We start from the raw sequence: 56742 nt of genomic DNA, 5'->3' as shown, positions 1-56742 counted from the left end.
TGGTGGCGGTCGCGGAGCCCGGACGGCCCGATCTCGTCGAGCTGGTGTGGATGCGGTCCGCGGGCAACGCGTTCATCGCCGAGGAGACGCTGCGCGCCGCCGTCGACGGCGACCCGACCGGCCTGCCCACCACGCTGCGCGAGCTCGTGCTCTCCCGGGTCGGGCGGCTGTCCGCGCCCGCGTTGCGGACGGTGCGCGCGGTGGCCCTCGCCGACGGTCCGCTGCCGCACCGCCTCCTCGACGCCGTGCTGGACGGCGGGCCGTGGCTGCTCGACGCCCTGCGCGAGAGCGTGGACAGCGGGGTGGTGGTCGTCGACGAGGGTGCCGACGGCTACCGGCTGCGGCACGGGCTGATGACCGACGTCGTGGTGGGCGAGCTCCTCCCCGGGGAGCGGATGGACCTGCACCGCCGCTACGCAGCCGCCCTGGAACCCCGCGAGCTGCCCGGAGCCGACGCCCGCCTGGCGCACCACTGGTACGGGGCGGGGGACCGGGACCGGGCGGCCGCCGCCGGGGTGGCGGCCGCGGAGGCCGCAGACCGGGTGCGCGGCTACGCGGAGGCGCACCGGCACTGGCTGCGCGCCGCCCGGCTCGCCGGCGAGGTGGCCGCGCCGCCCGTCCCGCGCGCCGCCTGCCTGGAGCGGGCGGCCGAGGCCGCGCACCTGGCCGGGGACGCCGACCAGGCGGTGGCATTGCTGGCGGAACGGCTGGATCTCCTCGAACCCCCGGACGACCCGGGCACCCACGACCTCGAAGCCGCCCTGCTGCACGCCCGCACCGGCCAGTACCTCGTGGCCGCGGGGCGCGGCGCGGAGGCCGCCGAGGCGTTCGGCCGCGCGACCGAGGCCCTGCCGGCGGAGGGGGCCGGGCGGGAGCGGGCCGACGTGCTCGGTGGCCACGCCTCGGCGTTGTGGACTGCGGGCGACTACGCGGCGGCCCACGAGACCGCCGGCCGCGCGCTGGCGCTGGCCCGGCGGATCGGCCTCGCCGTGCAGGAGGCGCGGGCGCTCGCGACGCTCGGCTTCGGGCTCGCCTACCTGCAGGACCCGGTGGCCGGCGAGGCCGCGCTGCAGGAGTCGCTCGCGGTGGCGGAGCGGGCCGGTGATCCGCTGGAGATCGCGCGGGCCCACCGCAACCTCGCCGAGCTGCTGTCGGGCCCGTTGAACGATCTGGACCGGGGCATCGCGATAGCCCGGGCCGGCGCCGTCCGCACACGTGAGCTGGGGCTCGCCCGCAGCGCGGGAGCGGGGATGCTGGCCGTGGCGGCCAACGGCCTGTTCCGCATCGGGCGCTGGGACGAGGCGGACGAGACGATCGCCGAGGCCTGGGAGCTCGCCCCGGCCGGCGCGGAGGCGCTCGAGCTGAGGCTCGCCCGGGCCCGGCTGCACACCGGACGCGGCCGGTTCGGCCCCGCCGAGGACGACCTCGAGGCGGTGGACGCGCTCTCCGCCGGCACGCTCGGCCCGCGCTACCGGCTCCCGCTGCTCACGCTGTGGGCCGGGCTCGCGATGTGGAACGAGCGCCCCGACCAGGCGCTGAGCCACGTCGCCGCCGGGCTCGACATCGTCGAGCAGGGCTCGGACGACGTCTGGCTCGTCGCCCCGCTGCTCTGGCACGGGGCGCGCGCCCGCGCGGAGTGCACCCGGCTGGCGGTGCGGCGGCCCGACGACGGCACGGAGGCGCGCCTGCGCCGGCACGCGGCCGAGGTGGTCCGCGTCGCGGCGTCGTCCGTCCCGGCGGTGCGCGACGTCGTGCTGGGGTTCATGGAGATGTGCACCGCGGAGGACGGGCGCGCCGCGGGCCGTTCCGACCCGGAGGCGTGGGAGCGCGTCGCCGAGATCTGGCGGGAGCGCGAGCAGCCCTACCCGTCGGCCTACGCGCACCTGCGCCGGGCCGAGGCGCTGCTCGCCACGCGGGCGAGCTCGGCCGCGGCGGCCGAGTCGCTGCGCCGCGCCGGAGCGATCGCCCGCGAGCTCGGGGCCGTCCCGTTCCTCACCGAGATCGCCGACCTCGCCGAGCGGGCGAGGGTGCGCATCGACGAGCCGGAGCCCGCGCCCGAACCGGCCCCGCCGCCCGACCCCGACGACGAGCTCGCCGCGCTCACGGCCCGTGAGCTCGAGGTGCTCACCGAGCTGGCCGCGGGCCACACCAACCGCGAGATCGCGCAACGGCTGTTCATCAGCGAGAAGACCGTCGGCGTCCACGTCAGCCGGATCTACGCCAAGCTCGACGTGCACAGCCGCGTGCAGGCGAGCGCGGTGTTGATGCGCGCGCGGCCACCTCTGACGCGCCGGCAGCGGACGTAGGCCCGTCCCTCAGACTTCGACCAGGCCGGTGTCGAACGACCGCCGGACGCGGTCGATGAGGCGGGCGCGGCTGGGCCCCAGGCTCCCGATCGGGATACCCGTGTCGCGCGCGACCTCCGCGTAGGGACGAGGCTCCTCGGCGAAGAGCTCCATCATGATCGTGCGACCGCGCGGCGGGAGCTCCCCGACGATCGTCCAGAGCCGGGACACGGTGTCGGCGTCCACCACCCGGTCCTCCACCGTGCGGTGCGGGTCCGGCACCGCGTCCAGCTCGTCGGTGACCACGGCGCGGCTCTCGCGCAGGATCCGCAGGCACTCCCGGGACGCCGTGGTGGCCAGCCAACCGCCCAGGCGCTGCGGGTCGCGCACCGCGTGCCGGTGCTCCACGAGCCGCAGCCAGGTGCGCTGCTCGGCGTCGTGCGCGTCGGCGTCCTGCAGCCGGTAGGACCGGACCACGGCGCTCACGAGGCCGCGGTAGCGCTGCACGATCTCCGTCCAGGCCTGCTCGTCGCCGCCCGCCGCCGACCGCAGCAGCTCGTCGTTGCCGGTGGCGGGCGTGCTGGACGGCGGGGTCATCACGAACTCCTCGCAGGGGGCTGGGTGACGTGCCGCACCAGCTTCGGGGGACCGCGGGGTCGTGTCGTCAGGTCAACGCCTTACACCGGGAGAAGTCGATGCCCTATATCCCGCGCTCGCGTATCTACGCGGGCGCGGGATGGCTCTCACCCCTCGCCGGCACGCACGCCGGGGGACAGGAGGCCGTCCGCGAAAGGGCCTCGACGAGGAGGAACGGTGTTGGTGGCGATCGAGTCGGGGGCGGTCGAGACGGGGGATCCGGATCACCCGGGCGGCGTCGTCGATGCCGTGGCGCGGCTGCAGGAAGGCGCCGACGCCGGAGTGCGCGGCCACGGGGCCGGCCCCGTGGGCCGGCTCCTGACCGCCGTCGCGGCGCCCGAGGAGGCGGCACCGCGGCTGGAGACCGAGTTCCGGGCCGCACTCGTCGCCGAGCTGGCCCGGCGCTACCTGCGGGCCGTCCGTGCGCACGCCAGGGGGAGCGGGGCACCCCGGGTGTGGCAGGTGCTGCTGAGCCGTTGGGAGGGGGGCCGCCGGGAGGGGGGCACGGGCGATCCGGCGCGCACCGCGCTCGCGGGCGCCCACGCGCTCGTCTGCTACGACCTCCCCCCGGCCGTCGTCAGCGCCTGCACGCTGCTCGGTCGCGGCCCGGGCCCGGTCGAGCAGGCGGTGGTGCAGGTCGTCACCGCGCAGCTCGCGCGGCTCGCCAACGAGGCCGGCGCCGCCACCGACCCGGGCTCCCACGACGACGCCAGTGGCCTCGCGCTGCTGCTGTCGCGCAGCGAGTGCTGGCGCCAGGCCGAGCACCTGTGGACCCTGCGGGGCCGCCCCTCGGAGGCGGAGAAGGAACGTGCGGCGCTCGACTGGCGCGCCGCTCTGGTGGCCCGGGCGCTGTTGGGGAGCGGCTGACCCGGGCGGGAGGGGGTCGTGAGTGGATACGAGTGCTCCGGCACTCGTATCCACTCACGGGGCGGCCTCGCTGCGCTCGGCCGACCGCTTCGCGGACCACGCTGTGTCTACGGTTCGCTCGCAGGCCCGCTCACGGGGGGCTGCGGGGGGCGTCCCAGGCGGCCCATAGCGCCGCGTAGCTGCCGCCCGCCGCCACCAGGTCGTCGTGCGGGCCGGACTCGACGACCCGGCCCTTGTCCAGCACCACCACCCGGTCGGCGGTGGCGGCCTGGGTGAGGCGGTGGGCGATGACCACGGCCGTGCGCCCGGCGAGAGCGGCCACGGTGGCGCGTTCCAGGGTGCGGGCCCCCGCGCTCCCGGCCTCCGCGGTGGCCTCGTCGAGCACGGCGACGGCGGGGTCGGCGAGCACCAGCCGCGCCAGCGCGAGCTGCTGGGCGCGGGTCGCGGACAGCTCGTCGCCGCCGTCCCCCACCACGTCGGTGAGCCGCATCGGCGCCCCCACCGTGCGCAGCGCCGCGGCGAGCTCGGCGTCGGTGGCGTCCATGCGGGCCATGCGCAGGTTGTCGGCCACCGTGCCGGCGAAAACGTGCACCTCCTGCGTCACGAGCGCGACGTGCCGGCGCGCGTCCGCCATCTCTGCGAGCGGCACGTCGCCGATCTCGACGGTGCCCGCCGTGGGCGAGTGCACCCCGGCGAGGACGGCGCCGAGCGTGGTCTTGCCGGCACCGCTCGCGCCCACCACCGCCACCCGCTCCCCGGGCGCCATGTCGAGGTCCACGCCGTGCAGCACCTCGGGCCCACCGTCGTAGGCGTGCCGGATCCCGGACAGCCGCACGCCCGAGTGGCGCGGGGTGCGCGGTTGCCGGGGGGCCGGCGGCGCCGGCATGTCGGCCACCCCGACCAGCCGGGCCAGCGCCGCGCCTGCCGACTGCGCCTCGTCGAGCAGGTAGAGCATGATCCCGATCGGGTCGAACAGCCGCAGGAAGTACAGCGCCGCGGCGGTGGCCGCGCCGACCGTGACGGCGTCGGCCCGCACCAGCCAGAACCCGGTCAGGAGGATGGCGAGCACACCGAGCATCTCGGCCCCGTTCATCGCGAGGCCGAAGCGCCGCTCGGCGTGGGAGGCGCGCATCGCCGCGTCGACCGCCGCCCGGGAGTGCCCGTCGATGCGGGTGAGCTGGCCCGCGCGGCGCCGGAAGGCGCGCACGGTGGCCGCCCCGCCGACGCCGGCCAGCAGCGACTGCGTGCGCTCGCCCTCGGCGCGCCGTTCCGCCGCATAGAGCGGGCCCGAGACGCGCACGTACCAGCGTGAGACCAGCACCCAGATCGGCAGCGGGGTGAGCCCGGCCAGCGCGAGGCGCCAGTCGAGCACGGTGAGCCCGACGAGCGTGAGACCGACGTCGAGCAGCGAGATCACCACGGTGGGGATCGCCCGGCGGACCCCCTCGGAGATCACCGCGATGTCCCCGCCCACCCGCTGCAGCGGGTCACCGGTGCCGGCGCGCTCGACGTCGGCCAGCGGCACGTCGAGGGCCCGGCGTACCACGCGCTCGCGCAGCGTGGCGAGCACCTGCTCGCCGAGGCGGGCCACCAGCACCGAACCGAGCGCCGCGAGGAGGGCCCGGGCCACCAGGGCGGCGAGGATGCCGAGCGCGAGCCCGTCGACCAGCGCCACCGCGCCGCGCGCGATCACGGCGTCGACGATCCGGCCGAGCAGCGGCGGCACCACCAGCATCGACACGGAGGCGGTGACGAGCGTGACCACGGTGCCGGCCAGCAGCGCGCGGTGCGGGCGGACGAGCTCGCCGAGGGCGGCCCGGGTGCGGGCGAGGGTCGCGATCGGGAGCACGTTCACGCGAGCACCGCCTGCCGGTAGCGCTCGTCGGCCACGAGCTCGGCGTGCGACCCGGACGCGACGACGGCGCCGCCGTCGACGAGCAGCACGCGGTCGCACCGCGCCAGCAGCGCGGGGCTGGAAGCCACCACCACGGTGGTGCGCCCGGCCCGCAGCGTGGACACGCCCATCGCGATGCGGTGCTCCGTGGCGGCGTCGACGGCCGTCGTGGGGTCGTGCAGCACGAGCACAGCCGGGTGTTCGGCGAGGGCCCTGGCCAGCCGGATGCGCTGGCGCTGCCCGCCCGAGAGCGTGCGGCCGCGCTCGCCCACCTCGCTGTCGAGCCCGTGCGGCAGCGTCTCCACCACCTCGTCGGCCGCCGCGGCGGCCAGCGGCGCGGGGTCGCGCCCGGTGTTGTCGGTCACGGTGCCCTCGAACAGGGTGGCCTCGTGGCGGGCGACGAGCACGGCCCGGCGGGCCTCGTCGAGCCCGACCTCCCGCAGGTCGGTGCCGTCCAGGTGCACGGGCACGTCGGCGTCGCGGGCGAGGGCGTCGAGCAGGCCCGCCGCGTCGGACGCCTGCAGGGTGACCACGCCGACGTGCTCGCCCGCGGCGACGTCGACGGCGAGGCCGTCCGGGAGCCGCACGCGCAGCGCGCCCGCCGGCCGGGCGGGGAGCGTGGCGCCGCCGTCCGTGACGGCGGGCGGCGCGGACAGCACGGTGGCCAGGCGGCGGGCCGAGCCGCGGGCGCCCGCGAGCAACGCGCCCAGCTCGGTGAGCCGTTCGAGGGGCCCGATCAGGAACTGCGCCAGCCCGATCCCGGCCACCAGCTCACCGATGCTGATCGCGCCGTCGAGCGCGAGCCGGCCACCGACCCAGGCGACGACCACGAGGAACAGCCCGGTGATCACATTCGTGGCCCCGAGGTAGCCGCCGTGGAGGTTCGCCGCGGCGAGCCGGGCGCGCAGCGCGGAGCGGCTCGCGACGCGGTAGGACTCGCCCGCCGCCGCCTCGGCGCCGATCCCTTTGACCACCCGCAGACCCGTGATCACGTCGGTGGCCACTGCGGTGGCCGCGGCGAGCGACTCCTGCTCGGCCTCGGCCCGTCCGACGAGCGGACGGGCCAGCAGGCGGGAGGCGAGCAGCACCAGCGGCACCCCGCCGAGCACCACCAGCCCGAGCACGACGGACGAGCCGAGCAGCACGACGGCGCCGCCCGCCAGCGCGGCCAGCGCGGCCGTTCCGCCGCCGATGACGAAGCAGACCTGGCCCGCGCGGTCGGCGTCGGCCCCCGCCGTGCTCACGAGCTCACCGGAGCGACCCGGTGCGCCGCCCGCCGGGTGCAGCACCCGCGCAGCCACATCCATGCGCAGGCGGTGGGCCGCCATCCGCACCGTCCGAGCGCCCAGGTAGTAGCCGAAGAACGCGCTGGTGGCCAGCACCGCGAAGACCGCGACGACCACCGCGAGCCAGCGCAGCAACGCACCGGAGTCACGGCCCACGACGGCGAGGTCGATCGCCCAGCCGACCACGACCGGCACCGCGGCCTCGCTGAGCTGGTGCACCGCCACCAGACCGGCCGCGAGCACGAGCTCCCGCGGGTGGGCGCCGGCCCCGCGACGCAGCACGCCGCCCGCCGTGACACCCTCCATGTAAGGCCCCCCTTACCGTAGTCCGCGATGACCGTATCCGGTGGGTCCGGCGGCGTCCGCGGAGATTGCGAGAATCACGCCGTGGACGCCCCAGCTCCCGGTCTCGTGATCGTCGACAAACCCGCCGGACTGACCTCGCACGACGTCGTCGCCCGGCTCCGCCGGATCCTGCGCACCCGCAAGGTCGGCCACGCCGGCACGCTCGACCCGATGGCCACCGGCGTGCTCGTGTGCGGGGTCGGCCGCGGCACCAAGCTGCTCGGCCACCTGGCCCTCGACACGAAGGCCTACGCCGCCACGATCCGGCTGGGCGTCACGACCCACACCGACGACGCCGAGGGCGACGTGCTCGCCACCGCCGACGCGAGCGGCGTCACCGACGCCGGGATCGCGGCCGGCATGGCGGCGCTGACCGGCGCGATCGAACAGGTGCCCAGCTCGGTCAGCGCGATCAAGGTGAACGGGCAGCGCGCCTACGCCCGGGTGCGGGCCGGGGAGGAGGTCGTGCTCCCGGCTCGGCCGGTCACGGTCTCGGAGTTCGCGCTGCTCGCCCGCCGCGGCGCCGACCTCGACGTCGCCGTCGCGTGCTCCTCGGGCACCTACGTGCGCGCGCTCGCCCGCGACCTGGGCGCCGCGCTCGGCGTGGGCGGGCACCTCACCGCGCTGCGGCGCACCCGCGTCGGCCCGTTCACCCTCGAGCACGCCGGCACCCTCGAAGCCCTCGACGCCGACCCCGGCGCAGTCGTCGCCCTGGACGCGGCCGTCGCACTGGCATTCCCCCGCCGCGACCTGGACGCCGCCCAGGCCGCCGACATCTCCCACGGCCGCCCCCTCCCCGCGACGGGAGAGCCGGGGACGTACGGCGTCTTCGCCCCCGACGGCCGGGCCCTGGCACTGGTGACGGACAAGGGCCAGCAGGCAAGGCCGCTGGTGGTCCTGGCCCCCGCAGCCACGTAGTCCCGGATTGCAGCCCGAACGCACTCCCCGGGGAAGGCACAGCCACTTCCATGCCACGTGGTTGCATGAAAGTGGCTTTGCTGCAACGGGGCGGGCCGCCGCCGATACCCTGCACCGCGTGCCCGACGTCCCGGGGAAGGCCGTCCTGCAGAAGGCGCGGGACATCCTCGACTGCTTCGACTCCCACACCCCGGAGCTGGGGGTCAACGAGCTGGCCCGCCGCAGCGGCCTGCCCCGCACCACCGCGCGGCGGCTCGCGCAGGAGCTGGTGGCGTGCGAGCTGCTGGACCGCTCCGGCGGCCGGTACCGGCTGGGGGCGTGGCTCGCCGAGCTCGGGGCCAGGGTGCCCGCGCACCGATCCTTGCGCGTCGCGGCGGCCCCGTACCTCGAGGAGCTGACCCACCTCACCCACGAGACGGCGGCTCTCGCCCTGCCGCTGCACGGCGAGATCCTCTTCAGCGAGGTGTACGTCGGCAGCCGCGGGCGTGGCCAGGTGGTCACCCTGGTCGACGGGCGGGTCCCGTTGCACTGCGGCGCGTCCGGGAAGGTGGCGCTCGCGTTCGGCCCGCCCGAGCTGCTCGCGCAGACGGTCGACGGCGGCCTCGCCCCGCGCACCCGGCGCACGATCACCGACCCGGACCGGCTCACGGCCGAGCTCGCGCGGGTGCGGGAGCAGGGGTACGCCGTCGACCGGCAGGAGCTCGTGGAGGGCTACGGCGCCGTCGCCGCCCCGGTGCGGGCCGGGAGCGAGGTGATCGCCGCCCTGACCGTGATCGCGCCGATCAGCCGGCTCGACGTCGTCCCGTTCGCGGTGGCGGTGCGGCGGACGGCGGGGGAGCTGTCGCGCCGGGTGGGGCCCGGCTCCTGAGTCCGTCGTGGTCAAGGCCTGATCGCCACCCACGCCCCATGATCGCCGGAACTGGTGTGGGGGCGACAGATCTGTCGCCCCCACACCATTCCTGGCGATCACCCTGCGCCCGAGCCGTACCTCATCGCGCCCCACCGACCGTCAGGTACTGCCGGCACCGTTCACGCGCACCACCAGGTGGTCCACTGAGCGGACCCCTGCCGTTCCCTCCGACCACGGCGAGAGTCAGGATGCCCGGCCAGGAGGCCGCCATGACGTCAACGTCGACATCGACCCGGAGCACCCCGATCCGGCGCGCCGTGATCGCGTCCCTCGTCGGGAACGCGCTGGAGTGGTACGACTTCTTCCTCTACGGCACCGCCGCCGCGCTGGTGTTCAACCACCTGTTCTTCCCGACGGTCGACCCCCTCGCGGGCACGATCGCGGCGTTCGGCACGTACGCCCTCGGGTTCGCGGCGCGCCCGATCGGCGGGCTGATCTTCGGGCACTTCGGCGACCGGATCGGGCGGCGGGCGATGCTCGTCGCGACGCTCTCGTTGATGGGCGCGGCGACGTTCCTCGTCGGGGTGCTGCCGACGTACGAGCAGATCGGGATCGCCGCCCCGGCGCTGCTGACGGCGCTGCGCGTCGTGCAGGGCATCGCGGTGGGCGGCGAGTGGGGCGGCGGGGTCCTGCTGATCAGCGAGAACGCCGACCCGCGGCGCCGCGGGATGCTCTCGGCGCTGTCCCAGACCGGGGTCGGGGTCGGGTTCGTGCTCAGCGCGCTGGTGTTCGCGGTGATGGCGGGAGTGACCACCGACGAGCAGTTCCTGGCCTGGGGCTGGCGGGTGCCGTTCCTGGTGGGCGTGCTGCTGATGGCCGCCGGGCTGGTGATCCGGATGAAGGTCCTCGAGACCGCGGCCTTCCGCGAGACGCGCGAGCGCCACCGGGTGCCCGCGCTCGAGGCCCTGCGCCGGCACCCGCGCGCGGTGCTCGTGACGTTCGGGGCGCGGATCGCCGAGAACGGCGGGTCGTACATCTTCCTGACGTTCGTGCTGGCGTACGCGAGCAGGATCGGGATCTCCAGCGCGGTCGCCCTGACGGCGGTGGTGGTCGGGATGGCCCTCGAAGCGCTCGCGATGCCGGCGTGGGGAGCGCTGTCGGACCGGGTGGGGCGTAGACCGGTGTACATCTTCGGGGCCGTCGCGATGGTGTTGTGGGCGTGGCCGTTCTTCCTGCTGATCGACACCCGCGAGACGCCGCTCGTGCTGCTGGCCGTCGTCGTCGCCAACGCCGTGTGCCACGGGGCGATGATCGGCACGCAGCCGGCGTTCTTCAGCGAGCTCTTCGGCAGCGGGGTGCGCTACAGCGGCGTGGCGCTCGGGCACGAGATGGCGTCGGTGCTCGCCGGCGGGCTGTCGCCGCTCATCGCCACCGCGCTGCTCGCGTGGGCGGGCGGCTGGATGCCGGTGGCGGTCTACCTCGCGGTCATGGGCGCGATCACGGTGGTCGCGGTGCTGGCCTCGCGCGAGACGGTGGCGCGCGACCTCACGGCGATCGGGTCGCGGTGACCGCACCCGCGATCGTCGCCGCCTACGAGGAGCCCTACGCCCGCCGGACGGCCCGTACGACCGAGCAGCTGCTCGCCGCCGCCGTCCGGGGCGCGCTCGACGCGGCCGGGCTCGGCCCCGGTGAGGTGGACGGCCTCGGGGTCAGCAGCTTCTCGCTCGCGCCCGACCACGCGATCGACCTGGCCTGGCGGCTCGGGCTACGGCTGGACTGGATCATGCAGGACCCGCACGGCGGCGCGAGCGGGATCAACCTCCTGCAGCACGCGGTGCGGGCGATCGAGGCCGGCGACGCCCGCGTGATCGTGCTGGTGGCGGGCGACCACCTCGACCGCGCGGCGTTCGCCCGCCTCACCGACACCTACAACCGCGCCACGGCCGAGGCCCTCACCCCGTTGCCGCTGCGGGGGCCGAACGCGCTCTTCGCGATGCTCACCCAGCGGCACGCGGCGGCCCACGGCCTCGCCGACGCCGACTACGCGCAGATCCCCCTCTCCCAGCGGCGCTGGGCCGCGCGCAACCCGGGCGCGGTGTACCGCTCACCGCTGTCGCTGGAGGAGTACCTCGACGCCCCCGTCGTCGCGGCACCCCTGCGGCGCTTCGACTGCGTGCCGGTGGTCGCGGGCGCCGATGCGCTCGTGCTCACGGGCTCCGAACGCGGCGTCCGCGTGCGGGCCCTCGCCGCCCGGCACAACCCGGACGGGCAGGACGGCGACGGGCTCGGGACCGGGTTGGCGCAGGTCGCGGACCGGTTGTGGGCCGGCGCCGGGGTGGGTCCCGAGGAGATCGACCTGGCTTGTGTCTACGACGACTACCCGGTGATGGCGCTCGCGCAGCTGGCCGATCTGGGCGTCGCGCCCGACCCGCACGCCTTCCTGCACGGGCGGCTGGCCCGGGACGGGTGGCCGCTCAACCCGTCGGGCGGGCAGCTGTCGGCCGGTCAGGCCGGCGCCGCGGGTGGCATGCACGGGCTGGTGGAGGCCGTCCTGCAGCTGCTGGGACGGGCGGGGGAGCGGCAGGTCGAGCGCGCCCGGCTCGCGCTCGTCACGGGCTACGGGATGGTGCTCTACCGGTACGGGGCATGCGCGAACGCGGCGGTGCTGGAGGGAGTGGCGTGATCGAGCTGGCCGGGTGCGCCGACTGCGCGCACGCCCACTTCCCACCCCGTGCGGTCTGCCCGCGGTGCCACGGCGCGGACCTGCGCCCGGTGCCCTGCCAGGAGGCCGTGGTCGAGCAGGTGACGGTGGACGCCGCCGGTACCCGCCTGGCGAGCCTGCGCACCGCGACGGGCGCGGTCCTCGTCGGACGGTTGGATGCCGACGTGGCCCCCGGTTCGGTCGTGCCGGTGAGCGCGTGGCGGGAGCCGGGGACGGCGTTCGTGCCCGGCGGCGCGCCGCTGCTGCCGACCCACCGCAGCCCGCAGCGCGACCTGCCCTCGCCGGACCGGACCGTGCCGCGGCTGCTGCAGCTGCAGGCGGAACGCTACGGCGACAAGCCGCTGGTCGTCCGCGGCGCGACGACCTGGTCCTACCGCGACGCGGTCGACCGGGCCGCCCGCATGGCGGGGGCGCTGCAGGAACGTGGCATCGAGCCGGGGGACCGCATAGCGCTCCTCGCCGGCAACCGGCTCGAGCTGCTGGAGACGGTGCTCGGCTGCGCGTGGCTCGGTGCGATCGCGGTTCCGTTGAACACCGCGCTGCGCGGGGCGGGCCTGCGGCACGCGCTCACGGACTCCGGAGCCCGGGTGGTGGTGGTCGAGCCGGAGCTGGTCGGCGTCCTGGACGAGGTCGGCGTGCCGGTGGAGCGGTGGGTCGTGGGGGAGACGTTCCCCGCGCCCGGCCCGGCGCTCCCGCCCCGTCCCGCCGCCCCGGGCGACACGGTCGCGATCCTCTACACGTCCGGCACCACCGGGCTGCCCAAAGGCGTGTGCTGCCCGCAGGCGCAGTTCCACTGGTGGGGCGTGACGGTGGGCGAGTGCCTGGAGATCACCGACGACGACGTCCTGTACACGTGCCTGCCGCTGTTCCACACCAACGCGCTCAACGCGTTCTTCCAGGCGGTCTGCGCGGGGGCGACGTACGTGCTGGGCGGGCGCTTCTCCGCCTCCCGGTTCTGGGACGAGGCGCGCGCCGCCGGGGCAACCGTCACGTACCTGCTCGGCGCGATGGTGCAGATCCTGCTCTCCCGCCCGGCCGGCCCCGATGACACGGCGCACCGCGTGCGGATCGCGCTCTCGCCCGCGACGCCCGCGGCCGCGCACGCCGCGTTCCGCGAGCGGTTCGGCGTGCAGCTGGTCGACGGCTACGGCTCCACCGAGACGAACATGGTGCTCGGCGCGCACCCGGCGGCGCAGCGGCCCGGGTACATGGGTGTGGTGCTGCCCGACCACGAGGTGCGGGTCGTCGACGCCGCCGGTCTCGACGTGCCCGACGGGGAGCCGGGCGAGCTGGTGTGCCGCTCCCGGCAGCCGTACGCGTACGCCACCGGCTACTTCGAGAACCCGGCCGCCACCGCAGCCGCCTACCGCGACCTGTGGTTCCACACCGGCGACCGCGTGGTGCGCGAGCCGGACGGATGGCTGCGCTTCCTCGACCGGCTCACCGACTCGATCCGCCGCCGCGGCGAGAACATCTCGTCCCTCGACGTCGAGCAGGTGCTCGCGGCGCACCCCGCCGTCGCCGCGGTCGCGGTGTACGCGGTGCCGTCGGAGCTGTCCGAGGACGAGGTGATGGCCGCCGTCGTGCCCCGCGACGGCGGGCCGGTCGACCCGGCGGAGCTCACCTCGTGGTGTGCGCCCCGGCTGGCCGCGTTCGCGATCCCGCGCTACGTCGACGTGCTGGCGGAGCTGCCGCTGACGGAGAACGGGAAGGTCCGCAAGGCGGTGCTGCGCGAACGCGGCGTCACGGAGCGGACGTGGGACCGCACGCCGCCCGCCGCCGAAGCGCAGCAAGGTGGCTTTGCTCCGGTGGAACCGCAGTAAAGCCACCTTGCTGCGATCGGGCCGCCGCCGTTCCGTAGGCTCGGGCGCGTGCAGCGCTGGCGGGGGCTGGAGGCCGTGCCGACCGGCTGGGGGCGCAGCGTCGTCACCGTCGGCGTGTTCGACGGGGTGCACCGCGGGCACCAGCGGCTGATCGGCCGCGCCGTGGATCGGGGGCGGCAGCGCGGGCTTCCCGCGGTGCTCGTGACATTCGACCCCCACCCGGCCGAGGTCGTGCGCCCCGGCAGCCATCCCGCGCGGCTCACCACGTTGCCGCGGCGGGCGGAGCTGGTGGCCGGGATGGGCATCGACGCGTTCTGCGTGCTCCCGTTCACCCCGGAGCTGGCCCGCACCGAGCCCGCCGAGTTCGCCCACGAGGTGCTGGTGGAGCGGTTGCACGCCGCCGACGTCATCGTCGGGCGCAACTTCACCTTCGGCCACCGCGCCGCGGGTGACGTTCCACTGCTCACCCGGCTCGGGCAGCGGTTCGGCTTCGGCGTCGAGGGCCTGGAGCTGATCACGGACGACGGCATCACGTTCTCGTCCACCTACATCCGCGCCTGCATCGACGCGGGCGACGTCGAGGCGGCCGCGGCCGCGCTCGGCCGGCCGCACCGGGTGGAGGGCGTGGTGGTGCACGGCGACCGGCGCGGCCGTGACCTGGGCTTCCCCACGGCGAACCTGGCCACCGCCCCGTTCACCGCCCTGCCGGCCGACGGCGTGTACGCGGGCTTCTTCGAGATCAAGGATCGGGCGCTCCCGGCCGCGATCTCGGTGGGCACCAACCCGACGTTCTCCGGGAAGGTGCGCACCGTCGAGGCGTACGTGCTCGACGTCGACGAGGACTTCTACGGCTTCGAGGTGGCGCTCGACTTCGTGCACCGGCTGCGCGGGCAGGAGCGGTTCGCGGACGTCACCTCGCTCGTGGAGCAGATGCACCGGGACGTCGCGCGCACCCGCGAGTTGCTCGCCTGAGTTTTCCCGTTCGGGCCCGGAACGGGTGGCGGACCTGCCAGCATCCTGGGCATGGCGGACCTGACGAGCCCCTGGCTCATCGAGAACCAGGAGCGGCAGCGGGAGCTCTACGGCGCCCCGCTCGGCGAGCGCGTCCGCCGCCTGACCGGGGCGCTCGGCATCTCCCAGGCCCGGCTGGCGCGCACCCTCGGCATGAGCCCGGCGATGCTCAGCCAGCTCGTGAGCGCGCGCCGCGTGAAGATCGGCGATCCGGCGGTGCTCGCGCGCATGCTGCTGCTCGACCAGCGCTGCCACGGGCTGCGCGCACCCGCCGACCGCGGGACCGTCGACGTGCTGCTCGCCGAGATCGCAGACGCCCGCTGGCAATGGAACGGGCAGCGGGGGAGCGGGCTGCGGGGGAGCGGGCAACACCGCAACGGACCGCACGTTGCCGGTCACCGCGTGCAGCGGCCCACGCCCGACGGCACCGCGGCCGCGGTGCTGCGCGGGGTGTCCGACCCCGCGCGCCTGGCCGCCGCGGCGGCCGCGCTCGGCCCGACGTTCCCGGAGCTCGCCGAGGTCCTGCGGCAGGCGGCGAGCCGCCCGGGGGCCTAGCGCCCCCGGCCGGGGCTCCCGGTCGGGGGCGCAGCATCGTCCCTGGTAACGTGGTGTACCGGGTCCGGCTGCAGTCCGTGGCGGCCGCGCACCGTCTCCCGCCCCCCGTTCAGGGATGCGGGCCTCACGGCACATCATGAAGGAAGAGGCACCACGTGGCACTCGACGCCGCACAGAAGAAGACGATCCTGGACAGCTACGGCGTCCACGAGGGCGACACCGGGTCGCCCGAGGCTCAGGTCGCGCTGCTCACCAAGCGGATCAGCGACCTCACCGAGCACCTCAAGCAGCACAAGCACGACCACCACTCCCGCCGCGGCCTGCTGCTGCTGGTCGGCCGTCGCCGCAGGCTGCTGAAGTACCTCGCATCCGTCAACGTTGCGCGCTACCGGTCGCTGATCGAGCGTCTCGGCCTCCGCCGCTGACACCCGCCGGGCCCGGACCCGCTCCTCGGTCCGGGCCGGCAGCACATTCACCAACTCCATGACGCCACGCCCGCCGCGGACGATCCGCCGGTCCTCGGTAGTGGCTCCCGGGAATCGGATCCCGGGGGCTTCGATCGAAGACCGGCCAGGCCGAGGATCAGCCGGTGCGGCGTGGGTCCCGAGAAGAAGGACCTCATGACAGACCCTCTTGACGACGTGCACGAGACCAGTGCCGTCATCGACAACGGGAGCTTCGGCACCCGCACCGTCCGGTTCGAGACCGGGCGCCTCGCGCGCCAGGCCGCCGGATCCGTCGTCGCCTACCTCGACGACGAGACCATGCTGCTGTCCGCCACCACGGCGTCCAAGCAGCCCAAGGAGCACTTCGACTTCTTCCCCCTCACGGTGGACGTCGAGGAGCGGATGTACGCGATCGGCAAGATCCCCGGCTCGTTCTTCCGCCGGGAGGGCCGCCCGGGCACCGACGCGATCCTCACCTGCCGCCTGATCGACCGGCCGCTGCGCCCGTCGTTCGTCGACGGCCTGCGCAACGAGATCCAGATCGTCGTCACGGTCCTGAGCCTCGACCCGCAGGACCCCTACGACGCGCTGGCCATCAACGCGGCGTCGATGTCCACGCAGCTGTCGGGGCTGCCGTTCTCCGGCCCGATCGGCGGCGTCCGCGTCGCGCTGATCGACGGCCAGTGGATCGCGTTCCCGCAGTACGAGGACCTGCAGCGGGCCGTGTTCGACATGGTCGTCGCTGGCCGGATCGTCGGGGACGACGTCGCGATCATGATGGTGGAGGCCGAGGCCACCACCGGGACGATCGAGCTCGTCGCCGGCGGCGCGCAGGCGCCCACCGAGCAGGTCGTGGCGGCCGGGCTGGAGGCGGCCAAGCCGTTCATCCGCAGCCTGTGCGTGGCGCAGCAGCAGCTGGCCGACGTCGCCGCCAAGCCGACGCGGGACTACCCGACGTTCCCGGCCTACCAGCCCGATGTCTTCGAGGCGGTGGAGGCGGAGGGCAGCAAGGACCTCGCCGCCGCCCTCACCATCGGGCCGAAGCAGGAGCGCGAGGCGAAGCTCGACGAGGTCAAGCTCGCCGTGCTCTCCTCGCTCGGCGAGAAGTTCGAGGGCCGCGAGAAGGAGCTCGGCGCCGCGTTCCGGTCGCTGAACAAGAAGCTCGTGCGCCAGCGCATCCTGCGCGACCAGGTCCGCATCGACGGGCGCGGCATCACCGACATCCGGCCGCTGTCGGCCGAGGTCGAGGTCGTCCCGCGGGCCCACGGCTCGGCGCTGTTCGAGCGCGGTGAGACCCAGATCATGGGTGTCACCACGCTGAACATGCTGCGCATGGAGCAGCAGATCGACTCGCTCGGCCCGGAGACGCACAAGCGCTACCTGCACCACTACAACTTCCCGCCGTACTCGACCGGTGAGACCGGCCGGGTGGGCTCGCCGAAGCGCCGCGAGATCGGTCACGGCGCGCTGGCCGAGCGGGCCCTGCTGCCCGTGCTGCCCACGCGCGAGGAGTTCCCCTACGCCATCCGGCAGGTGTCGGAGGCGCTGGGCTCCAACGGCTCCACGTCGATGGGCTCGGTCTGCGCGTCCACGATGTCGCTGCTCAACGCCGGTGTCCCGCTGAAGGCGCCGGTCGCGGGCATCGCGATGGGCCTCGTGAGCGACGAGGTCGAGGGGCAGACGCGCTACGTCGCGCTCACCGACATCCTCGGTGCCGAGGACGCGTTCGGCGACATGGACTTCAAGGTCGCCGGCACGTCCGAGTACGTCACCGCCCTGCAGCTGGACACCAAGCTCGACGGCATCCCGTCCGAGGTGCTGGCCGCCGCGCTCTCGCAGGCCAAGGACGCCCGCCTGACGATCCTCGAGGTCATCGGCGAGGCGATCGACCGGCCCGACGAGATGAGCCAGTTCGCGCCGCGCGTCACGGCGATCAAGGTGCCGGTCGACAAGATCGGCGAGGTCATCGGCCCGAAGGGCAAGATGATCAACTCGATCACCGAGAAGACCGGCGCCGACATCTCGATCGAGGACGACGGCACGATCTACGTCGGTGCCGCCGACGGCCCCTCCGCGGAGGAGGCCATCGGCATGATCAACGCGATCGCCAACCCGCAGCTGCCGAAGATCGGCGAGCGGTTCCTCGGCACGGTCGTCAAGACCGCAGCCTTCGGGGCGTTCGTCTCCCTGGTGCCCGGCAAGGACGGCCTCGTCCACATCTCCAAGCTCGGCCAGGGCAAGCGGGTCGGCAAGGTGGAGGACGTCGTCAACGTCGGCGACAAGATCCGCGTCGAGGTCACCGACATCGACAACCGCGGCAAGATCAGCCTGATCCCGGTCAGCGAGGAGTCGGTCAACGGCACCGCGCCGGCCCCGGCTGCCGAGAACAACGACGAGGCCGAGGCGGTCTCACCCAGTTGACAGGCGTTCTGACGCCGGGGGCGGGAGCTGCTGCTCCCGCCCCCGGCGGCGTCTCCCGCACCGAACTGCCCGGCGGGCTGCGCGTCGTCACCGAGACGGTGCCGGGCGTGCGCTCGGTGTCGCTCGGGATCTGGATCGGCATCGGCTCCCGCGACGAGTCGCCGCTGCAGGCCGGGGCCGCGCACTACCTCGAGCACCTGCTGTTCAAGGGCACCCGGCGGCGCACCGCCGTGGAGATCGCCGAGGAGTTCGACGCCGTCGGCGGTGACCTCAACGCGTTCACCGCGAAGGAGCACACCTGCTACTACGCGCACGTCCTCGACACCGACCTGCCGCTCGCCGTGGACGCGCTCGCCGACGTCGTCACCGACGCCACGCTGGCGCCGCCGGACGTCGAGATCGAGCGCGGGGTGGTGCTCGAGGAGATCGCGATGCGCGACGACGACCCCGAGGACCTGCTGGGCGAGCTGTTCGACGAGGCGCTGTTCGCCGACCACCCGCTCGGTCGGCCGGTGATCGGCTCGGAGGAGTCGATCCGCGGGATGAGCCGGGAGACGCTCCACGACTTCTGGCGCGGCCGGTACACCACCCCGCGGATGGTGGTGGCCGCGGCAGGCAACCTCGTGCACGCCGAGGTGGTCGAGCTCGTCTCCGGCGCGCTGGCCGCCGCGGCCGCGCGGGCCGGGGCCGCCGCACCGGTGCCCCCGCGCCGGCCGGAGCCGGTGCGCCTGGCGACCGGCCCCCGCCTGGTGCTGCGCCCGGACGACACCGAGCAGGTGCACCTGATGCTCGGCGCGCCCGGCCTCTCGCGCCACGACCCCCACCGCACCGCGCTCACCGTGCTCAACACCGCGTTGGGCGGCGGGCCGAGCTCACGGCTCTTCCAGCAGGTTCGGGAGCAGCGCGGCCTGGCGTACTCGGTCTACTCGGCGCTGTCGGGCTACGCCGACACGGGAAGCTTCTCGGTCTACGTCGGGTGTGCCCCGGAGCGCGTCGACGAGGTCGCCACGGTGGTGCGGGCCGTCCTCGCCGAGGTGGCCGCCGACGGCCTCACCCGGGCCGAACTGGTCCGCGCGCAAGGCAACCTGCGTGGCGCACTGGTGCTCGGGCTGGAGGACACCCCGTCCCGGATGACCCGGATCGGGCGCTCCGAGCTCGACCACGGCCGCCAGCGCACGATCGCCGAGAGCCTCGACCGCATCGCCGCGGTCACCGCCGACGAGGTGAAGGCGCTCGCCGCCGAGCTCCTGACGGCGCCGCTCACGGCCGCGGTGGTCGGCCCCTACGACGACGAGCGTGACCTCCCGGGCTCATTGCGGGCCCTGGCCGAGGGAAGCTGAGGCCGCCCGGCTCTGGTGGCGCTGCCCGGCTCTGGTGGCGCGGCCCGTCGACGGGGCCGCGGGCGGAACAGGGTGTCCCGTGGCCTCAAGGGCCTCCGGTGGCGCCGCGCATCGTGCGGGGCTATCGCGGGCAGGCCAGGGCCTGCCCGGCGGGGCGCGCGGCGCCACCGGAGGCGGTCTCGCGGGCATGATCATTGCCTTGGCGCGAAACCGGGCGAAATCGACACGGGAATGCGCCCAATCGCCGATCATTCCCTGGTGATCGCCGATCCGGTGCGCTCCGCTGTCGTCCGAGCGGCTGTGAGCGCAGCGAACCGCCGATCTTGCAGATGCCCAGGCGTGCGTGCGTGCGCAAGCGGGGAGCGTGGTGACATCATCGCGGCCGTGGACGTCGTGACCGTGCTCGCCGCGGTGCTGGTGGCCGTCGGCATCGTGGGGATCGCGGTGCCGATCCTGCCCGGGCTGGTGCTCGTGGTGGCGGGGGTGGCGTTGTGGGCGGTGGCCCAGGCCGATGCCGAGGCGTGGATCGTGCTGGGGGTCGTCGTTGCGATCGTGGTGATCGGGTCGGTGGTGAAGTACCTGGTGCCTGGTCGTCGCCTGCGCGAGTCCGGGGTCCCCGGTCGCACGATCGCCCTGGGCGCTGTGCTCGGCGTGATCGGGTTCTTCGTGATCCCGGTGGTGGGGCTCCTCATCGGGTTCGTGCTCGGGATCTACCTCGCCGAGCTGGTCCGGCTCGGCGGGCACGAGGCCGCATGGCCCTCCACCCGCAAGGCGCTGGCGGCCGTCGGCTGGAGCGTGGTGATCGAGATGGCCACCGGCCTGCTCGCGGCGGCGGTCTGGGTCGGGGCGCTCGTCCTCGCCTGACTACCCTTCCGCCCGTGAGCGAGGAGATTCGGGTTGGCGTGCTGGGCGCGCAGGGGCGGATGGGCACGGAGGTCTGCGCGGCCGTGGAGGCGGCGGACGGGCTGGTGCTCGCCGCCCGGGTCGACGACGGCGACCCGTTGTCCGGGCTGACCGACGCCGGCGTGCAGGTTGCCGTCGACTTCACCCACCCCGGCGCGGTGCTGGACAACGTGCAGTTCTGCCTCGACCACGACATCGCGGTGGTCGTGGGCACCAGCGGGTTCGACGAGGCCCGGCTCGGCGACGTGCGCGCCCGGCTCGACGCCCGCCCCGGCCACGTGCTCATCGCCCCGAACTTCGGGGTCGGGGCGGTGCTCGCGATGCAGTTCGCGAGGACCGCGGCGCGGTTCTTCGAGTCGGCCGAGGTGATCGAGCTGCACCACGCGGGCAAGGTCGACGCGCCGTCGGGCACCGCGGTGCACACCGCGGGCATGATCGCGGCCGCGCGGGCCGAGGCCGGTCTGGGCGAGGCGCCCGACGCCACCACGTCGGAGCTCCGTGGCGCACGAGGCGCGCGGGTCGAGGGGGTCCACGTCCACTCGGTGCGGCTGCCCGGCCTGGTGGCCCACCAGGAGGTGGTGCTCGGCACGGCGGGGGAGACCCTGACGATCCGCCACGACTCGTTCGACCGCTCGTCCTTCATGCCCGGCGTGCTGATGGCGGTCCGGGCGGTCCGCTCCAGGCCGGGCCTGACGGTCGGGCTGGAGCCCCTTCTCGGCCTCTAACGCCCGACTTCACACATCCAATCCGGGGCTTCAGAAGGCCGGCCCTGTGTGAAGCCCGGCCCAGGTGTGTGAAGTCCGCTGTCGGCGGCCTCAGCGGCGTCGGCGGCCTCAACGCAGCTCCAGCTCCAGCGACCCGGTGACGCGCACCTCGCGCACCTCGCCCTGGCCCGTGTCCAGGACGCGCACCGTGCCGTCGGTGTCCCAACCTGCCGCCTTGTAGAAGCCGCGGCTCGCGGCGTCGGGCTCGGGTACCCAGGCCAGGCCGTACCGGGCGCCGCCGGCGCGCAGGGCGGTGGCCGCGGCGGCCAGCAGCCGCCCGCCGTGGCCGCGCCGGCCCCAACGCGGCTCGACGAGCAGGGCACTGATCTCCGCCCATGCCTCCGGGCCGAGCGTCGGGGCGGACGGCGCCACCGCACCCTCCGGCTCGACGGCGGGCGCCGCCGCGCAGAAGCCGACGGTCCACGTGCCCTCGGTGGCGACGAGCACGTGGTGACCGTCGCCGGCCTCGACGGCCGCGGTCCACGCCGCGCGGGCCGCGGGGGAGCGCAGGCCGGCCAGGGCGGCGGCGGGCACGATCCCGGCGTAGGCCGTGGTCCAGGTGTCGGCCTGGATGCGGACGATCTCCTCGACGTCCTCGGGCGTCGCGGGGCGGACGGCGGCGGTGGCCATGACCCCATCCAAGACCACGCCCTCGGCGACCCGGCAACCACCCGGGGCCGAGCGCCCCCGCGGAAACGTCAGGGGTGGCTGGCAACATCCGCGGTGTGACGCCCACCGTCGAGACGATCGGTCCCGCCGCCGCACGCCGGGCGGCGCTGGCCGCCCAGGGTTTCGCCGACCCGCGCCCGTCCGGCCCGCCCACCCGCCGCCACCTCGCGCGCGCGCTCGACCGGGTACGGCTGCTGCAGCTCGACTCGGTCAACGTCGCCGTCCGCGCCCACTACATGCCGCTCTTCAGCCGGCTCGGGCCCTACGAGCGCGCGCTCGTCGACGACGCCGCATGGAGCCACACGGCGCGCAAGCCGCGGCTCCTGGTCGAGGCGTGGGCCCACGAGGCGAGCCTGCTGCCGGTCGAGGAGTGGCCGCTCCTGTGGTCGGGTGCCTTCCGCGACCGCTGGTGGCGCAGCTACCAGCCGGTGGTCGACCGCCATCCGGGCCTCGTCGACGACATCCTGGCCGCGGTCAAGGACCAGGGCCCCATCGGCGCGGGCGCCCTGGAGAAGGCGCTCGAGGCGCCCACCCGCCCGCGGCCGGCCGGGGCGTCGTGGTGGGATCGCTCGGACGTCAAACGCATCTGCGAGTACCTCTTCGGCACCGGCGTGCTCACCACCGGCACCCGCCGCCACTTCCAGCGGCTCTACGACCTGCCCGAGCGGGTGCTCCCGCCGGCCGTCCTCGCTGCGCCGCCGCCCGGGGCCGAGGAGGCCGCCCGCCGGCTCGTGCTGGGCTCCGCGGAGGCGCTGGGCGTGGCCACCGAACCCGATCTGCGCGACTACTACCGCCTCTCCCCGGCGCGCAGCCAGACAGCGGTGGCCCAGCTCGTGGAGGCGGGCGAGCTGGAGCAGGTGCGGGTGCGCGGCTGGGAACGGCCCGCGTACCGGCCGCCGGGCGCGCGCGTGCCGCGGCGGATCACGGGCCGTGCCCTGCTCTGCCCGTTCGACCCGGTGGTCTGGGAGCGGGCGCGCACGGAGCGCATGTTCGGGTTCCACTACCGCATCGAGATCTACGTGCCGGAGCCGAAGCGGCAGTACGGCTACTACGTGTTCCCGTTCCTGCTCGACGGCGAGCTGGTGGCCCGGGTCGACCTCAAGGCCGACCGCGCGGCGGGTGTCCTGCGGGTGCCCGGTGCGTTCGCCGAGCCGGAGGCCGACGTGCCCCGGGTCGCCGCGGAGCTGGCCGAGGAGCTGCAGGTCATGGCGGAATGGCTCGGCCTCGACGGGTTCGAGGCGGGGGAGCGGGGTGACCTCGCCACTCCGCTGAGGCAGCGTCAGAGGCGCAACCCGGCCAGCGCGCCGGCCGTGCCGGCGTCGGCGGGCGGGTAGGTCGCGAGGCGGATCTCGGCCGAACCCGCGCGCGTGAGAGACGGCACCCTCGTCGCTCCCCATCGACGAGGGTGCCGCCCTCCCCCCAAAGATCCCGGCGTCAGGCCGGGACGGCCGCGCGGGCCACGAGGACGTCGCCGCTGCCCGTGCGGCCGCGCACCTGCACGGCGGGCGCCTTCTGCGGTGCGTCGCGGGACACGTCCAGCTCGCTGCGCGCCTTGCCGGAGCCGGTCGTCAGGTCCAGCTCGGCGCCCACTCCGGGGTGCACGCCGATGCGGACGCCGCCGGAGCCGGTGGTGAACTGCAGGTCGCCGCTTCGGGCGTCGGAGACGGTGACGTCGCCGGAGCCGGTGCGGACGCGGACGTCGCTGTTGACCTCGCCGAGGACGATGTCGCCGCTGCCCGTCTTGACCTCGGCGGGACCGCCGGTGGCGGCCGCCCGGATCGCGCCCGACCCGCTGCGCAGCCGCGCCCGCCCGGTGACCGGGCCGAGGTCGATGGAGCCGGAGCCGGTGGTGACGTCGGCGTCGCCCTCGACCCCGTCGAGGGTGGCGTTGCCCGAGCCGGTGCGCACGCCGGCCCAGCCGGCGCGGCCGCTGGCCCGCACGTCGCCCGCGCCGACCCGCGCGGCCAGCCGCGAGCGCGTGGGCGCCCACACGGTGATCGCGAGCGGAACCACCCGGAGCGGGAGGTCCTGAGAGGAGCGCACCACGAGCCGGCGCCCACCCTCCGACCAGCTGATCTCGGCGGCCGACACGGCCTCGGTGGCGAGCTGCTCCGGGTCGCCCCCGAGCCCGCCGCCGGTGGCGTTGCCCAGCCAGTTGATCAGCCCGGACAGCCCCTGGGTCCAGGTGTTGTTCGCGCTCTGGTCGTGGCGGACCTCGACGCGCACCTCGCCGCCGCCCTCGGGGAGGTCCTCGAGGTGGACGCGCACGTGGCCGACGTCGGTGGCCAACTCCAGCTCGGCGGGCCCGTCGACCGGCCAGCTCTGCTGGCGGACCAGGCCGGGCCCGGGCTCGTCGTCCGGGAAGTCGTCGGTGTAGCCGGTCTCGGACTCGCTCATGCTCGTCACCCCTCCACCCAGCCGCGCAGGCGCTTGCCGTCGCGGTCGCGGTCGCGCGTCCAGTCGCCGTGGCGGCCCGGCTTGCGGTGGCCCGCCAGCGCGCCCTGCACGGCCTGCGCGACCCACGCGTTGAGCGACACACCCTGCGCCGACGCGGCCTGTTCGGCCTGGTTCTTGATCTGCTCGACGAGCCGCAGCGTGATGCGGCTGATGTCGCCGGAGTCGGGACCCCGGAAGTCGCCCCGGAAGTCACCGCCGAACCCGCGGAAGGGCGGGTCGGCGTCGGGGCCGGGTTCGGCCCCCTCGTCACGGCTGACCGCGACGCGGACGTCGCGGCCGTCGAGGCGCACCTCGACCACGCGGTCCCCGAGCGCGGCGGTGACCTCCGCCGCGAGGTCGGAGAGCGCGTTCATGATCGCGAGCCGGGCCGCGGGCTCGATGGCGGCGCCGAGCAACGCGCTGGTGCGCTGCGTCTGCTCGTCGCCGGCAGCAGCCGCGGACGCGAGGTCCTCGCGAAGCTGCTGCACGTACTGGCTCAGGTCCATGACGCCACTATGGCGTCACTTTTGACGTCGGTCAAGGAACCCGTGACGCCATGTGGCGTCACGGCGCTCCGTCGGTCGCCGTGGTTACGCTGCCGCCATGCCGCAGACCACGCCGCAGACCGTGCCGCTCGGCGTCCAGCTCGTCGGCAGGACCGAGTTCGTCCAGCCGGCCGGGGTACCGTGGACCACCGACGCCGACGGCGGCCAGGCGCTCGCCGAGTTCGCCGGCCGGGCCTGCTACCAGTCGTGGTCGAAGCCCAACCCGGCCACCGCCACCAACGCCGGCTACCTGCGCCACATCCTGGAGGTCGGGCACCTGTCGGTGCTCGAGCACGGCACGGTGAGCTTCTACCTCACGGGCGTCTCGCGGTCGCTGACCCACGAGCTCATCCGCCACCGCCACTTCTCCTACAGCCAGCTCTCGCAGCGCTACGTCCCCGAGCGGGACGCCGCCATGGTGGAGCCCGCCGTCATCGCCGACGACCCCGAGCTGCACGAGCTCTTCACCGAGGCCGCGGCCGCGTCCGTCACGGCGTACGAGGCGCTGCTGGAAGGCCTGCAGAAGCGGCTCGCCGACGCCCCCGACGCCACGCTCCGGCGCAAGCAGGCGCGGCAGGCGGCGCGGGCGATCCTGCCCAACGCCACCGAGACCCGCATCGTCGTCACCGGCAACTACCGGGCATGGCGCCACTTCATCGCCATGCGGGCCACCGAGCACGCCGACGTCGAGATCCGCGAGCTCGCCGTCGAGTGCCTGCGCCAGCTGCAGCGCGAGGTGCCCAACGTGTTCGACGACTTCGAGATCGGCACGCTGGAGGACGGCTCGGAGATCGCGTCGAGCCCCTTCGTCACGGAGGGGTAGCCCCGCGCCATTCACTCCGGGCGGGTGAGGACGCGGGGTCGGGCGCCCGTCGAGCATCGGGCCATGTCCAGCACCACAGGCCGCGGGGGCGCGGCCCTGGCGGCGGCGAGGGCGGCGGTGGTGCCGCTGGCGCTGGCGCAGTTCGTCGCGAGCTATGCCGCCTCCAACATGAACGTCGCGATCACCTCGATCGCGACGGACCTCGACACCTCGGTGACCGGGATCCAGACCACCATCACGCTGTTCACGCTGACGATGGCGGCGCTGATGATCCCGGGCAGCAAGCTGACCGACATCTGGGGCCGCAAGTTCTGCTTCCAGCTGGGGCTGATCATCTACGGGGTGGGGGCGCTGCTCGCGGCCCTCGCGCAGGGGCTGCCGCTGCTCATGGTCGGCTACTCCCTGCTCGAGGGCGTGGGCTCGGCGCTGCTGATCCCACCGATCTACATCCTCATCACCACGCTGTTCGCCGACACCACCGCCCGCGCCAAGTACTTCGGCGTGGTGAGCGGCGCCGCCGGAATCGGTGCCGCGGCGGGGCCGCTCATCGGCGGGCTGGTCACCAGCTACATCAGCTGGCGCGCGTCGTTCCTCCTGCAGGTGCTGATCGTCTTGGCGATCATCTGGCTCGGCCGCGGCATCGCCGACCCGCCGCTGCCGGCCGAGCGGCCCGCGTTCGACCGGGTCGGCGCGGTGCTGTCGGCGCTGGGCCTGTTCTTCGTGGTGTTCGGGGTGCTGCAGAGCGGGGCGTACGGCTGGGGCACGGCCACGCGGGACTACGCGATCGGCGGCACCGTGGTCATCCACCAGGGCGGGATCTCGCCCGTGTGGTTCTACGTGGGCATCGGCGTGGTGGTCCTCGCCCTGTTCATCACCTACTCGCGGGTGCGGGAGCGGCACGGCCGCGCCCCGCTGGTGTCGGTCCGCCTCTTCACCGACCTCACCTCCAACCTGGGCCTGCTGACCCAGAACCTGCAATGGCTGGTCCTGCAGGGCGCGTTCTTCGTGATCTCGGTGTTCCTCCAGCAGGTCCGCGGCTTCTCGGCGATCGAGACCGGGCTGGTGCTGGTGCCCGCGACGATCGGCCTGCTGCTGTCGTCCGGGGCGGCCCCGCGCATGGCCCGCCGGCACAGCCAGCGCAGGCTGATCCGGTTCGGCTTCTTCGTCACGACGCTCGGCCTCGGCCTGCTGCTCCTGCTCGGCGGGACGAACCCCGGTGTCTGGAGCTACGCCCCGGGCCTGTTCCTCATGGGCGTCGGCGTCGGGATCATGCTCACCGCGTCGGTCAACCTCGTGCAGTCGGTGTGGCCCGAGAGCGTGCAGGGCGACATCTCCGGCGTGTCGCGCAGCGTCTCCAACCTGGGCTCGTCGCTCGGGGTGGCGATCGCGGGCTCCCTGGTGGCCGGCGCCGTGCCGGGCGGCGGTCAGTACTTCGCCGCGCTCGTGATCGTCGGTGGCTTCGCGGTCGTCGGCTGGTTCGCGGCGTTGCTCATCCCCCGGAGGACCACGGGTCGCTGAGTACAGTTCGAACCATGACCCTTGCCAGCCGGGAACGCGCGGCGCTCAGCGACGAGCTGCTCCGGGTGGGTCCGGACCGCCCGACGCTCTGCGAGGGGTGGAACACCCGCGACCTGCTCGCCCACCTGCTCGTCCGTGAGCGGCAGCCCCATGCGGCCGCGGGGATCCTGGTCTCCGCGCTGGCGGCGGTCACCGAGCGGGCGATGGACGGCTACCGCGAGATGCCGTGGGACGAGGCCGTCGCGCTCTTCCGCAGCGGCCCGCAGTCCTGGTCGCCGCTGCGGTTCGGACGCGTCGACGCTGCGGCGAACGGCACCGAGTTCTTCGTCCACCACGAGGACGTCCGGCGCGGCGAGCCCGGTTGGGAGCCCCGCGAGCCCGACGAGGAGCGGGACGCGGAGCTCTGGGCGGGTGCGCGCCGGATGGGCATGCTGCTGCGCCGCAGCCCCGTGGGCGTGGTGCTCGCGCGCCCGTCGGGGGAACGGCACGTGGTGAAGACCGGGCCGGGAGCCGTCACGGTGCTCGGCGAGCCGGGGGAGCTCGTGCTGTTCGCGTTCGGCCGAGCCGCCGCGCGGGTGGAGCTGCAGGGCGAGCCGGGTGACGTCGAGGCGTTGCGGGCTGCTCCCCGCGGTGTGTGAGGAGTCGTCGACCGGGCTCCGGGGTACCGTCCTTGCATGAGCCCCACCGCCCTGCCCGGCCGTCCGTTCGGCCGCGTGCTGACCGCCATGGTCACGCCCTTCGACGCCGAGGGGCGGCTGGACCTCGGCAAAGCGGAGGAGCTGGCCGCTCACCTCGTCGAGCTGGGCAACGACGGGCTGGTGGTCAACGGCACCACCGGTGAGGGGCCCACCACCAGCGACGAGGAGAAGGCGGAGCTGGTGCGGGCGGTGGTCGGCGCCGTCGGCGACCGGGCCACCGTGGTGGCGGGCGCCGGCACCTACGACACCGCCCACAGCATCCACCTCTCGCGGGAGGCGGAGAAGGCGGGCGCCCACGGGTTGCTGCTGGTCACGCCGTACTACTCGCGGCCGCCGCAGTCCGGCCTCGTGCTGCACTTCACGGCCGTCGCCGACGCCACGGACCTGCCGGTGATGCTCTACGACATCCCGCCGCGCAGCGTGATCCCGATCGACGTGGAGACGCTGCAGCGGCTCTCCGAGCACCCGCGGATCGTGGCGGTCAAGGACGCGCGCAACGACCTGCGCGTCGGCACCGAGGTGCTCGCCACCACCACGCTCGCCTACTACTCCGGCGACGACCCGGTGAACCTGCCGTGGCTGTCGGTCGGGGCGGTCGGGTTCGTCAGCGTGATCGGGCACGTGGTGGCCAACCGGCTGCGGGAGCTGCTCGACGCCTACGAGGCCGGGGACGTCGACCGCGCCCGCAACCTGCACTACGCCACGCTCCCGGTGATCCGCGCGATGGGCCGGGTCGGCGGCGTGCTCTTCGCGAAGACGGCGATGCGCCTGCGCGGGGTCGACGTCGGCGGCCCGCGGCTGCCGCTGCCGCCCGTCACGGAGGAGCAGGAGATGGCGATCGCGAGCGACCTGCAGGCCGCCGGCATCGCGCTCGCCGACAGCCACGGCGCCGACGACCACGGCCAGGGCGCGCTCGGCGCGCGCGCCGCCGCGGACCTCGGTGCCGAGGTGGCCTACCACTGATCATTCACCGCGCCCACGGAAACGGCGCCTACGACAACTGCGAGGAACGAGTTTGAGTCATCCCCCCGCGCGGTCCGACCGCTCCCGGTCCGACCGTCGCTCTCGGCCGCCCCGGCGCGACCGTGCCCGCCCGCCCGCCCCCGCGCCCGAGGAGGTCAACCGGGCGGAGCTGCCGTCGAACGCGCCTCCGCCGCTCCCCGAGGGCGCGATGCGTGTGGTGGCGCTCGGCGGCATCGGCGAGATCGGCCGCAACATGACCGTGTTCGAGTACGGCGGGCGGCTGCTCGTCGTGGACTGCGGCGTGCTGTTCCCGTCCGAGGACTCGCCCGGCGTCGACCTGATCCTGCCGGACTTCCGCGCCATCGAGGACCGGCTCGACGACATCGACGCGCTGGTGCTCACCCACGGCCACGAGGACCACATCGGCGCGGTGCCGTTCCTGCTGCGCCAGAAGCCCGACCTGACGGTCGTCGGCTCCCGGTTCACGCTCGCCCTGGTGGCGGCCAAGTGCAAGGAGCACCGGCTCACCCCGCACCTGCTCGAGGTGAAGGAGGGGGAGCGGCTGCACCACGGAGCGTTCGAGTGCGAGTACTTCGCCGTGAACCACTCGATCCCGGACGCGCTCGCCGTCGCGATCCGCACGCCCGCCGGGCTGGTGCTGCACACCGGCGACATCAAGCTCGACCAGCTCCCGCTCGACGGCCGCCTCACCGACCTGGCCGGTTTCTCCCGGCTCGGGGACGAGGGTGTGGACCTGTTCCTGGTCGACTCCACCAACGCCGACGTCCCGGGGTTCGTGATCTCCGAGCGGGAGATCGGCCCGGTGCTGGACGGGGTCTTCCACCGCGCCGACGCCCGGATCATCGTCGCCTGCTTCGCGAGCCACGTGCACCGCGTCCAGCAGGTGCTCGACGCCGCGGCGGCGCACGGGCGGAAGGTCTGCCTGGTCGGCCGATCGATGGTGCGCAACATGGGCCTTGCCACCGAGCTGGGCTTCCTCAACGTGCCGGACGGCCTCCTCGTCGAGCTGGACGACGCAATGGATCTGCCCGACGAGGAGCTGGTGATCGTCTCCACCGGGTCGCAGGGCGAGCCGCTGTCGGCGCTCGCGCGGATGGCCCGCGGCGACCACCGCTCGGTGCGCATCCGGCCGGAGGACACGATCATCCTGGCCAGCTCGCTGATCCCGGGCAACGAGACGGCCGTGTTCGGGGTGATCAACGGCCTCACCCGGCTCGGGGCCACGGTCGTGCACCAGGGCACCGCCAAGGTGCACGTGTCGGGGCACTCCCCGGCCGGTGAGCTGCTGTTCCTCCACAACGCCGTGCGGCCGAGCAACGTCATGCCCGTGCACGGCGAGTGGCGCCACCTGCGCGCATGCGGCCGGCTGGCCGTGCAGACCGGGGTGCCGGAGGACTCGGTCGTGCTCGCCGAGGACGGCGTCGTCGTCGACCTGGTGGACGGCCGCGCGGCGATCACCGGGCGGGTCGAGGTGGGCCGGGTGTACGTCGACGGCCTCGAGGTCGGCGACATCGGCGAGAGCACCCTGGCCGACCGGCTGGTGCTCGGCGAGGGCGGCTTCATCTCGATCACGGTGGCGGTCGACGCGAACACCGGGCGGGCGGTGTCCCCGCCCAAGCTGTCCGGGCGCGGCTTCTCCGACGACCCGAAGGCGCTCGACGCCGTGCTCCCGATCGTGGAGGACGAGCTCTCGCGCACCGAGTCCGAGGGCATCACCGACACCCACCGCATCGCCCAGTCCGTGCGTCGGGCGGTGGGGAAATGGGTGGGGGAGACCTACCGTCGCCGGCCCATGATCGTGCCGACGGTGATCGCGGTGTGACCGTGCTCGTGGACCGCGCGCGACCCGTCGGGCCGAGCCCCGCCGTCGAGCGGTACCTGGCATCCGCCGACCTGCCGACGCCCTACCTCGTGCTCGACCCGCACGTCGTCGCCGACCGGTACGCGGGGCTGCGTGCGGCCCTGCCCGCCGCCGGCGTCCACTACGCCGTGAAGGCGTGCCCGCACCCCGAGGTGCTCCGCACCCTCGCGGCGCTCGGCAGCGGGTTCGACGTGGCGAGCCCGGGGGAGGTGGAGCTCGCGATCGCCGCCGGCGCCGACCCCGGCCGGATCTGCTACGGCAACCCGGTCCGCGGGCCGGCCGACGTCGCCGCGGCCCACGCCGCCGGGGTGCGCCGGTTCGTCACCGACAGCATCGAGGACGTCCGGCTCCTCGCCGCGCGGGCGCCGGGGTCGCGGGTACTGGTCCGGCTGCTCGTGTCCGACACCGGGTCCGCCACCCCGTTCGCCGCCAAGTTCGGTGTGGTGCGCGACGAGGCGGTCCGGCTGCTCGGCGCCGTCGCGGACGCCGGGCTGGTCGCGGACGGGGTCGCCTTCCACAGCGGCTCGCAGCAGGTGCGGCCGGAGGCCGTCGCGGCGGGGATCGCCGACGCCATGTCCGTCGCGGAGGCCGCGGGGCTGCGCCGGCCCGTCCTCGACGTCGGCGGTGGCTTCCCGGTCGCCTACCGCGAGCCCGTCCCGGACATCGCCGCCTACGCGGCCGCGATCCGCGATGCCGCCGCCGACGCCGACCTGATGCTGGAGCCGGGACGGGCGCTCGTCGCCGAGGCCGGGCTGATCCGGTCGACCGTGCTGCGGGTGTCGCGCCGGCCGGGCATCGACCACCGGCGCTGGGTCTACCTCGACGTCGGCCGCTACTCGGGGCTCGCGGAGACCGAGAACGAGGCGATCGCCTACCGGCTGCGCGTGCCCGGCCGCACCGGTCCGGACGAGCCGGTCGTCCTCGCCGGACCCACCTGCGACGGCGACGACGTGCTGTACCGCCACACCCCGTGCCCGCTGCCGCTGTCGCTGGAGGCGGGTGACGCGGTGGACCTGCTCGCCACCGGCGCCTACACCGCGTCCTACGCGTCGGTCGGGTTCAACGGCATCCCGCCCCTCCCGGTGCACGTCGTCTGATGGCCGCTCGCGAGCTGGTCGAGGTGCTCGGTGCGGGGCTCACCCGGCACTGGCGGGTGGACGCCGTGCGGCACGAGGCGCGCACCCCGTTCCAGCACGTGCTCATCGCCGAGACGGCCCACGGCACCACCCTGTTCTGCGACGACGAGCGGCAGAGCGCCGCGTCGACGCAGCTCGTGTACCACGAGGCGCTGTTCCTGCCGCCCGCGCTGCTCGCCGCGCGTCGCGAGCGGGTGCTCGTGGTCGGGTCGAGCGAGGGGGTCGTCTCGCAGCTGGCGGTGGCAGTGGGCGCGCGCGTCGTCGACCACGTCGACATCGACCCGGACTGCGTCCGCGCGTGCGCGGAGCACCTCCCGTACGGCTACACCCCGGAGGAGCTGGCCGCCGCCGAGCGGCACGACGGCCCGGTCCGGGTGCACTACGGCGACGGGCTGGCGTTCGTCGCCGAGACGGCGGGCCGCTACGACGTCGTGGTCGTCGACCTGCCCGACGAGCGCCCCGACGACCCCGAGTCCCAGCTCAACCGGCTCTACAGCGCAGCGTTCCTGCGCCGCTGCGCGGACCTGCTCACCGACGGCGGAGTGGTCGTGTCCCAGGCGGGCAGCCCGGCCCGGTGGCGCAACGCCACGCTCCGCGCGGCGCTCGACCGGTTCCGCGAGGTGTTCGCCCAGGTCGTCCCGTACGTCAGCGACGAGCACGAGTGGGCGTTCCTGACCGGCCGGCGGGTGGCGGGACCGGATCCGGTGGGTGAGATGACGCAGCGGTTGGGCGCGCTCGGCCACCGGCCCGCGACGCTCGACGCCGAGGCGTTGCGCGCCCGCTCGGTGCTCCCCTTCGACCTGCGTTCCTCGGGACGCTAGGCCGCGCCGCGGTCGACCTCGGTGGTCTCGACCCGGCACGGCCCGAGCTTCGCCGCGAACTTCTCGACGACGGGCAGGGGCGACAGCCCGCCACAGGTGAACGCGTCGATCAGCATCGTCCGCCGCTCCGGCCACGTGTGCAGGGAGGCGTGCGACTCGGCCAGCACGACCATGACGCTCGTGCCGTGCGGGCTGAACTCCTCGACCAGCGTGCGCCGGACCGTCGTGCCCGCCTCGCGCAGGGCGTCGTGGAAGGCGTCGACGAGGAACGCCGGGTCGAAGCACGCGGGGTCCGCCACGTCGGTGACGTCGGCGAGGACGTGCACGCCGAGCCGCGAGGCGGCGGTCGCCTGTGGGATCACGTGGACAGTGTCCCTCGCCGGGTGTCGCGCCCGGCGGGGCGGCTCAGAATGTGTTTGAGAAGCGCCCATGTGGGCCGCGGACCCAGCGATCTCGCTGGTCCCGGCTGTCCTGAGCGGCCCGCTGCGCGCTTCTCGAACACATTCTCAGGGCGCCGAGCCCGCCAGGGGCGTGGTGTCCTCGTACCGGACCTCGTAGACGCGCTCGGTGAACTTCCAGCCGTCGGCGGTGCGGCGGTAGCGGTCGTGGTAGATGGCGAAGTTCAGCCCCTGCCGGCCGTCCACGGCGCGCCCGATCTCCTGGATGTAGGCGCGGCCGGTCGCGGTGTCGCCGTCGAGCTGGATCGCGCCCGGGTGCGTCGTCTGCACGAAGAACTCGTGCAGGGCCTGCAGCCGCTCGCCCCCGGCGCGGATCTCCTCGCGGCCGACCAGCTCGGCGGGGATGTTGGGCATCCGCAGCGCGCCGTCCTCGGTGAACAGCGATGCGAGGCGGGCACGGTCACGCATCATGGCGGCGTCGGTGAACTCGCCGCGCAGCGCATCGATCTCGACGCGGTCGGCGATGATCTGGAAGTCGGTCATGCGCAGTACGACGAGCCGGCCCGCCGGAACGTCAGGCCGCCACCGCCTCACGTTCCGCCGCCCTGTGTCGTCCCACCAGTATGGGGACACGAGAGGAGCTCGGTTTGGGCGCAGTCATGAGCGAGCGGCGGCAGCTGATCAACCTCGCGTACCGCCTCCTGGGCTCGCTGTCGGAGGCCGAGGACGTCGTGCAGGAGACGTACGCCCGCTGGTACGCGATGTCCGGTCCGCAGCGGGAGGCGATCGAGTCCCCGGGTGCCTGGTTGACGACCGTGGCGGGCCGCGTCTGCCTCGACCTGCTGCGCTCGGCGCGGGCACGGCGGGAGCGCTACGTGGGTGAGTGGATCCCGGAGCCGCTGCCCGACGGAGGGGACGACCCGGCGGACCGGGTCACGCTCGACGAGTCGGTGAGCATGGCGTTCCTCGTGGTGCTGGAGTCGATGACGCCGGCCGAACGCGTCGCGTTCGTCCTGCACGACGTGTTCCGCTACCCGTTCGCGGACGTGGCTCAGATCGTGGGCCGGTCGCCTGCGGCGTGCCGTCAGCTGGCGTCCTCGGCCCGGCGCCGCATCAGGGAGACACCGGCCCCCGCCGGCCCGGCGGCCGAGCAGGCCGGCCTCGTCCGGGAGTTCAAGCAGGCGTGGGAGGCCAGGGACATCCGCGCCCTCGTCGGCCTGCTCGACCCCGACGCCGTCGCGGTGGCCGACGGCGGTGGCCTCGCCAGCGCCGCGCTCCGCCCGGCCGAGGGCGGCGAGCTGATCGCGCACGGCTGCATCGAGATCGCCCGCCGGTTGCCCGGCCTGACCCTCCTGGAGCGCACCGTCAACGGCCAGCCGGGCCTGGTCGCCCAGCGGAACGGGGTCACCGAGACCGTGTACGCCTTCGCCGTGGCGGCCGGGCGGATCACCCGCATCTGGGCGGTCCGCAACCCGGAGAAGCTGCGGCCGTGGAGGTACGACTAGAAGCGCGTCCCGTAGTCGCCTACGCCGTGTTCGAGCTGGTCGAAGGCCCGATCCAGCACGCCGACCTGGTTGCGGCGCACCTCCTCGACGTCGTCGCCGTCGAGGATGCGCTGGACGGCGATCCCGAAGACCGAGCCGATCACGGCCGCGAGAAGGCTCGCCACGAGCCGCGCGCGCGTCCCGTCGGCGTCCTCCTCGGCGAGCACCGCGGCGAGCGCGTCCTCGATCTCTCGGCCCTGCTCGTGCATCCGTTGCACGAGCGCCGGGCTGGACCGCAGCACCTGCCAGAACCCGACGACCCCCTCGATCGCCCCGGACAGGGGATGGTGGGAGGCCAGTAGCTCGTGGTGGTGGCGGCGCATCGCCTCCACGACGGAGAGGCCCTCCGGCCGCTCCCTGACCACCTGCTCCAGGGCCGCGATCCGGTCGGCGTGCCGGTCGAGGAAGAGGTCCTCCTTGCGGGGGAAGTAATTGAAGACCGTCATCTTCGAGACGCTCGCCGCCTCCGCGACCTCCGCCACCGTGACGTTGTCGAAGCCGCGCGCCGCGAACAGGGTGGTGGCCACGTCGGCGATGTGGCGGCGGGTCGCCTGCTTCTTCCGCTCGCGCAGTCCCGGTTCCGGCATGGGTGTACTGTACCGAACATAAACTTTGACTCGGTACAAGATTGGCGGATCATGGACCACGAGGTGGTGATCGCGGGCGGTGGCCCGGTCGGCCTGATGCTGGCGTGCGAGCTGCGGCTGGCCGGGGTGGACGTGCTCGTGCTCGAACGGCGCACCGAGATCGACCCGACGATGAAGGCCGGGTCGGTCAACCTGCCGACCGCGGAGGCGTTCTACCGGCGTGGCCTGCTCCCGCCGCTCCTCGACGAGCAGCGACAGGCCTTCGAGCAGGTGGCGGCGTTCGCCGGGGCGGGGGAGCGGCCGAAGCCGCCGCCCGTGCTCGGCCACTTCGCGGGGATCATGGTCGGGATCGGCGGCGTCGACTTCACCGATCCGGCCTTCCGCGACGCGGGCCCGGCCCACGAGGTGCTGCTGGTCCGGCAGCAGGCGATCGAGGCCGTGCTCGCCGAGCGGGCACTCGCCGCCGGGGTCGTGTTCCGCCGGGGCGTCGACGTCACCGGGTTCGACGTCACCGAAGACGGCGTCGTCGTCCGGACGGGTGCCGGGACCGTCCGCGCGGGCTGGCTGGTCGGGTGCGACGGCGGCCGCAGCGTCGTGCGCAGGCTCGGCGGGTTCGACTTCCCGGGCACCGATCCGGAGATCACGGGACGGCAGGCCGTCGTCGAGATGACCGGGGCCGAGGGCCTGCAGCCGGGCTGGAACCGCACCGACACGGGCGTCTACGCGCACGGTCCCGTCCCGGGCCGGATCCTCACCGTCGAGTTCGACGGGCCGCCGGCCGACCGCGACGAGCCCGTGACCGCGGCCGAGCTCGAGGGCGGCCTCCGCCGGGTGTCCGGGGTGGACGTGACGATCACGGAGGTCCGGTCCGCCACCCGCTACACCGACAACGCCCGCCAGGCGAGCACCTACCGCCGCGGCCGCCTGCTGCTGGCGGGCGACGCCGCGCACGTCCACTCCCCGTTCGGTGGCCAGGGGCTCAACCTGGGCATCGGCGACGCCGTGAACCTCGGCTGGAAGCTCGCCGCCACGATCCGGGGCCACTCCCCCGACGGCCTCCTCGACAGCTACACCAGCGAGCGGCACCCGATCGGGGAGTGGGTGCTGGACTGGACGCGCGCCCAGGTCGCGCTGATGCGTCCCGAGCCGGGCACCCGCGCCCTGCAGAACGTCGTCGGCGACCTCCTGGCCACCCCCGACGGCGCCACCTACCTGGCGAAGCAGCTGTCCGGCGTCCTGCACCGCTACGGCCGCGCCAGCCACCCGCTGGTCGGCGCCGGCGCCCCGGACCTGGAACTCGCCGACGGCAGCCGGCTGGGGGAGCACTGCCACGACGGCCGCCCCCTCCTGCTCGACCTCACCGACACGCCGGCGGTGCGCAAGACCGCCGACCGGTGGGGCGGGCGCGTGCACGTCGTCACGGCGAAGGCGGCGGAACCGACACCGCTCACGGCGATGCTCGTCCGGCCCGACGGCCACATCGCGTGGGTATCGGAAGATTCCGGCGTCGACGGGCTGGCTGACGCGCTCGCGTCGGTGGCCCGGCCGGGCTAGCTGTAGGTCTCGCCGAATCGCTGCCCGGGCTGCCCGGCTCCGCGGCCACTTCGCACATCCAGCATGGACTTCGCGCAAGGCGGGCCTTGTGCGAAGTCGGTGTTCGGTGTGCGGAGTCGGCTGGTGTGATGCGCAAGGACGCGGGTCAGGATAGGCGGTAGCCGGGGTCGCTCGGCAGTTCCGCCGTGTCCATCTGCGCCTTCTGCAGCTTCCCGGCGTAGTCCCAGTTCATGGACTGCCAGCGGGTGAACTGGTCGAGCACCCAGATCCCGGACTGCCGGCTCCCGTTGCCGGAGCGGACGTTCCCGCCGAACGGCAGGTGGGCCTCGGCGCCCGACGTCGAGTTGTTGACGCTCACCATGCCCGCGCTCACCCGTTCCCGGAACCGGAAGGCGGGTCCGGGCGTGGAGGTGTAGATCGACGCGGACAGGCCGTAGCCGTGACCGTTCGCCAGGGCGATCGCCTCGTCGAAGGTCTCGAACCGCGCGACGCCGACGATCGGGCCGAAGGTCTCGGTGCCGTACAGCGCGTCGTCGGCGACCACGCCGTCGACGATCGTGGGGTGGGAGTAGATCCCGGGCTCGCCGCTGAAGTCGCCGCGCGGGTTGGCGGGTGTGATCCGGCCGGTGCCGGTGGAGCCGTGCAGGGCGTGGTGGGGCTGCACCAGGTCGAGGTGCCGCTCGAACGTCGCCTGGAACCGCGCGGAGATCATCGGCCCGTAGAGGACGTCGGCGCGGGTCGGGTCGCCGATCGCGGCAGCCCGGACGGCGGCGTCGAAGCGGCGCAGGAACTCGTCGTGGACCGATGCGTGGACGAGCACCGTGCCCAGCGACGTGCAGCGTTGCCCGGCCGTGCCGAACCCGGAGAACAGCGCGCCCTCGACGGCGAGGTCGAGGCCGGCGTCGGGCATCACGACGAGCGGATTCTTGCCGCCCAGCTCCAGGCACGGGGTCTGCAGGTGGCGGCCCGCGAGCTCGCCGACCCGCGCGCCCACGGCGGACGAGCCGGTGAAGCCGATCTTGTCGACGAGCCCGGCGTCCAGGGCGGCGGACAGGCCGTCGAAGGTGGTGGCGCCGTCGGCGAGCACGGTGTTGAGCACGCCGTCGGGCAGCCCGCCGCGCACGAACAGCTCGGTGAACGCCTCGGCGATCGCGGGCGTGTACTCGGCGGGCTTCCACACCACCGCGTTGCCGCACAGCAGCGCCGGCACCAGGTACCAGGACGGCACGGCCACCGGGAAGTTCCCGGCCGTGACGATCGCGGCCACGCCGACCGGCACGCGGAACGTGAACAGCTGCTTGTCCGGCATCTCGCTGGGCACGGTCTGCCCGTAGAGGCGCCTGCCCTCGCCCGCGAAGAAGGCGCAGGTGTCGATGACCTCCTGCACCTCGCCGCGCGACTCGGCGATCGGCTTGCCGATCTCGCGGGTGACGAGCGCAGCGAGGGCCTCCTTGTTGGCCTCGACGAGCCTGCCGATCTGGTCGACGACCCGGCCGCGCACCGGCGCCGGGACGGCGGTCCAGGAGCGCTGGGCGTCCCGGGCCGTGCGGCAGGCCTCGACGAACAGGCCCGCATCGGCGAGCAGCGCCTCGGCGACGGCGTCCTCGCGGGCGGGGTCGACCGAGGTGAGCCGGCCGCCCGGGGCGTCGTCGCGCCACTTCCCGCCGACGAACGAACCGATCCGGCGGGTCATGCCCGCACCGCCCTGGCCAGTGCGCCGACGGCGAGGTCGAGCTCGTCCTCGGCGACCGTCAGGGCGGGCCGGAACCGGACGGAGCGCTCGCCGCCGCCGAGGATCAGGACCTTCTCGTCGCGGTGCAGGCGGGTCAGGGTCGCATCCCTCGCCTCGGGCGTGGGCAGGTCGACCGCGACGAACAGACCACGACCGCGCACGTTGTCGATCTCCGGGATCGCCGCGAGCCCGTCCAGCAGGTGTTTGCCGAGCACCGCGGCCCGCTCGACCAGGCCGTCGGACTCGATCACCTCGAGGTACCGCCGCGAGCGCACCATGTCGGTCAGCCCGCCACCCCACGTCGAGTTGATGCGGGAGGGCACCCGGAACACGTTGTCGGGCACCTCGTCGACCCGGCCGCCGGCCATGATGCCGCAGACCTGGAGCTTCTTGCCGAACGCGACGATGTCGGGCTGCAGCCCCAGCTGCTGGTAGGCCCACGCGGTACCGGTCATGCCGCCGCCGGTCTGCACCTCGTCGAGCACGAACAGGGCGTCGTGCTCGCGGCACAGCTCCTGCATCGCCTGCAGGAACTCGGCCCGCATGTGGTTGTCGCCGCCCTCGCCCTGGATCGGCTCGGCGATGAAGCAGGCGATGTCGTGCGGGTGCGCGGCGAACGCCTCCCCGGCCTGTGCGAGGGCGCGGCCCTCCGCGGCTTCGACCTCGGCGACGTCCAGTGGGAACCGGATCGCCGGCACGTCGATGCGCGGCCAGTCGAACGTCGGGAAGAGCGCGGTCTTGCGGGGGTCGGTGTTGGTGAGCGACATCGTGTAGCCGCTGCGGCCGTGGAACGCGCGGCGCAGGTGCAGCACCTTCGTCCCGAGGTGCTCCGGCCGCCCGTGCAGCGCGTTGTGGCGGCGCTTCCAGTCGAACGCGGTCTTGAGCGCGTTCTCGACGGCCAGGGCCCCGCCCTCGACGAGGAACAGGTGGGGCAGCGCGGGGTCGCCGAGCACGTGCTCGAACGTCTCGACGAACTCGGCCATCTGCCTCGTGCAGATGTCGGAGTTCGAGGGCTTGTTGACCGCCACCTCGCTCAGCTCGGCGAGGAACGCGGGGTCGTCGACGAGCGCCGGGTGGTTCACACCCACCGGGGCCGAGGCGAAGAAGCTGAACATGTCGAGCCAGCGGGTGCCGTCGCGGGCATCGACCAGCCACGATCCGCGGCTGGCCGCCGTGTCGAGCACGAGGTCGAAGCCGTCGACGAGCATGTGCCGACCGAGGACCTCGAAAACCTGCGCCGAGTGGACACGGTCCGGTGTGACGGTCATGCCCGCCAGTGTCCGTTCGGTGATCGTCGGTGCACAGCGCGTCGAACGTCGGTATCGGTGACGGAATGCCACGATGTGGGCCGTGCCGCCGACGGACCGTCAGCTCGACGACCTCGACCGCCGGGTGCTCGCCCACCTGGAGGTCGACGGTCGTGCGTCGATGGCCGAGCTCGGGCGCGTGGTCGGGCTCTCGCGCACCGCGGTGCTCGCCCGGGTGCAGCGCCTCGAGCGGGCCGGGGTGATCCGCGGGTACCGGGCCGAGGTCGCCCTGCCCGGCGAGCCGGCTGCCCACCGTGCCCGGGTGGGCATCGTCGCGCGCACGGGGGACGTGGCCGGTTACGCGCGCAGGCTCTCCACCATGCCCGGCGTGACCGAGATCGAGTCGGTGACCGGGGCGTACGACCTGATGGTGCTGGTGAGCGCCCCGAGCGCCGGTGAGCTGGACGCCGTGCTGGACGGCATCCAGGGGTGGAGCGAGACCGTGCGGACGACGACGTGGGTGGTGCTGACGCGCTACCGGTGAGCCGGTCGTGACGCCGACCTCGTCGGGTGTCGGTCACCGGACCGGGGGTCACTCCCCGATACCGTGGGGCGCATGGCAGGACGGACGACCGCCGGCGGCGGCAGGAGCACCGCGGCAGCGTCGTCGGGCCGGTCCCCCCGGCGCAAGCCGGCATCCCGGTCCACCACGCGCGGCCGGTCCGGCACCGCCCGCCGCGCGCCGGCGCGCAAGCAGCCCGATCTGATCGACCGCGGTATCGACGGCGTCGGCCGGGGGATCGCCCGGTTCGGCCGGTCGCTGGGTCGCGCGGTGGGCCGCACCCGTGAGCTCGACCCCGCCCACCGGCGCGACGGGCTGGGCGTGGCCCTGCTCGTGCTCGGGGTGGTGGCGGCGGCCGGCATCTGGTGGGGCGCGGGCGGCCCGGTGGGCCACTGGCTCTCCGGTGCTGTGGCCGCGGTCGTCGGGCTCGGCGCCGTGGTGCTCCCGGTGATCGTGGTGGTCGCCGGCGTGCTGCTCATGGCCTCGCGGCCGCATCCGGAGTCGCGGCCGCGGATCGCCGTGGGCTCGTTGCTGCTCGCGCTCGGCGTCCTCGGTCTCGTGCACATCGGGGCCGGCCGGCCCGACGAGCCCGCCCGGTGGGCGGAGGGTGGCGGAGCGATCGGCTACGTCGCCGCCACACCGCTGGCCACCGGGCTGACGTCGTGGGTGGCGGTGCCGGTGCTCGTGCTGCTGTCCGGGTACGCGTTCCTGGTCCTCACCGGCACGCCCGTGCGGGAGGTGCCGAACCGGTTCCGCCGGCTCACCGGGCAGGCCGTCGAGGAGCCCGCCCCCGCCGCGGACGAGCCCGGCGAGAAGGACACCGAGATCCCGTCGATCGCGCTGCGGCGCCCGTCGCGGCGGCGGCAGGGCTCCCGGGTGGCCGACGTCTACCGCGACGACCCCGCCGAGACGCCGGAAGCGCTCGACCCGCCCGCAGGGGAGGCCCCGGCCCAGCCTGCGCGCAAGCCCGCCGCCGTGGCGGCCACGCCACCCGCGGAGCCCGAGCCCGCGGGCGCGGTGGGGGAGCAGCTGCGGCTGACCGTGGAGCCCTCGGAAGGGGCGGCTCCGTACAAGCTGCCGCCGAGCGACCTGCTGCCCACCGGACCAGTGCCGAAGACGCGCAGCCGGGCCAACGACGCGATGATCGAGTCGATCAGCGGCGTGCTGGAGCAGTTCAACGTCGACGCGCAGGTCACCGGCTTCACCCGGGGCCCGACCGTCACCCGGTACGAGATCGAGCTGGGCCCGGCCGTGAAGGTCGAGAAGATCACCCAGCTGCAGCGCAACATCTCCTACGCCGTCGCCACCGACAACGTGCGGCTGCTCGCGCCGATCCCGGGCAAGTCCGCCGTCGGCATCGAGGTGCCCAACACCGACCGCGAGATGGTGCGCCTCGGCGACGTGCTGCGCTCGGGCGCCGCCCGCTCCGAGCAGCACCCCCTCGGCATCGGCCTGGGCAAGGACATCGAGGGCCACTTCCTCGTCGCGAACCTCGCGAAGATGCCGCACCTGCTGGTGGCGGGCTCCACGGGTTCCGGCAAGTCGAGCTTCGTGAACTCGATGCTCGTGTCGCTGCTGTCGCGGGCCACCCCGGACGAGGTCCGGATGATCCTCATCGACCCCAAGATGGTCGAGCTCACCCCGTACGAGGGCATCCCGCACCTGATCACGCCCATCATCACCCAGCCGAAGAAGGCCGCGTCCGCGCTGGCCTGGCTGGTCGAGGAGATGGAACAGCGCTACCAGGACATGCAGGCCAACAAGGTCCGCCACGTCGACGACTTCAACAAGAAGGTCCGCTCGGGCGAGATCACCGCGCCGCTCGGGAGCGAGCGGGAGTACCGGCCCTACCCGTACATCCTGTGCATCGTCGACGAGCTGGCCGACCTCATGATGACCGCCCCGCGCGACGTCGAGGACGCGGTCGTGCGGATCACGCAGAAGGCCCGCGCCGCCGGCATCCACCTGGTCCTCGCCACCCAGCGCCCGTCCGTCGACGTCGTGACCGGCCTGATCAAGACGAACGTGCCGTCGCGGCTGGCGTTCGCCACCTCGTCGCTCACCGACTCGCGCGTCATCCTCGACCAGCCGGGCGCGGAGAAGCTGATCGGCATGGGCGACGGGCTCTACCTGCCGATGGGCGCGGGCAAGCCGGTGCGCATGCAGGGCGCGTTCGTCGGCGACGACGAGATCTCCTCGGTCGTCTCGTTCGCCAAGGAGCAGGCCGAGCCCACCTACACCGAGGGCGTCACGGTGCAGAAGGCCGGCGAGGCCAAGGAGATCGACCCGGACATCGGCGACGACCTCGACGTGCTGATCCAGGCCGCCGAGCTGATCGTCACGTCGCAGTTCGGGTCGACGTCGATGCTGCAGCGGAAGCTGCGCGTCGGGTTCGCCAAGGCCGGCCGGCTCATGGACCTGCTGGAGTCGCGCGGCATCGTCGGCCCGTCCGAGGGCTCGAAGGCGCGCGAGGTGCTGATCAAGCCGGACGAGCTGGAGGGCGCGCTGTTCCTCATCCGCGGCGGCGGGCCGGCGCCCGACGACGAGGACGAGGCGTGAGCGGCACCCGGCCCGCGAGGACCGGCGACCACGGCGCGATCGTGGAGCGCGTGCAGAGCTGGTGGGGCGACTCGCGCACCCCCGAGGAGGCCCGGGAGCTCTCGCTCCTGCTGCCTCGGCTGTTCCTGCAGCACTTCGCGCGGACCAGCCTGGTGGTCGAGGACCCGTCCGGGATCAGGGCCTTCCTCGTGGGGTTCCACTCCGCGGACGTCCCGGACGAGGCCTACATCCACTTCGTCGGCGTCGACCCGCGGCTCCGCGGCACCGGCACGGGGCGCGAGCTGTACACCACGTTCTTCGCCCAGGCCGCGGCGGCGGGCCGGCGGACGGTGCGGGCGATCACGTCGCCGTCGAACACCGGGTCGATCGCGTTCCACCGCGCGATGGGGTTCGAGGTCGAGCCCGGCGACCGCGAGGTCGGCGGGCTCGCCGTGCACGGCGACCACGACGGCCCGGGGCAGCACCGTGTGTGCTTCCGGCGGCGGCTCGACCCGGCCTGACCGCGGTCAGGAGCCCGTGCGCTCCGCGAGCCACGCGGTAGCCGGGATGCCGGCCAGGTCGCGGAAGTCGCGGGACAGGTGGGCCTGGTCGACGTAGCCGGCGTCGGCCGCGACGTGCGCCAATGCCGGCCGGTCCGGCGTGAGCAGCCGGTCGCACGCACCCTCGAAACGGATCACGCGGGCCGCGGCCTTGGGGGCCAGCCCGGTCTCGGTGCGGAACTTCTCCGCCAGGTGGCGCCGGCTCCACCCGACCTCGCGCGCCAGCTCCTCGATGCGCAGGTTGCCGCCCGTCTCGGCCAGCCGGTCCCAGGCGTAGCCGACCTCCGGGAGCACCCCGCGCTCGCCCCGTCCGCGCCGCAACAACGCCGTGAGCTCGGCGTCGAGCAGCGCGAAGCGCTCCGCCCAACCGCCGGCCGACGCGAGCCGGTCCAGCAGCGTTGCCGTCTGGCCGGGCAGCATGTCGGCGAGGTCGACGGTGTCGCCGGCGAGCGCTCCGGCCGGCACCCCGAGCAGGGCGCGGGCACCGCGCCAGGTGAGCCGCAGCTGCAGGCCGGTCTGCGGGTCGCCCTGGGCGATGCGGGCCGGGCTGTCGTGCAGCCCGCCGACGGCGGCCGCGAAGCTGCCCGGTGGCTTGGCGGGATCGGCGTTGTCGAGCATCTCGACGCGGCCGTCGAGGCAGAACAGGAACGTGAGGTGCGCCGACGCCACGCCCTGGTGCACCGACGGCGCCATGGCCTCCACCCGGTACCCGGTGTACGCGCTGACGTACGGGCGCAGCCAGTCCGCCGGCGCGCGCCCGCACATGCGGAACGTGCTCTCGACGGCGGGTGCAGTCACGTCCCGGAGGCTACGCCGCAGGTCCGACGCCTAGACGAGTAAGTCCCAACGTCGGGCCGGTCGTGGGCATGGCAGGTGTTGAAGATCAGTTTGTGACGACCGACCTCAACGCCCTCCTGACCGCGAGGTCCCCACGTCCTTGCCGGCGCGCATTCTGGACAGAATATGTTGACTGGTCTACCTTATGTCATGGTCACGGCAGGGCGCGCAGGTGAGTGTGCGGTTGGTTGCCCCGGGTCGATGCTCGAGCTGATCCGGACCCGCGGTTACACCGGTACCGGCCTGAACGTGCGAAGGGGTCGGATGCAGACCTGCGGTCGAAATGATCAACACCGGCGGGCCACGAGGGACAGCAGGACCGCCGACACCAGGACAATGGCGGACGGAGCGGAGATGGAATTCGTTCTGACGAACCTTCGGTACCAGGGGGACACCCTGACCGAGTGGGCGCTCACCGGAGCGATTGGCGCCACTGCACTCAGGGCCGTGTTCGGTGTGCCCACCCTCCGCGAGTTTCTGGTCTGGGGAGCATGCGGCGTCTTGTCGGGCGTGCTGTTCGGCGTTGGCTCGGCTCTGCGCCGCACGCACCGGTTACGCCGCGCGCGCGACCGGGCGCGCGAGTTGCTCGGCCAGTCGGCCACCGACGCGGAGTGCGCGCTCGCGGTGCGTGCTGCGGTGCGCGGCCCCGTTCCTGGTGAGCCAAAGATCCGGCGGGCGGCCGTCCAGCTGACCGCCGACCTCCTCCTCGAGCACATGCCGCGGAAGAGGGTGATCGGCCTCGTCGTCGGCGGCATGATGATCATATTCGCGGTGGGGGACGCCGCACTCGAGGACCTGAGTTACTGGTACCTCGCCGGGGCGGGCTGGGGCATGCTGCTGCCGCAGCTTTCGTCATGGCGGGCTCACCGACGCGTCGATCGTCTGCGCGGGAAGGCTGAGGCGTAGCTCCGTTGACAGAATATATAGACTGGTCTATCTTTGCGGTGTGGTCACAGCGAAGGGTGCGCAGACGAGTGCCCGACTGGTGGAGTCGTTGCTCGAGCTGATCCAGACCCGCGGTTATGCCGGTACCGGGCTGAACACGGTGGTCGAGCAGGCACAGGCACCCAAGGGGTCGCTGTACTTCCACTTCCCCGAGGGCAAGGAGGCGCTAGGGGTGAAAGCCGTCGAGCTGGCGGCGGAGCGGTTCCGAGCCCTCGTCGCGGATGCGGCGGTGGCGTCGGCCACGCCCGGTGAGGTCGTCCGGAGCGTGGTCGACGTGCTGGCCGAGCTCCTGACCGGCAGCGATTTCCGGCTGGGTTGCCCGGTCTCGGTGGTCACGCTGGAGATGGGTGCACAGAGCGAACGGTTGCGCGCGGCCTGCGCGGGCGCGTTCGAATCCTGGATCGCGCCGATGGCCGCATTCCTCGCCGCGAACGGCAGGCCGGAGCCGGCGGCACGGGCGTTGGCGACGGCCGCGGTCAGCGCGGTCGAGGGCGCGATGATCGTGTCCCGGGCGCAGCGGAGCGTGGAACCGCTGCGCCACACCGCGGACGCTCTGGTCGCCCTGCTCGACGAACCGGCGTCATGAGTGAGCGGCCGGGAGCGAATCGTCAGCACGGCACTGGGCGGCACGGTCTGCAACTGCCTCGCCGGTACCTGCGCCGGGCCCGTCCCGAAACGCTGGCCAGGCTGTTGACCGGCGACCCCGCCCACATGCCGGCACCGGTATCCAGTTCCGCGGACCTGCGACATGGCCGGGTCGCGGCCCACGTCACAGAGATCATCGGTGCGGGACACCACCTCCAGCTCACCCACCCCACCCAGCTCGCCGCCGCCATCCAGCGACAGGGGGTTGCGTCGCCCGGCCGGGAGTCATCGCCATGTCAGGAGATCCCGTGGTCGCGGGCGTGAATCACCTGAACTGCCGCACGTCCCGTCCCCGCCGCACGGCGCTCCATCAGATCGCCGCTGCGTTGGTGTCGTGCCTGCTGGTGCTGTGCGTCGCGCCGGGGGTCGCGTCTGCGCAGGGCCCACCGGCGCAGGGCCCTCCGGGGGGTGTCGAGCTCGCGCCGACGATGCTCGTGCTGGATGCGTCCGGTTCGATGACGGGCGCCGATCCTGACGAGGGCACGAAGATGGATGCGGCCAAGCACGCTGTGCACGCGCTGCTGGACACCGCCCCGAATGGAGCGCCGGTCGGGCTGGTCGCCTATGGGACCGGTACCGGCAATTCCGACGCGGAGCGCGCGCAGGGGTGTCAGGACGTCACGGTGTTGCACCCGCCGGGGCCGCTGGACCGTGCCGGTATCGGCGCCGATGTCGACGGGCTGGTCCCCCGCGGCTACACGCCGATCGGTCGCTCGCTGCAGGTTGCGGCGGACCAGCTGCCGCAGGAGGGGCCCCGCTCGATCGTTCTCGTCTCCGACGGCGTCGACACCTGCGCTCCGCCCGAGCCGTGCGAGGTGGTGCGCACGCTCGCCGGGCAGGGGGTCGACCTGGTCGTGCACGCGGTCGGGTTCGGGGTCGACGAGGCGGCCCGTGCTCAGCTCAGCTGTATCGCGCAGGCCACCGGCGGCACCTACACCGACGCCCCCGACGCCGAGGCGCTGCAGCGGGTGCTCCCGCGGGTCACCCGCTCGGCGATGCGCAACTACCAGCCTGCGGGCACCCCGGTGACCGGCGCACCCGCCGCCGGGGCGGCGCCGCTCACCACGCCGGGCCAGCACCTGGACACGATCGGTCAGCACGAGCGGCGCTTCTACGCCGTGGACGTCCCGGAGGGCGCCACCGCCTATGTCAGCGCCACCGTCGCCTACCCGCGGTTGGCCGACGTCGGGATCACCGACGACTTCAACGTGCTCGTGCTGCAGACCTACGGCGAGGCGGGTGAGGACTGCAACCAGTTCGAGAGCCAGCAGGCGGGCATGTCGAGTTCGGGGGAGGTGCTGACCGTGGCCACGACGTGGACGGGCGCCGCCGAGCAGGAAACCGGCTACGAGGCGGGTGACCGGTGCAAGGGTGGTGGCCGCTACACCTTCGGCCTCACCTGGGACGTCGTGTCCAAGGGCGTGCCGGAGCGGCTGCCGGTCGAGCTGCTCGTTGCCGTGGAACCTCCGGTCGCCGACGCCGGGCCCGTCGCCGTCCTCCCGGAGCCGGTGTTCACCCAGCCGCCGGGCCCGGCGGTCCCCGTCGTGGGTGGCGGCTCGTTCAACGTGGCCGCCGAACTTCCCGGCTCCGGGAGCTACACCGACACGGTGCAACGCGGAGAGTTCGTCTTCTACCGGGTGAAGCTGCACTGGGGTCAGGGGCTGGCCTACCGCGTCCGACTCGGCGCCACCCCGGTGCACCGCCTGGACAACCTCTCGCCCGTCTCCACCGCGGCCTACACCCCCTCACGGCAGGAGATCGTCGCCGACAACCTGGTCTACAACGGCGACGCGGAGGTGCTGCCCACGGACGCACGGGCGGAGACCACCGCGCGGGTGCGCTACAACAACCGCGAGGCCGACACGTACGAGTTCCATCCCCAGAGCGTCGCCGGCGCCTACTACATCGCGGTGCACATCGGCCCGACCGCGGAGAAGCCGGATGCCGCCGTGCCGGTGCCGATCCAGCTCGACGTCAATGTCGCGGGCGAACCGGAACCCGGCCCGCGCTACGCGGCCACCGCCCCGTTGCCCGTCCCGGCGCCCGGTGCACCCTCCAGCGGGCAGCCGTCGGCAGCAGCCCCGGCACCTGAGGCCGCGGCCACCAGCACCACACTCACGCCCACCGGCTGGGCCGTCCTCGCCGGAGGGGGCCTGCTCGCACTGGCACTCGCGGTCGCCCTCGTGCTGCGGTGGCGCCGGCGTGGTCCGACAGCCGAACGTGGATGACATGCGGTCGGCAGATCGCGTCGGGCCCAGGACCCGCGATACCTAGCCGGCGCACTCAGCGGAAACCTGGATCCGCCGACTTATGCACCGAGCTTCCGGTTCGGGACGTTAGAGCTGCAGCAGCATCCGCACGTTGCCGAGCGTGTTGGGCTTGACGTGCGCGAGGTCGAGGAACTCCGCCACACCGGCGTCGTAGGAGCGCAGCATCGCGGCGAACACGTCGGCCTCCACGGGCGTGCCGTCGATCTCCTCGAACCCGTGGCGGGAGAAGAACTGCTTCTCGAACGTGAGCACGAACAGGCGCTGCAGGCCCAGCTCGCGGGCGCCGGAGATCAGCCGGCCGACGAGCGCGTGGCCCACGCCGTGCCCGACCGCGCGCGGGTCCACCGCGACGGTGCGGATCTCGCCGAGGTCCTCCCACAGCACGTGCAGGGCGCCGCAGCCGACCACCTCGCCGTCGAGCTCCGCCACCAGGAACTCCGGCACGGCCTCGTAGAGCGTGATCATCTCTTTGGCCAGCAGAACGCGTCCGGCGTACTCGTCGACGAGCTGTTTGATGGTCCGGACGTCGGCGGTGCGTGCCCGCCGCACGAGTGGTGTCGCCACGACCCGTCAGATTAGAGAATGCCGCCGGATACCCTGGTGCCCGTGCCCGAACCCGACGCTCCGCGGCGTGCCGCCCTGCTCACCCTCGGCTGTGCTCGCAACGAGGTCGACTCGGAGGAGCTCGCCGGGCGACTCACCGGCAGCGGGTGGGAGCTGGTGGACGCCGACTCCGGCTCCGCGGACGTGATCGTCGTGAACACGTGCGGGTTCGTCGAGCAGGCCAAGAAGGACTCCATCGACACGCTGCTCGCCGCGTCCGACGCCGCGGCGCCCCGGGGCGCGAAGGTCGTGGCCGTCGGCTGTCTCGCCGAGCGCTACGGGGCCGAGCTGGCCGAGAGCCTCCCGGAGGCCGACGCCGTGCTGGGCTTCGACGCCTACCCCGAGCTGGCCGATCGGCTCGGCGACGTCATGGGCGGCCACGCCCCGGCGCCGCACGTCCCGGTCGACCGGCGCACGCTGCTGCCGATCTCCCCGGTCGAGCGCCCCGCCGCGGCGGGTGACGTCGCCGTCCCCGGCCACGCCTGGGTCCCGGACCTCGCGCGCACCCGCCTGTCGGACGCCCCGGTCGCCCCGCTCAAGCTCGCCTCCGGCTGCGACCGGCGCTGCGCGTTCTGCGCCATCCCGTCGTTCCGCGGTGCGTTCGTCTCTCGGCCGCCCGACGACGTCGTCGCCGAGGCCGCGTGGTTGGGGATGCACGGCGTGCGCGAGCTCGTCCTCGTGAGCGAGAACTCCACGTCCTACGGCAAGGACCTGCCCGGTGGCGCGGGAGCGCTCGCGCGCCTGCTACCCCGGCTCACCCACGTGCCGGGGATCGACCGCGTGCGCGTGTCGTACCTGCAGCCGGCGGAGCTGCGGCCCGACCTCCTCGAGGTCATCGCCACCACCCCCGGCATCGCCCCGTACTTCGACCTGTCGTTCCAGCACGCGAGCCCCGCCGTGCTGCGCCGCATGCGCCGGTTCGGCTCCCGCGAGGACTTCCTCGGGCTGTGCGAGCGCATCCGCGCGCTGGCGCCCGAGGCCGGGATCCGCAGCAACTTCATCGTCGGCTTCCCCGGCGAGACGGAGGAGGACCTCGCCGAGCTGGAGGCGTTCCTCACCGGTGCCCGCCTGGACGCCGTGGGCGTGTTCGGCTACTCCGACGAGGACGGCACGGAGGCCGCGGGCTACGAGGGCAAGCTCCCGCCGGAGGAGGTCGCCCGCCGCGTCGAGCGGATCAACTCGCTGGTCGAGGAGCTGATGGCCCAGCGCGCAGAGGACCGCGTCGGCACGGAGGTCACGGTGCTCGTCGAGGCCGAGGAGGACGACGACTTCGAGTGCACCGGGCGCGCCGACCACCAGGCGCCCGAGGTCGACGGTGAGTGCGTGCTCGAGCGAGGTTCGGGCCTCGAGGTGGGGGAGCTGGTGCGGGCCGTCGTCGTGGGCAACGAGGGCGCCGACCTGGTCGTCTCGCCCCGCGAGAGGCTTTCGCGCAGCGAGCTCGTTGCGGCGGGTGCCCGGGGGCCGGGATGAGTTCTGCGCCGGCGAGCCCACCGCCGCTGCTGAACATCGCGAACGTCCTCACGGGTGTCCGGCTGCTGCTGGTGCCGGTCTTCCTGGTCGTGCTGTTCGTCGAGGACGGCACGGACGTCGGCTGGCGCCTGGCCGCCACCGGCGTCTTCGCCCTCGCCGCGATCACCGACCGGTTCGACGGCGAGCTCGCCCGCAGCCGCGGCCTCGTCACGGCGTTCGGCACGATCGCCGACCCGATCGCCGACAAGGCGCTCACCGGCGCGGCGCTCGTCGGGCTGTCCGTCCTGGCCCAGGTGCCGTGGTGGGTCACGATCGTGATCATGGGGCGGGAGCTGGGCATCACCGTGCTGCGGTTCTGGGTGTTGCGCCACGGCATCATCCCGGCCAGCCGCGGCGGCAAGCTGAAGACGCTGTGCCAGGCCATCGCGATCGGGCTGTTCCTGCTCCCGCTGCCCGAGGTGGGGGTGGTCTGGGTGCTGCGGTGGGCCGTGCTCGGCCTCGCGCTCGCGCTGACCGTCGGCACCGGGGTGGACTACGTGCTGCGCGCGGTGCGGCTGCGATCGGCGGCGACGGCCACCGGCTGACGGGGGCCGGTCCGTCCTCCGGGGCCGCGTGTTCGCCGTGGGCGGACGCGACGGGCCGGTCAACTCGGCGACGCGGCGGCGCGGGAGTCGGTACGGTGATCTCACCGGGTTTGCGGGCGGCTGCGCCCGGCGGATGACGAGGAGGGTCGCATGGCGGTGCTGATGCGAGAGGCGATCGGCGGCAGCCTGCGGCGCGTGCGCACGGCGCGTAGACGCACGTTGCGGGACGTGGCGCGGCGCGCGCGGGTGAGCCTCGGCTACCTGTCGGAGGTGGAGCGCGGTCGCAAGGAGCCATCCAGCGAGCTGCTCGCCGCCATCTGCGAATCCCTCGAGATCGCGCTGCACGACCTGCTCGCCGAGGCCGCGGAGGCCATCGCCGCAGAGACCGTGGCGGCCGAGGCCGCCCGCCTGCGCCGCCCCGTCGGGCTGCGCCACATGGACCTGCGTCTGGCCACCGCCGCCGACGAGGGCCCGTTCACCCCGGTGTCTCCGGTCGCGCCCGTGGCGCCGGTCGGGCCGCGGCCCGCGGCCCCGACGCCCGCGGCACCAGTGGCGCTCGCATCCGTCCGCGCCGCCTGACTCGATCCACCCCACCGGGCGCCCGCCTCAGCGGGCGCCCGGTTCTCGTGTGCGCTGGGAGTCGGGCGTCCACGCATTCCGCTTCGGCCCGGTAGCCTGAGGTCCGGGTCGCCCCGACGGTGGCCTCCGGATCATCCCCGATATCGTCGCCGATCAGTGGAAGCCGGAGGCATCCGGTGCCACGATGGGGCAGAACGGACGGACAGGCAGCGGCGAGCGCGCCGCACTCGGAGGGCGGAGCAGATGGCCAACGGTTTCACGAAGGCCTGGAAGTACCTGATGGCGCTGTTCTCGTCCAAGGTCGACGAGTACGCCGACCCGAAGGTCCAGATCCAGCAGGCCATCGAGGAGGCTCAGCGGCAGCACCAGTCGCTGTCCCAGCAGGCCGCCGCGGTGATCGGCAACCAGCGCCAGCTGGAGATGAAGCTCAACCGCCAGCTCGGTGAGATCGAGAAGCTGCAGGCGTCGGCGCGTCAGGCGCTCGTGCTGGCCGACCAGGCCCGCGCCGCCGGCGACGAGACCACCGCGCAGCAGCGTGAGCAGGCCGCGCAGGCGTTCGCGTCGCAGCTGGTCACCGCCGAGCAGTCGGTCGAGGACCTCAAGACGCTGCACGACCAGTCGATCCAGGCCGCCGGGCAGGCCAAGCAGGCCGTCGAGCGCAACTCGATGATGCTGCAGCAGAAGATCGCCGAGCGCACCAAGCTGCTCAGCCAGCTGGAGCAGGCCAAGATGCAGGAGCAGGCCGCCGCGTCGCTCCGGCAGATGACGGAGCTCGCCGCGCCGGGCAACACGCCGTCGCTGGAAGAGGTCCGCGACAAGATCGAGCGCCGTTACGCCAACGCCCTCGGGCAGGCCGACCTGGCGTCCAACTCGGTGCAGGGCCGCATGCTGGAGGTCCAGCAGTCCACCGCCGACATGGCCGGCGCGAGCCGCCTGGAGCAGATCCGCGCCTCCCTGCACGGCACGCCCGTGGCCGGCGAGGTCACGGCGGGTGATCCGGCGGCCGCCCCCACCCAGGTCAACAAGCAGCAGCAGCCCGGCACCGCCTGAGCGGCCGCCGGCTCACCGACCGCCGGTGACCCGCTCCAGCAGCGGTGCCACCCGGTGTTCCACGAGCGTGCGCATCACGAGCGAGGTGGTGGTGCGCTCGACGCCGTCCGTGGCGAGCAGCTGACCCGCGATGCGGTAGAGGTCGTCGGCGTCGCGGGCGGCGACGCGGACCAGCAGGTCGGTGGGGCCGGAGAGGCCGAGCACCTCTAGGACCTCCGGGACCTCCCGCAGGGCCGCGGCGACCTCGCCGAGCAGCCGCTGCGTCACCTGCACCATGACGAACGCCGTGAGCGGGTAGCCCAGCGCCGCGGGCTCGACGCGTCGCTCGAACGACGTGACGACCCCGCGGGACTCGAGGCCGGCGAGGCGGGCCTGCACGGTGTTGCGCGACAGCCCGGTGCGTTCGGCGAGGGCGAGCACGGTGGCGCGCGGGCTCTCGGCGAGCGCGAGGAGCAGTCGCGCGTCGGTGGCGTCGACGCCTTCGGTATTGCGCACAGTGCCCCCTTCTTACGCCCACATCCCGACCGGGCTTGAGCATTCTGCTCGATCGGTCGAGCCGTGGTTGTGCACTCCATGCGCAGGTGCTGCCATTTGACGGCAGTCTGACAGGAGGAGGAACCATGACGAGCGTCGCCCCGCGCCCCGGAGCGGCCGCGCCCTCGCTGGAGTCGCTGCGCGAGATCGAGAAGCGCGTGTTGTGGCTCGCCACGGCGACCGTGCACCACGCCAACCGGGTGCGGCCGAACCCGAGCGGCCTGAAGGTCGGGGGCCACCAGGCGTCCAGCGCGTCGATGGTGTCGATCATGACGGCGCTGTGGTTCTCCCACCTGCGGGCGCAGGACCGGGTCTCGGTCAAGCCGCACGCGTCGCCGGTGCTGCACGCGATCAACCACCTGCTCGGCGAGCTGGACGAGCGCTACCTGACGACGCTCCGGGCGTTCGGCGGGCTGCAGGCCTACCCCTCGCGGTCCAAGGACCCGGACCCGGTCGACTACTCCACCGGATCGGTCGGGATCGGCGCGACGGCACCCATCTGGGGTGCGCTGGCCCGCCGCTACCTCGCCTCGAAGGGAGCCGGGACGGGCAGCGGGCGGCAGTACTCGCTGGTGGGCGACGCGGAGCTGGACGAGGGGGCGTGCTGGGAGGCGATCATCGACCCGATGGTCGCCGAGCTCGGCGAGGTCGTCTGGATCGTGGACGTCAACCGGCAGTCGCTCGACCGGGTCGTCCCGAACATCGGCGTGCCCCGGCTGCAGGGCATGTTCGGGGCGGCCGGCTGGCAGGTCCTCACCGTCAAGTACGGGCACCTGCTCGAGGAGCTGTTCACCCGGCCCGGCGGGGCGGCGCTGCGCGGGCGCATCGACGAGATGTCCAACCCGGAGTACCAGCGGCTCCTGCGCTGCACGCCCGAGCAGTTGCGGGAGCGGCTGCCCGGCGGCGACGCCGGGCTCGCCCGCCTGGTCGCCGAGCTGGACGACGCCACCCTGCACGCGGCGGTGCGCAACCTCGGCGGCCACGACCTCGCGGCGCTCGACCAGGCCCTCACCGCGATCGACGACTCCCGCCCGACGGTGATCTTCGCCTACACGGTGAAGGGTTACGGCCTCGCCACGGAAGGCCACCCGCAGAACCACTCCTCGCTGCTCACGGATGCGCAGCTGGCGCAGCTCGCCGAGGACCTCGGCACGTCGGTCGGCGAGCCGTGGGCACCGTTCCCGGACGGGTCCGGCGCGGCCCGGCTCTGCGGCGAGGTCGCGCGGCGGCTGCGCCGCGAGCCGTCGGCGCCACCCCGCGGGCCGGAGGTCCCCGCCGACTTCGGCCGCACGCCGGGTAGCACCGCCACCACCCAGGCCGCGCTCGGCCGGGCACTGCTCGACCTCACCCGCTCGGCGCCCGGCGCGGCACAGCGGGTCGTGACGCTGTGCCCGGACGTCAGCTCGTCCACCAACCTGGCGGGCTGGGTCAACAAGGTCGGCGTCTGGTCGGCACGGGAGCGGGTGGACTGGTTCGCCGACGACCCCGAGACGATCCTGCACTGGCGCGAGCGCCCCACCGGCCAGCACTTCGAGCTGGGAATCGCCGAGACCAACCTCGTGGGGCTGCTCGGCGAGCTCGGCGCCACCTGGAGCCGGTGGGGGGAGCCGCTGCTGCCGATCGGGGTGCTCTACGACCCGTTCGTCGAGCGGGCGCTCGAACCGTGGTCGTTCGGGATCTACGCCGGCGGTCAGTCGATCCTCGTCGGGACGCCGTCCGGGGTGTCGCTCGCCCCCGAGGGTGGCGCCCACCAGTCGGTCACCACGCCGTCCATCGGTCTGGAGCAGCCCGGCTGCATCTCCTACGAGCCCGCGTTCGCGATCGACGTCGAGTGGACGCTGCTGGCGTCGCTGGCCCGGCTGGGGCGTCCCGACGGGAGCTCGGCCTACCTGCGGCTGTCGACGCGGCCGGTCGACCAGACGCTCGCCGCCGTCCCCGCCGACCCGGCCGCGCGCGAGCACCGGCGGCGCCAGGTGGTGGCGGGTGCCTACCCGCTCCGCAGCGCGCCCGCGGGGCCCGCCGTCACCCTCGTGGCGATGGGGGCCGTCGTCCCCGAGGCGCTCGCGGCGGCGGACCGGCTGGACGTCCTCGGGATCCCGGCGGACGTGGTGTGCGTGACGAGCCCCGGACTGCTGTTCGAGGCCGCGCAGGCCAGGACGGGACGGGGCGAGGGCGAGCCGTGGATCCTCGACGCGGCCTTCCCCACCCGCCGCGCCGCGCCGATGGTGACCGTGCTCGACGGGCACCCGCACACGCTGGCCTTCCTCGCCGGGATCAACCAGGTCAGGGCCGTGCATCTCGGGGTGACGCGGTTCGGCCAGTCCGGCGACCTCGGCGACGTCCACCGCCACCACGGGGTCGACGCCGACAGCGTCATCCGGGCCGCCCTCGACTTGATTCCATGACGCGGGGCGCCGGGCCGGGCTGGCAGGTGGGGCACCAGAAGGTGACCCGGGCGTGGACGCCCTCGCCCTGCTTCGCGGTGCGGACGCGGGTGCCGCAGCGGCGGCAGCGCCGCCCACCGCGGTCGTACACCCAGGTCTGCCGGCCGCGGGCGAGCTCGCCGGTGGTGGACTGCTGCGGGCGGTCGGCGTTGCGCAGCAGCAGGGTGCGGGCGAGGTCGATCGCGGCGGCGGCGTCCGGGACGTCGCGCGCGAGCGTCCACGGGGAGAGGCCGAGCAGGAAGCACACCTCGGTCTTGTAGAGGTTGCCGACGCCCGCCATCACCCGCTGCTCCAGCAGCACCAGCCCCAGCTCGGACTCCCCGCGGGCGGTGAACCGGCGCAGCGCCTCGGCGGCGTGGTCGTCCCCCCAGGCGGGGTCGAGCAGGTCAGGGCCCAGGTGTCCGACGAGCCGGTCCTCCTCCGCGGTGGGCAGCAGTTCCAGGTCGTGCAGGTTGAACCCGACGGCCGTGCGCTCGGTCGTCTCCAGCACGGCGCGGGCCTGGTGGGCGGGTCGCTGCCACGGCATGCCGGGCCGGTAGAGGTGCCAGGAGCCGTCCAGGCGCAGGTGGCTGTGCAGGCTGCGGCCGTCGTCGAACCGGGTGAACAGGTGCTTGCCCACGGACCCGACGTCGAGCACCGTGCGGCCGGTGAGGTCGTGCTCGACGAGGCGCGGGTGGCGCAGCTCGCCCCGCACCAGCGGGTGCCCGGACAGCGCGGCCCGCAGCCGCTTCGCGGTGAGGTGCACGGTGTCGCCTTCGGGCACGCGGGCGACGGTAGCGCAGCTCGATCGGCGATCCACCGATCGATGGATCAGGCGCTGGTCGGCCGCGGATACGGTGTTCCGGTGGGAGCAGCGGGATGACCGTGTCGTCGGGGGTCGAGCAGACGGCGCGCCGGCTCGACGCGGTGGAGCACCGCATCGACACGGCGATCGGCCGGTACGCCCCCTACGCCGGGTTGGCGATCGGTCTCGCGCTCACCCCACCGTTCCTGTCCGGGGGCCCGGTGTGGCCGTGGGTGCTCATCGGCGCGCTGGTCCCCGGGACGGCGGCGTGGTGCGCGGGGTTCACCGCGGGCCGCCGGCCGCGGGCGGAGCGGCCGCTCGCCGGCGGCGTCTACCTGGGTGGCCTGCTCGTGCTGATGACCGCGCTGGTCCACGCCTCGCCGCTCTTCGCGTTCCAGGTGTTGGCCGTCTACCTCCACGCCTTCGCGTTCCTGCGCGGCCGCTGGCCTTTCGTCGCGGTCGTCCTCGGAGCGGCAGTCGTCGGGTACGCGCAGGTCGGGGGCCGGTTCGCCGATTTCACACCCGGGCTGGGCGTCGCCGTGGCCGTCCTGACCGTGGCCAACGCCCTGTTCGGGGGCGGAGGCACCTACATGGGTGTCTTCATGTCGGAGCAGAACCAGCGCCGGCGGGAGGTCATCGACCAGCTGGGTGCCGCGAACCGCCGGCTCTCGGAGGCCATGGACGAGAACGCGATCCTGCACGCCCAGCTGCTCGCCCA

At 74.0% G+C, this 56742-nt stretch carries 51 protein-coding genes (2 of these 51 cut by a window edge); 36 read left to right on the top strand and 15 right to left on the bottom strand.

From position 1 onward, the window contains the following. Positions 1–2306, top strand: partial view of an ATP-binding protein gene (locus tag ACU436_RS28055; RefSeq protein ID WP_459029959.1) — the 3' portion only. Its footprint begins 667 nt before the window's first position; the window shows 2306 of its 2973 coding nt (coding positions 668–2973); the start codon falls outside the window, past its left edge; its stop codon occupies positions 2304–2306. A gap of 9 nt (positions 2307–2315) precedes the next feature. Here ACU436_RS28055 and ACU436_RS28050 read toward each other — a convergent pair whose 3' ends face one another. Continuing rightward, positions 2316–2882: an RNA polymerase sigma factor gene (locus ACU436_RS28050; protein ID WP_459029958.1), complete on the bottom strand. Its 567-nt coding sequence runs from the start codon at positions 2880–2882 to the stop codon at positions 2316–2318. A gap of 216 nt (positions 2883–3098) precedes the next feature. On the opposite strand from ACU436_RS28050, the gene ACU436_RS28045 reads away from it, so the two are divergent. Beyond that, positions 3099–3788: a DUF5995 family protein gene (locus tag ACU436_RS28045; protein ID WP_459029957.1), complete on the top strand. Its 690-nt coding sequence runs from the start codon at positions 3099–3101 to the stop codon at positions 3786–3788. A gap of 130 nt (positions 3789–3918) precedes the next feature. Here ACU436_RS28045 and ACU436_RS28040 read toward each other — a convergent pair whose 3' ends face one another. Then, on the bottom strand, positions 3919–5643 hold the full coding sequence (locus tag ACU436_RS28040) for an ABC transporter ATP-binding protein (protein WP_459029956.1): 1725 nt from the start codon (positions 5641–5643) through the stop codon (positions 3919–3921). Then, the gene (locus ACU436_RS28035) at positions 5640–7274 is read right to left on the bottom strand and encodes an ABC transporter transmembrane domain-containing protein (RefSeq protein WP_459029955.1); all 1635 of its coding nucleotides are present in this window, start codon (positions 7272–7274) and stop codon (positions 5640–5642) included. Before ACU436_RS28035 ends, ACU436_RS28040 begins: the two co-directional genes overlap by 4 nt. 27 nt (positions 7275–7301) lie before the next feature. Between ACU436_RS28035 and truB the strand changes: the two genes are divergently transcribed. The 12 genes from truB to dapB all read left to right on the top strand — a co-directional run bounded on the left by truB (position 7302) and on the right by dapB (position 21027). After that, the gene (truB, locus tag ACU436_RS28030; RefSeq protein ID WP_459029954.1) at positions 7302–8231 is read left to right on the top strand and encodes a tRNA pseudouridine(55) synthase TruB; all 930 of its coding nucleotides are present in this window, start codon (positions 7302–7304) and stop codon (positions 8229–8231) included. Between the two features lie 118 nt (positions 8232–8349). Next, on the top strand, positions 8350–9099 hold the full coding sequence (locus ACU436_RS28025; RefSeq protein WP_459029953.1) for an IclR family transcriptional regulator: 750 nt from the start codon (positions 8350–8352) through the stop codon (positions 9097–9099). Between the two features lie 251 nt (positions 9100–9350). After that, positions 9351–10649, top strand: a complete 1299-nt coding sequence (locus ACU436_RS28020) for an MFS transporter (protein WP_459029952.1) — start codon at positions 9351–9353, stop codon at positions 10647–10649. After that, on the top strand, positions 10646–11764 hold the full coding sequence (locus tag ACU436_RS28015; RefSeq protein WP_459029951.1) for a thiolase family protein: 1119 nt from the start codon (positions 10646–10648) through the stop codon (positions 11762–11764). The genes ACU436_RS28020 and ACU436_RS28015 overlap by 4 nt, the downstream gene beginning before the upstream one ends. Next, the gene (locus ACU436_RS28010; RefSeq protein WP_459029950.1) at positions 11761–13626 is read left to right on the top strand and encodes an ATP-dependent acyl-CoA ligase; all 1866 of its coding nucleotides are present in this window, start codon (positions 11761–11763) and stop codon (positions 13624–13626) included. The genes ACU436_RS28015 and ACU436_RS28010 overlap by 4 nt, the downstream gene beginning before the upstream one ends. Before the next feature lie 48 nt (positions 13627–13674). Then, positions 13675–14598: a bifunctional riboflavin kinase/FAD synthetase gene (locus tag ACU436_RS28005; RefSeq protein ID WP_459029949.1), complete on the top strand. Its 924-nt coding sequence runs from the start codon at positions 13675–13677 to the stop codon at positions 14596–14598. Between the two features lie 51 nt (positions 14599–14649). After that, positions 14650–15192 carry a helix-turn-helix domain-containing protein gene (locus ACU436_RS28000; protein WP_459029948.1) on the top strand — a complete coding sequence of 181 codons (543 nt, stop codon included), beginning with the start codon at positions 14650–14652 and terminating at the stop codon, positions 15190–15192. A 155-nt stretch (positions 15193–15347) separates the two neighbouring features. Beyond that, positions 15348–15617, top strand: a complete 270-nt coding sequence (gene rpsO / locus ACU436_RS27995; protein ID WP_459029947.1) for a 30S ribosomal protein S15 — start codon at positions 15348–15350, stop codon at positions 15615–15617. 195 nt (positions 15618–15812) lie between these two features. Then, positions 15813–18059, top strand: a complete 2247-nt coding sequence (locus ACU436_RS27990; RefSeq protein WP_459029946.1) for a polyribonucleotide nucleotidyltransferase — start codon at positions 15813–15815, stop codon at positions 18057–18059. Beyond that, a complete protein-coding gene (locus tag ACU436_RS27985) occupies positions 18056–19399 on the top strand; it encodes a M16 family metallopeptidase (protein ID WP_459029945.1) in 1344 nt (447 codons plus the stop codon). Before ACU436_RS27990 ends, ACU436_RS27985 begins: the two co-directional genes overlap by 4 nt. A gap of 384 nt (positions 19400–19783) precedes the next feature. Continuing rightward, positions 19784–20263, top strand: coding sequence for a DUF456 domain-containing protein (locus ACU436_RS27980; RefSeq protein ID WP_459029944.1), 480 nt, complete (start codon positions 19784–19786; stop codon positions 20261–20263). A gap of 14 nt (positions 20264–20277) precedes the next feature. Then, positions 20278–21027, top strand: coding sequence for a 4-hydroxy-tetrahydrodipicolinate reductase (dapB, locus tag ACU436_RS27975; RefSeq protein ID WP_459029943.1), 750 nt, complete (start codon positions 20278–20280; stop codon positions 21025–21027). A 108-nt stretch (positions 21028–21135) separates the two neighbouring features. Here the strand turns inward: dapB and ACU436_RS27970 are convergent, their stop codons facing one another. Then, positions 21136–21696, bottom strand: a complete 561-nt coding sequence (locus ACU436_RS27970) for a GNAT family N-acetyltransferase (RefSeq protein WP_459029942.1) — start codon at positions 21694–21696, stop codon at positions 21136–21138. Positions 21697–21791: 95 nt separating this feature from the next. Between ACU436_RS27970 and ACU436_RS27965 the strand changes: the two genes are divergently transcribed. Then, the gene (locus ACU436_RS27965; protein WP_459029941.1) at positions 21792–23069 is read left to right on the top strand and encodes a winged helix-turn-helix domain-containing protein; all 1278 of its coding nucleotides are present in this window, start codon (positions 21792–21794) and stop codon (positions 23067–23069) included. 100 nt (positions 23070–23169) lie between these two features. Here the strand turns inward: ACU436_RS27965 and ACU436_RS27960 are convergent, their stop codons facing one another. Both ACU436_RS27960 and ACU436_RS27955 read right to left on the bottom strand, forming a co-directional pair. After that, positions 23170–24132 carry a DUF4097 family beta strand repeat-containing protein gene (locus ACU436_RS27960; protein ID WP_459029940.1) on the bottom strand — a complete coding sequence of 321 codons (963 nt, stop codon included), beginning with the start codon at positions 24130–24132 and terminating at the stop codon, positions 23170–23172. A 5-nt stretch (positions 24133–24137) separates the two neighbouring features. Then, positions 24138–24677 carry a toxin-antitoxin system HicB family antitoxin gene (locus ACU436_RS27955; protein ID WP_459029939.1) on the bottom strand — a complete coding sequence of 180 codons (540 nt, stop codon included), beginning with the start codon at positions 24675–24677 and terminating at the stop codon, positions 24138–24140. Positions 24678–24774: 97 nt separating this feature from the next. Here ACU436_RS27955 and thyX point away from each other — a divergent pair, with 97 nt between their 5' ends. From thyX to ACU436_RS27920, 7 genes are all read left to right on the top strand, one after another. Continuing rightward, entirely contained in the window at positions 24775–25539 is a 765-nt protein-coding gene (gene thyX / locus ACU436_RS27950) for an FAD-dependent thymidylate synthase (RefSeq protein WP_459029938.1), read from the top strand. Between the two features lie 63 nt (positions 25540–25602). Then, positions 25603–27057 carry an MFS transporter gene (locus ACU436_RS27945; protein WP_459029937.1) on the top strand — a complete coding sequence of 485 codons (1455 nt, stop codon included), beginning with the start codon at positions 25603–25605 and terminating at the stop codon, positions 27055–27057. A 14-nt stretch (positions 27058–27071) separates the two neighbouring features. Beyond that, positions 27072–27695: a TIGR03085 family metal-binding protein gene (locus tag ACU436_RS27940; RefSeq protein ID WP_459029936.1), complete on the top strand. Its 624-nt coding sequence runs from the start codon at positions 27072–27074 to the stop codon at positions 27693–27695. 36 nt (positions 27696–27731) lie between these two features. Next, the gene (gene dapA / locus ACU436_RS27935; protein WP_459029935.1) at positions 27732–28718 is read left to right on the top strand and encodes a 4-hydroxy-tetrahydrodipicolinate synthase; all 987 of its coding nucleotides are present in this window, start codon (positions 27732–27734) and stop codon (positions 28716–28718) included. 208 nt (positions 28719–28926) lie between these two features. Beyond that, the gene (locus ACU436_RS27930) at positions 28927–30561 is read left to right on the top strand and encodes a ribonuclease J (protein WP_459030003.1); all 1635 of its coding nucleotides are present in this window, start codon (positions 28927–28929) and stop codon (positions 30559–30561) included. After that, positions 30558–31697 (top strand): type III PLP-dependent enzyme, encoded by a 1140-nt coding sequence (locus ACU436_RS27925; RefSeq protein WP_459029934.1) that lies wholly within the window; start codon positions 30558–30560, stop codon positions 31695–31697. Before ACU436_RS27930 ends, ACU436_RS27925 begins: the two co-directional genes overlap by 4 nt. Beyond that, positions 31697–32557 carry a spermidine synthase gene (locus tag ACU436_RS27920; protein ID WP_459029933.1) on the top strand — a complete coding sequence of 287 codons (861 nt, stop codon included), beginning with the start codon at positions 31697–31699 and terminating at the stop codon, positions 32555–32557. The genes ACU436_RS27925 and ACU436_RS27920 overlap by 1 nt, the downstream gene beginning before the upstream one ends. Here ACU436_RS27920 and speD read toward each other — a convergent pair. Together speD and ACU436_RS27910 are read right to left on the bottom strand one after the other, a co-directional pair. Next, complete coding sequence (speD, locus tag ACU436_RS27915) at positions 32554–32919, bottom strand: adenosylmethionine decarboxylase (protein ID WP_459029932.1); 366 nt, start codon at positions 32917–32919, stop codon at positions 32554–32556. The genes ACU436_RS27920 and speD overlap by 4 nt on opposite strands. 144 nt (positions 32920–33063) lie before the next feature. Then, a complete protein-coding gene (locus tag ACU436_RS27910; protein ID WP_459029931.1) occupies positions 33064–33498 on the bottom strand; it encodes a nuclear transport factor 2 family protein in 435 nt (144 codons plus the stop codon). 116 nt (positions 33499–33614) lie between these two features. Between ACU436_RS27910 and sigJ the strand changes: the two genes are divergently transcribed. Then, positions 33615–34460, top strand: coding sequence for an RNA polymerase sigma factor SigJ (gene sigJ / locus ACU436_RS27905; RefSeq protein ID WP_459029930.1), 846 nt, complete (start codon positions 33615–33617; stop codon positions 34458–34460). Here sigJ and ACU436_RS27900 read toward each other — a convergent pair. Further along, entirely contained in the window at positions 34457–35086 is a 630-nt protein-coding gene (locus ACU436_RS27900) for a TetR/AcrR family transcriptional regulator (RefSeq protein ID WP_459029929.1), read from the bottom strand. The two genes, sigJ and ACU436_RS27900, sit on opposite strands and share 4 nt — an antisense overlap. A 51-nt stretch (positions 35087–35137) precedes the next feature. Here ACU436_RS27900 and ACU436_RS27895 point away from each other — a divergent pair, with 51 nt between their 5' ends. Continuing rightward, on the top strand, positions 35138–36640 hold the full coding sequence (locus ACU436_RS27895) for an FAD-dependent monooxygenase (RefSeq protein WP_459029928.1): 1503 nt from the start codon (positions 35138–35140) through the stop codon (positions 36638–36640). Between the two features lie 145 nt (positions 36641–36785). Here ACU436_RS27895 and ACU436_RS27890 read toward each other — a convergent pair whose 3' ends face one another. Both ACU436_RS27890 and lat read right to left on the bottom strand, forming a co-directional pair. Continuing rightward, positions 36786–38333 (bottom strand): aldehyde dehydrogenase family protein, encoded by a 1548-nt coding sequence (locus ACU436_RS27890; protein WP_459029927.1) that lies wholly within the window; start codon positions 38331–38333, stop codon positions 36786–36788. Further along, positions 38330–39640, bottom strand: coding sequence for an L-lysine 6-transaminase (lat, locus tag ACU436_RS27885; RefSeq protein ID WP_459029926.1), 1311 nt, complete (start codon positions 39638–39640; stop codon positions 38330–38332). Before lat ends, ACU436_RS27890 begins: the two co-directional genes overlap by 4 nt. Before the next feature lie 82 nt (positions 39641–39722). On the opposite strand from lat, the gene ACU436_RS27880 reads away from it, so the two are divergent. The 3 genes from ACU436_RS27880 to ACU436_RS27870 all read left to right on the top strand — a co-directional run bounded on the left by ACU436_RS27880 (position 39723) and on the right by ACU436_RS27870 (position 43240). Next, positions 39723–40163: an Lrp/AsnC family transcriptional regulator gene (locus ACU436_RS27880; protein WP_459029925.1), complete on the top strand. Its 441-nt coding sequence runs from the start codon at positions 39723–39725 to the stop codon at positions 40161–40163. 72 nt (positions 40164–40235) lie between these two features. Continuing rightward, entirely contained in the window at positions 40236–42740 is a 2505-nt protein-coding gene (locus tag ACU436_RS27875) for a DNA translocase FtsK (protein WP_459029924.1), read from the top strand. Next, a complete protein-coding gene (locus ACU436_RS27870; protein ID WP_459029923.1) occupies positions 42737–43240 on the top strand; it encodes a GNAT family N-acetyltransferase in 504 nt (167 codons plus the stop codon). Before ACU436_RS27875 ends, ACU436_RS27870 begins: the two co-directional genes overlap by 4 nt. 6 nt (positions 43241–43246) lie before the next feature. Here the strand turns inward: ACU436_RS27870 and ACU436_RS27865 are convergent, their stop codons facing one another. After that, positions 43247–44077 carry a helix-turn-helix domain-containing protein gene (locus ACU436_RS27865; protein ID WP_459029922.1) on the bottom strand — a complete coding sequence of 277 codons (831 nt, stop codon included), beginning with the start codon at positions 44075–44077 and terminating at the stop codon, positions 43247–43249. Positions 44078–44470: 393 nt separating this feature from the next. On the opposite strand from ACU436_RS27865, the gene ACU436_RS27860 reads away from it, so the two are divergent. The 3 genes from ACU436_RS27860 (at position 44471) to ACU436_RS27850 (ending at position 47934) form a co-directional block, all read left to right on the top strand. Beyond that, positions 44471–45022, top strand: a complete 552-nt coding sequence (locus ACU436_RS27860) for a DUF6518 family protein (protein WP_459029921.1) — start codon at positions 44471–44473, stop codon at positions 45020–45022. A gap of 40 nt (positions 45023–45062) precedes the next feature. Then, positions 45063–45647 carry a TetR/AcrR family transcriptional regulator gene (locus ACU436_RS27855; RefSeq protein WP_459029920.1) on the top strand — a complete coding sequence of 195 codons (585 nt, stop codon included), beginning with the start codon at positions 45063–45065 and terminating at the stop codon, positions 45645–45647. 292 nt (positions 45648–45939) lie between these two features. Beyond that, entirely contained in the window at positions 45940–47934 is a 1995-nt protein-coding gene (locus ACU436_RS27850) for a vWA domain-containing protein (RefSeq protein ID WP_459029919.1), read from the top strand. Between the two features lie 108 nt (positions 47935–48042). Here ACU436_RS27850 and ACU436_RS27845 read toward each other — a convergent pair whose 3' ends face one another. Next, entirely contained in the window at positions 48043–48540 is a 498-nt protein-coding gene (locus ACU436_RS27845) for an amino-acid N-acetyltransferase (RefSeq protein WP_459029918.1), read from the bottom strand. 18 nt (positions 48541–48558) lie between these two features. On the opposite strand from ACU436_RS27845, the gene rimO reads away from it, so the two are divergent. From rimO to ACU436_RS27825, 4 genes are all read left to right on the top strand, one after another. Then, a complete protein-coding gene (gene rimO / locus ACU436_RS27840; protein WP_459029917.1) occupies positions 48559–50049 on the top strand; it encodes a 30S ribosomal protein S12 methylthiotransferase RimO in 1491 nt (496 codons plus the stop codon). Further along, the gene (gene pgsA / locus ACU436_RS27835; RefSeq protein ID WP_459029916.1) at positions 50046–50633 is read left to right on the top strand and encodes a CDP-diacylglycerol--glycerol-3-phosphate 3-phosphatidyltransferase; all 588 of its coding nucleotides are present in this window, start codon (positions 50046–50048) and stop codon (positions 50631–50633) included. Before rimO ends, pgsA begins: the two co-directional genes overlap by 4 nt. 150 nt (positions 50634–50783) lie before the next feature. Further along, positions 50784–51212, top strand: coding sequence for a helix-turn-helix domain-containing protein (locus ACU436_RS27830; RefSeq protein WP_459029915.1), 429 nt, complete (start codon positions 50784–50786; stop codon positions 51210–51212). Between the two features lie 243 nt (positions 51213–51455). Beyond that, positions 51456–52262, top strand: a complete 807-nt coding sequence (locus ACU436_RS27825) for a PspA/IM30 family protein (protein WP_459029914.1) — start codon at positions 51456–51458, stop codon at positions 52260–52262. 12 nt (positions 52263–52274) lie between these two features. On the opposite strand, the gene ACU436_RS27820 is transcribed toward ACU436_RS27825, so the two are convergent. Then, entirely contained in the window at positions 52275–52757 is a 483-nt protein-coding gene (locus ACU436_RS27820; RefSeq protein ID WP_459029913.1) for an Lrp/AsnC family transcriptional regulator, read from the bottom strand. A gap of 125 nt (positions 52758–52882) precedes the next feature. Between ACU436_RS27820 and ACU436_RS27815 the strand changes: the two genes are divergently transcribed. Next, on the top strand, positions 52883–55201 hold the full coding sequence (locus ACU436_RS27815) for a transketolase-like TK C-terminal-containing protein (protein WP_459029912.1): 2319 nt from the start codon (positions 52883–52885) through the stop codon (positions 55199–55201). Here ACU436_RS27815 and ACU436_RS27810 read toward each other — a convergent pair. Further along, positions 55170–56003 carry a DNA-formamidopyrimidine glycosylase family protein gene (locus tag ACU436_RS27810; RefSeq protein ID WP_459029911.1) on the bottom strand — a complete coding sequence of 278 codons (834 nt, stop codon included), beginning with the start codon at positions 56001–56003 and terminating at the stop codon, positions 55170–55172. The two genes, ACU436_RS27815 and ACU436_RS27810, sit on opposite strands and share 32 nt — an antisense overlap. Before the next feature lie 95 nt (positions 56004–56098). On the opposite strand from ACU436_RS27810, the gene ACU436_RS27805 reads away from it, so the two are divergent. After that, on the top strand, positions 56099–56742 hold the 5' end (the start) of the coding sequence (locus ACU436_RS27805) for a sensor histidine kinase (RefSeq protein ID WP_459029910.1). Its footprint extends 646 nt past the window's final position; only the first 644 of its 1290 coding nucleotides appear in the window; it begins with the start codon at positions 56099–56101; the stop codon falls past the right edge of the window.

The organism is Pseudonocardia wallangbongensis, assembly GCF_054486945.1.
This window is presented reverse-complemented; position numbering and strand designations above follow the sequence as displayed.

Bases quoted from the DNA above. Each gene is read 5' to 3' on its own strand.
- ACU436_RS27895 (WP_459029928.1), top strand. From the start codon at position 35,138: ATGGACCACGAGGTGGTGATCGCGGGCGGTGGCCCGGTCGGCCTGATG.
- ACU436_RS28050 (WP_459029958.1), bottom strand. From the start codon at position 2,882: ATGACCCCGCCGTCCAGCACGCCCGCCACCGGCAACGACGAGCTGCTG.
- ACU436_RS27945 (WP_459029937.1), top strand. From the start codon at position 25,603: ATGTCCAGCACCACAGGCCGCGGGGGCGCGGCCCTGGCGGCGGCGAGG.
- ACU436_RS27850 (WP_459029919.1), top strand. From the start codon at position 45,940: ATGTCAGGAGATCCCGTGGTCGCGGGCGTGAATCACCTGAACTGCCGC.
- ACU436_RS27830 (WP_459029915.1), top strand. From the start codon at position 50,784: ATGGCGGTGCTGATGCGAGAGGCGATCGGCGGCAGCCTGCGGCGCGTG.
- ACU436_RS27930 (WP_459030003.1), top strand. From the start codon at position 28,927: ATGCGTGTGGTGGCGCTCGGCGGCATCGGCGAGATCGGCCGCAACATG.
- lat (WP_459029926.1), bottom strand. From the start codon at position 39,640: ATGACCGTCACACCGGACCGTGTCCACTCGGCGCAGGTTTTCGAGGTC.
- ACU436_RS27910 (WP_459029931.1), bottom strand. From the start codon at position 33,498: ATGACCGACTTCCAGATCATCGCCGACCGCGTCGAGATCGATGCGCTG.
- ACU436_RS27875 (WP_459029924.1), top strand. From the start codon at position 40,236: ATGGCAGGACGGACGACCGCCGGCGGCGGCAGGAGCACCGCGGCAGCG.
- ACU436_RS27920 (WP_459029933.1), top strand. From the start codon at position 31,697: ATGGCCGCTCGCGAGCTGGTCGAGGTGCTCGGTGCGGGGCTCACCCGG.
- ACU436_RS27900 (WP_459029929.1), bottom strand. From the start codon at position 35,086: ATGCCGGAACCGGGACTGCGCGAGCGGAAGAAGCAGGCGACCCGCCGC.
- pgsA (WP_459029916.1), top strand. From the start codon at position 50,046: ATGAGTTCTGCGCCGGCGAGCCCACCGCCGCTGCTGAACATCGCGAAC.
- ACU436_RS28035 (WP_459029955.1), bottom strand. From the start codon at position 7,274: ATGGAGGGTGTCACGGCGGGCGGCGTGCTGCGTCGCGGGGCCGGCGCC.
- ACU436_RS27955 (WP_459029939.1), bottom strand. From the start codon at position 24,677: ATGGACCTGAGCCAGTACGTGCAGCAGCTTCGCGAGGACCTCGCGTCC.
- ACU436_RS27990 (WP_459029946.1), top strand. From the start codon at position 15,813: ATGACAGACCCTCTTGACGACGTGCACGAGACCAGTGCCGTCATCGAC.
- ACU436_RS27970 (WP_459029942.1), bottom strand. From the start codon at position 21,696: ATGGCCACCGCCGCCGTCCGCCCCGCGACGCCCGAGGACGTCGAGGAG.
- ACU436_RS27860 (WP_459029921.1), top strand. From the start codon at position 44,471: ATGGAATTCGTTCTGACGAACCTTCGGTACCAGGGGGACACCCTGACC.
- sigJ (WP_459029930.1), top strand. From the start codon at position 33,615: ATGAGCGAGCGGCGGCAGCTGATCAACCTCGCGTACCGCCTCCTGGGC.
- ACU436_RS27825 (WP_459029914.1), top strand. From the start codon at position 51,456: ATGGCCAACGGTTTCACGAAGGCCTGGAAGTACCTGATGGCGCTGTTC.
- rimO (WP_459029917.1), top strand. From the start codon at position 48,559: ATGCCGCCGGATACCCTGGTGCCCGTGCCCGAACCCGACGCTCCGCGG.
- thyX (WP_459029938.1), top strand. From the start codon at position 24,775: ATGCCGCAGACCACGCCGCAGACCGTGCCGCTCGGCGTCCAGCTCGTC.
- dapA (WP_459029935.1), top strand. From the start codon at position 27,732: ATGAGCCCCACCGCCCTGCCCGGCCGTCCGTTCGGCCGCGTGCTGACC.
- truB (WP_459029954.1), top strand. From the start codon at position 7,302: ATGACCGTATCCGGTGGGTCCGGCGGCGTCCGCGGAGATTGCGAGAAT.
- ACU436_RS28000 (WP_459029948.1), top strand. From the start codon at position 14,650: ATGGCGGACCTGACGAGCCCCTGGCTCATCGAGAACCAGGAGCGGCAG.
- ACU436_RS27940 (WP_459029936.1), top strand. From the start codon at position 27,072: ATGACCCTTGCCAGCCGGGAACGCGCGGCGCTCAGCGACGAGCTGCTC.
- ACU436_RS27815 (WP_459029912.1), top strand. From the start codon at position 52,883: ATGACGAGCGTCGCCCCGCGCCCCGGAGCGGCCGCGCCCTCGCTGGAG.
- ACU436_RS28020 (WP_459029952.1), top strand. From the start codon at position 9,351: ATGACGTCAACGTCGACATCGACCCGGAGCACCCCGATCCGGCGCGCC.
- ACU436_RS27890 (WP_459029927.1), bottom strand. From the start codon at position 38,333: ATGACCCGCCGGATCGGTTCGTTCGTCGGCGGGAAGTGGCGCGACGAC.
- ACU436_RS27960 (WP_459029940.1), bottom strand. From the start codon at position 24,132: ATGAGCGAGTCCGAGACCGGCTACACCGACGACTTCCCGGACGACGAG.